We start from the raw sequence: 57,671 nt of genomic DNA, 5'->3' as shown, positions 1-57,671 counted from the left end.
ATGCCTTTTCCGGACTGGGAAACGCTGCCCTACGACAGCTTCTCGCCGCATCAGGACATCGTCTCGGCACGACTGCGCACGCTGCGGGAACTGCAGGAAGGCACGCAGGGCATCGTGCTGGTGCCGGTCAACACGCTGATGCAGCGCCTGCCCCCGCGGGACTACGTGGCGGGCCGCGTACTCACGCTGTCGACCGGTGAGCGTCTCGACCGCGAGGGCTTTCGCGAGCGCCTCTCCCGGGCGGGTTACCGCGCCGTGGAAACGGTCTACGAGCCCGGCGAGTACGCCATGCGCGGCGCGCTGATCGATCTCTATCCGATGGGCACCGACGCACCGCTGCGCATCGACCTGTTCGACGATGAGATCGACAGTCTGCGCCGCTTCGATCCCGACACGCAGCGCTCGCAGGAGAAGGTCGCCCGCATCGAACTGCTGCCCGCGCACGAGTACTCGCTGTCGCGCTCGGCCATCGCCTGCTTCCGCGAAGGCTTCGAGACGCTGTTCGACGTCGATCCGCGCCAGTGCCCGCTCTATGTCGACGCCATCAAGGGCATCCCCTCCCCCGGCCTGGAGCAGTATCTGCCGCTGTTCTTCGAGCAGACGGCGACGCTGTTCGAGCATCTCGCCGAGGGTACGCGTGTCGCCCTGCTGCCGGAGGTCTTCGAAGCCGCCGAACACCATTGGCGCTCGATCGAGAGCCGCTACGAGAACCTGGGCGTCGACCCGACCCGCCCCCTGCTGCCGCCGGCCAAGGCGTTCGTGCCGGTGGCCGAAGTGTTCGCCGCCATCAAGCGTCATCCGCGGCTCGAGTTCGTGCGCGATGCCGAATCCCGCAATGCCATGGCCAGCATGACCCAGGCACCGCCGAGCGTGGCGATCAATGCCCGCGCCCAGCGTCCGCTGGCGACGCTCGAGCAGTTCCTGGCCAGCCATCGCGAGTCGCGCGTGCTGTTCGTGGCCGAATCCCGCGGTCGCCGCGAAGCGCTCGACGAGGCGCTGGCACCGTTGCAGCGAGACATCCCCCACGTCGAGAGTTGGCATGCTTTCCTGGAAGGCGATCAGCCTCACGCTATCGCCGAGGGCGGGCTTGAGGAGGGATTGTGGCTTGGCAACCCGGGGCTTGGCGATCCGGCAGTCGTGGTCATCACCGAGACCGAGCTCTACGGCGAGGTGGTGCGCCAGACCCGGCGCCGCGCCAAGGCCACCGATGACAACGAGCTCGCCGTGCGTCACCTGTCGGAGCTGCGCCCCGGCGCCCCGGTGGTGCACCAGCATCACGGTGTCGGCCGCTATCTGGGCCTGGAGACGCTGACCGCCGGCGGCCAGGCTGCGGAGTTTCTGGCGCTGGAATATGCCGGCGGCGCCAAGCTCTACGTCCCGGTCGACAACCTGCAGTTGATCTCGCGCTATGCGGGCGCCAGCGACGAACTGGCGCCGCTGCACAAGCTCGGCTCCGACAGTTGGGACAAGGCCAAGAAGAAGGCCGCCGAGAAGGTCCGCGATACCGCTGCCGAACTGCTCGACATCTATGCCCGGCGCGAGGCCCGCGAGGGCTTCGCCTGCGACATGCCCGGCGAGGAGTACGCCCGCTTCGCCGCCAGCTTCCCGTTCGAGGAGACGCCCGACCAGCAGGCAGCGATCGAAGCGGTGATCGCCGACATGACCGCACCGCGGCCGATGGATCGCGTGATCTGCGGTGACGTCGGCTTCGGCAAGACCGAAGTCGCCATGCGTGCGGCTTTCCTGGCGGTCAACTCCGGGCGCCAGGTGGTGGTGCTGGTACCGACCACCCTGCTCGCCCAGCAGCACTACGACAACTTCCGCGACCGTTTCGCCGACACCGCGGTGCAGATCGAGATGCTGTCGCGCTTCACCGGCGGCAAGGGCGAGAGTGACACCCTCAAGCGCATTGACGAAGGCCGCGCCGACATCGTAATCGGTACCCACAAGCTATTGTCGAAATCGATCAGGCTGCCCAACCTGGGACTTTTGATCATCGACGAGGAGCACCGCTTCGGGGTGGCGCAGAAGGAGCGCCTCAAGCAGTTGCGCGCCGAGGTCGACATTCTGACCCTGACCGCGACGCCAATCCCGCGTACGCTCAACATGGCCATGAGCGGCATTCGCGATCTATCGATCATCGCCACGCCACCGGCCCGCCGCCTGTCGGTCAAGACCTTCGTCCAGCAGCGCAACGAAGCGGTGGTCAAGGAAGCGATCCTGCGCGAGGTGCTGCGCGGCGGTCAGGTCTATTTCCTGCACAACGAAGTCAAGACCATCGAGGCCAGCGCCGACAAGCTGCGCGAACTGGTGCCGGAAGCCCGGGTCGGCGTGGCCCACGGCCAGCTACCGGAACGCGCGCTCGAACGGGTAATGTCGGATTTCTACCACAAGCGCTTCAACGTGCTGGTGTGCTCGACCATCATCGAGACCGGCATCGACGTACCCAGCGCCAATACCATCGTCATCGAGCGTGCCGACAAGTTCGGCCTGGCCCAGCTGCACCAGTTGCGCGGCCGCGTCGGGCGCAGTCACCATCAGGCCTACGCCTACCTGCTCACCCCGCCGCCCAAGGCGATGACCAAGGACGCCGTCAAGCGTCTCGAAGCGATCGCTCAGAGCGACGATCTGGGCGCCGGCTTCACCCTGGCCAGTCATGACATGGAGATTCGCGGCGCCGGCGAGTTGCTGGGCGACGAACAGAGTGGCCAGATGGAAACCGTCGGCTACAGCCTCTACATGCAGATGCTCGATCGCGCGGTGAAGGCGATCCGCGCCGGCAAGACGCCCAACATCGAGGCACCGCTCGACGAAGGCACCGAGATCAGCCTCAACCTGCCTGCCCTGATCCCCGACGACTACCTGCCGGACATCCAGCAGCGCCTGATCATGTACAAACGTATCAGCAGCGCCGCCAACGAAGGCGAACTCAAGGAGCTTCAGGTCGAGATGATCGACCGTTTCGGCCTGCTGCCGGCACCGCTGAAGACACTGTTCCGCCAGACCCGCCTGCGCCAGCGCGCCGAACGCCTCGGCATTTCACGACTGGAAGCCGGTCCGGAGCGAGGCCGGATCATTTTCGGTGCCGATCCACAGGTCGATCCCATGACGCTGGTCGAGTTGATCCAGCGCCANNAAGCCAAAATCAAACTACCACCACAAAATCCAACAACCGGTTTTTCACTTTTGACCTTTCTTACGGCTTAAAGCTTATGACTTACAGCTTCGAGCGGAGCTCGGGCACAGCCGAATCAGGGTTATCTCCGCCGGTGCGCCGAAGCGCATCGGCGGCCCCCAGTACCCGGTGCCGCGACTGGTGTAGACCCACATCCGGCCTTCCCGCCCCAGCCCGGCCAGAAAGCGATTGGCGCGGCGTGCCAGCAGGCTCCATGGCCAGATCTGCCCGCCATGAGTATGCCCCGAGAGCTGGAGATCGAAACCCGCCGCAGCCGCTGCCGGGGCAGAATTCGGCTGGTGGGCGAGCAGGATTCGCGATACGCCCGCGGGAATTCCCGCCGCCGCTGCGGCCGGATCACTATGATGCGAGGCGACGTAATACCCCGCGGAGAGATCCGGCACCCCGGCCACAGCCAGCGATGCGCCGTCGTGGTCGATCAGTTCGGATGCATTGACCAGTACCCGCAGGCCAAGCCGTTCGAACGCCTCGACCCAGGCCTCGGCTTCGCTGTAATACTCATGGTTGCCCGTCACGCAGATACAACCGTGACGGGCGGTCAGTGTCGACAGCGGCGCCACTTCGGCTTCGAGCTCCTTGACCCAGCCGTCGGTGATATCGCCGGTTACCGCAACCAGATCCGGCGACAAGGCATTGGCCCGCTCGACGATGCGCGCCAGATGCCGCCGCTTGATCGTCGGGCCGACGTGCAAATCGCTCAGCTGCACGATGGCGAAGTTCTCCAGCGCTGCCGGCAGCCCATCGAGCGGCACCCATACCTCGACCACTCGAGGCAGGCGCCGCGCCTGCCACAACGCGAAGCCCGCCAGCAACACGGTTGCGCCCAGCACCGCCCAGGCACTCCACAATCGCAACGCGGTCAAGGGTACCGCCAACGCCGACAGCAGCAACACCACGTCGCGCAGCACGGTCAGCCACAGCAGGAAGGAGAAAACGCCGGTCATCAACGCCACGGGCCAAGCCAGCCAGCGACCGTTGAGCCAGGTCACCCTGACCACCAGCGGCATGAGCAACGCACTCGCCAGCAGGTACGCACCTGCCAGCAGCGTCGCCATGCCGGACATATCCAGGCCCGGAAGCAGTCTGATACCCACATAGAGATGCAGCGCCAGCACGATCAGGCGCAGGCGTAGGAAAAATCGATGATGGCGCACGCTCACGCAGTCCTTTGCCTCGAATGGATGTTGCAACGAGAGCGGCAAACGCGCTCTCGCCATGGAAAACGACGACTTGCCACGTTCGCTCGGGAGGGGCTCCGCAGCCGCATCGAGTTTCCGCGATTCCGATAGCCGGCGAAAGCAAACGTTAGCCGGCGAAATACAGCTTAGGCTATGCTGGCGCTGGCGGCGGCGCTACCATGCCCTCGCCCTTCCCTTCAGCCAGGAGCCGATGTGCGCATGATCTACGCCAAGGGTCTTTCTCGCATTCCGCTACGCAACGCCACTTTCATCGCCTGTCTCTGTCTATTCGCCGTTTCCGTGATCGGTCTCGCCTTTTCCACCATCTGGTGGTTGGGCGTGGCGATCTTTGGCGGGCTTTCGCTGCTCGGTCTGCATGACATGCGTCAGAAACGCCATACCATCAGCCGCAACTACCCGATCCTGGCCCACTGCCGCTACTTTCTGGAGTCGATCGGGCCCGAGATCCGCCAGTATTTCATCCAGTCAGACCTCGACGAGCGACCCTTTTCGCGTGAACAGCGGTCGGTCGTCTACCAGCGCGCCAAGAACGAGAGCGACAAGAAACCCTTCGGCTCGTTGCTGAACATGTACGCACCGGGTCACGAGTGGGTCAATCACTCGCTGCGCCCGACCCACATCGCCGACAGCGATTTTCGCATCACCGTCGGCGGCAGCCTGTGCAGCCAGCCCTACTCCGCCAGTGTCTTCAACGTTTCGGCGATGAGCTTCGGTTCGTTGTCCGGCAACGCGATCGAAGCGCTCAATGCCGGTGCGCGCAAGGGCGGTTTTTACCACGATACCGGCGAGGGCTCGATTTCACGCTATCACCGCATCCATGGCGGCGATCTGGTGTGGGAGATCGGCTCGGGCTACTTCGGCTGCCGCCATGACGACGGCAGCTTCAACGAGGAACGTTTCGCCGCCAACGCCCGCGACGATCAGGTCAGGATGATCGAGATCAAGCTCTCCCAGGGGGCCAAGCCCGGCCACGGCGGCATCCTGCCCGCGGCCAAGGTGACCGCCGAAATCGCCGAGGCGCGCGAGGTGCGGATGGGCGAAGACGTCGTCTCACCGGCGGCGCACACGGCATTTTCCACGCCGCTCGAGTTGATGGCCTTCATCGGTCGCCTACGTGAGCTGTCGGGTGGCAAGCCGGTCGGTTTCAAGCTGGCGATCGGCCATCCGTGGGAGTGGTTCGCGATCGTCAAGGCGATGCGCGAAAGCGGCCAGCGCCCTGACTTCATCGTGGTCGATGGCGGTGAAGGCGGCACCGGCGCGGCCCCCCTGGAATTCATCAATCGCCTCGGCGTGCCGCTGACCGAAGCGTTGATGCTGGTTCACAACACCCTGGTCGGCACGGGCCTGCGCGACGAAATTCGCATCGGCGCCGCCGGCAAGATCACCTCGGGCTTCGACGTCGCGCGTACGCTGGCACTGGGCGCGGACTGGTGCAATGCGGCGCGCGGTTTCATGTTTGCGCTGGGCTGCATTCAGTCGCTCAACTGCCATTCCGACAAGTGTCCCAGCGGCGTGGCGACCCAGGACCCCAGGCGCAGCCGCCACCTGGATGTTGCCGACAAGAGCGAGCGGGTCTACAACTTCCACCGCAATACGCTCAAGGCGCTGGCAGAGATGCTCGGCGCGGCTGGGCTGAATCACCCCGGCGAGCTGGGGCCGGAGCATATCATCCGACGTGTCTCCAGCGACGAGATCCAGTCCTACGACAAGCTGTTCACCTTCCTCAAGCCCAACGAGCTGCTCGAGGGCGACAGCCAACATACGGTGTTCAAGAACTATTGGGAAGAGGCCCGCCCGGACTCGTTCCTGCCGCCGGCGCAGGTCGCCGAGCTGCGGCTGAGCAAACTGGAATGACGCCTTCTCGTGGCCGGTCGTCGGCCGGGCCACGGCCGGTGGCTGGCCTTCGTCCCGAGGCAGGGTGCCGCAAGGACTCTTTCACCCCGGCACGATCTGTATAATGCGCCGGCAACCCGTCCCCATGCACCCGATCCAGGAGCTTCAATGTCAACGGCCAATATCGCCTGGGTGGTCTCGATGCTCGCCATGACCATCGCGTTCGCCACCTTCTTCGCCTTCAGTGCCACGCGCCGTCGCGGCATGCTGATCGCGGCATTGGGCTCGGCGGGTGCCGCCGTCGCCGCGGCATTGACCGCGGCGCTGCTGCAGTAGGCCAACCAACGGGCCGCGTGCTCGCAGTCATCGCGGCCGTCAACAACCCCCAGGGCGTGTACGAAAAGTCGGCGAGCGAAGGCCAGACAAGGCAAAAATCGGCGAAAGAACGGAGTTTACATGTAGTAAATGAGTATCTTGAGCCGATTTTTAACGCCGTATGGCCGAGCGCAGACAGTTTTCGTACATGGCCTAGTGCACGGTGGCGGAATCCTGTGGGATGTCATCATCATCCCCTTCCCACAGGTGGGTACGGGTAATGGCATGATCGAGCATTTCTCGCGCCACGTCGAAGCGGCTGCGCTGCAGTAATTCCATGGCTTCCTCGGAGAACCGGATGGTCACCAGCGGCTCCCCGCTTGATTCGGCCGGCCGCAGCACCACTTCCCCGTTGGCGAGTTCGACGATTTCCAGAATCGCGGTATCTGACACGGCTAACCCCTCCTGTCGTGGCGATGACGACCCATATGAAAGACGATGGTCGCTTGAAGAACGACGACCAATAAAAAACGACCAGGGCCTGAGCCCCGGTCGTTGATCTCTTGCAACAGGCTAACATGTTTCACGTCACCATTCGAGGCTTCCCTCGCGCAGGCTCGGTAACAGTGCCTTGAATTCGCGGTGACACCAACGCAATTCATCAGTCAGCGCTGGCGCGCCACCGGCAATCAAGCCCGCCTGCGGGCGACGCCGGGCGACGCCTTCATCGCCATGCAAGGCTTCCAGGCGTGCCAGCAGTACCGCCAGCCAGCTTTCCGGATCTCCAGCCAGCGCACGTAGCCGCTCGAGTTCGGCGACGTTGACCGAGGCCCGCAGCCATTCGCGCCAGCCGGCGTGCGGGATGTCAGTGTGCTCGGTCACCTCGCGCAGTACGGCATTCAGCGCCAGTTCCAACTGCCCGAGCGCGGCCTCCTCCAGCGCCATGCGCCGGGCCATGGCATGTTCGTCATCGCCCGTATGCTCGGTATTTCCGGCATCGGTCAGCAACAGCTCGACCTGGTAGAGCAGTTGGTTGGTACGGGCGACGGAACTCATTTGCGCTTGTCCTCCACCTGCCAGCGGCCGTCCTCGTAGACCGCCCGCCAGCCGGTGGCCTTGCCATCCTCGTCGGTCATCACGTACTGGCTCTTGGTCTTGCGCGAAAAGCGGATCTGCGCCGGACGCCCTTCGGGGTCCTCGCTTGGCGCCTCGAGCAGGAAATGATACTTCTCGGGTAGTTCCTGCGCGTGCGCTTTCAACTCCTTGACCAGCGGCGGCCGCGTCTCGCGGTTCTTGGGAAACTGGCTGGCGGCCAGGAACAAACCGCTGGCGCCGTCGCGCAGTACATAGTGGTCGTCGACCTTCTGGCACTTCAGTTCCGGCATCGGGATCGGATCGATCTTCGGCGGCGCCACCTCACCGCTCTTGAGCAACTTGCGGGTGTTGCCGCAAGCCTCGTTGGTGCAGGCGAAGTACTTGCCGAAGCGACCGCTCTTCAACTGCATCTCGGAGCCGCACTTGTCGCACTCGATCACCGGGCCGTCATAGCCCTTGATACGGAAGCGGCCCTGCTCGATCTCGTAGTAGCCATCGTCGTCGTTGCTGATGTAGAGCTTGCGGCCCTCGTCGATCAGGTAGCTGTCCATCGCCGTGCCGGTGTTCGGGTTGCGTCGCTTGGCACGCAGCGCCTCGGTCTCGGCCGCCTCGTCGGCTTCCGCCGGCACCGCTTCCTCCCCCGGGATCAGATCGATGGTGGTCTTGCAGCGCTCCTTCGGCGGCAGGTTGTAGCCGGAGCAGCCCAGGAACACACCGGTGGAGGCGATCCGGATCTGCATCGGCCGCCCACAGGTCGGGCAGGCGATGTCGGTCTCGATCGGCTCGTTGGGGCGCATGCCGTTTTCGCCCTCGGCGCGTTCGAGCTTCTGCTTGAAATCGGCGTAGAACGCATCGAGCAGCTGTTGCCAGTTCTCGTGGCCTTCGGCGATCTCGTCGAGCCGGTCCTCCATGCGCGCGGTGAAGCCATAGTCGAGCAGGTCGTTGAACGACTCCACCAAGCGGTCGGTGACGATCTCTCCGAGCTTCTCGGCGTAGAAGCGGCGATTGTCGAGCTTGACGTAACCCCGGTCCTGAATCGTCGAGATGATCGTGGCGTAGGTCGAGGGCCGCCCGATGCCACGCTTCTCCAGCTCTTTGACCAGGCTCGCTTCGGTATAGCGCGCCGGCGGCTTGGTGAAATGCTGCTGGGGGTCGAGTTGTTCGAGCGTAAGCGTCGCGCCTTCGCCGATATCCGGCAGCTGGGCCTGTTCGTCCTTCTTGCCCATCGGCTTCATCATCCGGGTGTAGCCGTCAAACTTCAACACCCGGCCACGCGCCTTGAGCTCGAAACCATCGGTGTCGATGGTCAGCGTGGTCGCCAGATATTCGGCAGGTACCATCTGACACGCCACGAACTGGCGCCAGATCAGCTCGTAGAGCCGTTGGGCGTCGCGTTCCACCGGCAGGTCGTCGGCACGCTGGCTGACGTTCGACGGCCGGATCGCCTCGTGCGCCTCCTGGGCGTTCTGCTTGCTCGAGTAACGGTTCGGTGCCTCGGGCAGATAGCGCTCGCCGAACTCGGCCTGAATGAAGTCGCGCACGCTCGCCACCGCGTCCTGGGACAGGTTGGTCGAGTCGGTACGCATATAGGTGATGTAGCCCGCTTCGTAGAGGCGCTGGGCCAGCGTCATCGTCTTCTTGACCGAGAAACCGAGCCGACCGCTGGCCGCCTGCTGCAGGGTCGAGGTGATGAAGGGCGCGTTGGGCCTGGAGCGGGTCGGCTTGGTCTCGCGGCCGGTGACCGTGAGCGACTCCCGCCGCAGCGGCGCGATGCGTTCCAGCGTCTCCTTCTCGGATGTGGGACGGAAGATCTCGCCATTCTCGCGCACCAGTTCGAAACGCACCGCCTCGCCGGCGGCGGTGACCAGGTCGGCGTGCACGTCCCAGAACTCCTCGGGAATGAAGGCTCGAATCTCGCGTTCGCGGTCGACGATCAGCCGCACCGCCACCGACTGCACACGCCCGGCCGACAACCCGCGCGCCACCTTGCTCCACAGCAGCGGCGAGACCATGAACCCGACGACACGATCGAGGAAACGGCGACTCTGCTGCGCCTCGACACGGGAGATGTTGAGCGTACCCGGCTGCTTGAACGCCTCCTGAATGGCGTTCTTGGTGATCTCGTTGAACACCACGCGCTTGTAGCGGGAATCGTCGCCGCCGATGGTCTCCTTGAGATGCCAGGCGATCGCTTCACCCTCGCGATCCAAATCGGTCGCGAGATAGATAGTATCGCTCTTGTCGGCGAGCTTCTTCAGCTCGTCGACCACCTTCTCCTTGCCGGGCAGCACTTCGTAATTGGCCCGCCAGCCATGTTCGGGATCGATGCCCATGCGGCGAACCAACTGATCCCACTGCTTTTGCTTCTTGTACTCCGCTTTCTCTTCCGGCGACATCTTGCGGGTCGCCGCGGCCTGGCGCGCACGCTCCTTGGGGTCGCTGGCCGGCTTGGACGAACCACTGGTCGGCAGATCACGAATATGCCCGACACTCGACTTCACGATGAAGTCGTTGCCGAGATACTTGTTGATGGTCTTGGCCTTGGCCGGAGACTCGACGATAACCAGTGACTTGCCCATAGGACTCCTGCTTCTTTTATATAGCGGCGGTTCCGACCCATGGCGTGCTCGACGACGTGTCAAGGAGGGGGCCGGCCGGAAAATTCGCCTACCCTACCCTAGCCTTACCCGGGGCGCCAGCCGTAGCTTGACTTTGAACGCAAAGGACGAAGCCTTTCCGATGACCGAGCATAATGGGTCTGATACGACGAATTCCAACCGCTACCTCGTCATCCATGTTGCAGCGCCGCCGTGCGCGCTACACTGGAAGCCAATTCGCGGTCACAGTGGCGCCATGATCCTTGATTAGGGTGGCAATGGCGGTGCCTCGGACAATATGGCCGCCCTGTTGTAAAATAACCACACGTCACCGTCTCGACCTCGTTCATCGACCACGCGGCGGGACGCACCACTTAAGTTGCCAGGAGAGTTTCCATGCAGCACGCGTTTCACGGCCCGATTCGCCGCACCAAGATCGTCGCCACCCTCGGCCCCGCCACGGATCGCGAGGGCGTGTTGGATGCCATCATCGAAGCCGGTGTCGACGTGGTTCGCTTGAACTTCTCCCACGGCAATCCCGAGGACCACCGCCGCCGTCTCAAGGCGGTGCGCGAGGCGGCAGAGCGCCATGGCCGCGCCGTTGCCGCGCTGGGCGACCTTCAGGGGCCCAAGATCCGTATCGCGCGCTTCGCCCAGGAGGGTGGCATCAGGCTCACGAAGGGCCAGCCCTTCGTTCTCGACGTTTCGCTCGACCGTGACGCCGGCGACAACGAGCGTGTCGGCTGCGATTACAAGGAGCTCGCCGACGATGTCCAGGCCGGCGATGTCCTGTTGCTCGACGATGGTCGCCTGGTACTCCAGGTCGATCGCATCGAAGGGCCGGAAATCTTCACCACGGTCAAGGTCGGCGGCAAGCTGACCAACAACAAGGGCATCAATAAACAGGGCGGCGGGCTCTCCGCCGAGGCGCTCACCGAGAAGGACAAGGAAGATCTCAAGACCGCGATCGACATCGGTGTCGACTATCTGGCGGTCTCCTTTCCGCGCAGCGGCGCCGACATGCAGTACGCCCGCGAACTGCTGGGCGAAGCTGGCCAGGAGATCGGCCTGGTGGCCAAGATCGAACGCGCCGAAGCCGTGGCCGACCCGGAAACCCTGGACGACATCATCCGTGCCTCGGAAGCGGTCATGGTGGCCCGTGGCGATCTCGGCGTGGAGATCGGCGATGCCCAGTTGATCGGCATTCAGAAGCGCATCATCGGCCGCGCGCGCACGCTCAACAAGGTCGTGATCACCGCGACCCAGATGATGGAGTCGATGATCGATTCGCCGCTGCCGACCCGCGCCGAGGTGTTCGACGTCGCCAACGCGGTACTCGACGGCACCGATGCGGTGATGCTGTCGGCCGAAACCGCCGCCGGCGACTATCCGGTCGAGACCATCCGCGCCATGAACCGGCTGTGTCTCGGCGCGGAACGCGAACGTGCCGCCCAGCAATCGCAGCATCGCATCCATGAAGGTTTCACGCGCATCGATGAAACCGTCGCGCTGTCGGCGATGTATGCCGCCAACCATCTCTCCGGTGTCGTCGCGATCGCCTGCCTGACGGCCACCGGCTATACCCCGTTGATCGCCTCGCGTATCCGCTCCGGGCTACCGATCGTCGCCCTGGCGGAAACCCCGCAGGTCCAGCGCCGCATGGCGCTCTACCGTGGCGTGGTCTCGCTGGTGTTCGACAGCTCACGCTTCCCGCTGACCGAGATCAATGCCGGCGCGATCAAGGAACTGGTCGATCGCGGCCTGGCGGCCAAGGGCGATCATGTCATCCTGACCCGCGGCGACCACATGAATGCCCATGGCGGCACCAACACCATGAAGATCATCCAGGTCGAGGAGTGATCTCGACACGCCGACCGAGCTGGCACGGTGGATAGTGTGCAACGACGCGGAGCCAAGACTCCGCGTCAGGCTGCTGATAAACCAGCGTGATTGAATTCTCCACCCTAATGACGCCTTCCAGAACGGCGCTGGACGACACTCGCCGCGCCGGGTCTTACGTCATGGGTGAGGCGATCCGGGCATCTGAGTGATGCCCGGATCGCCGAACGGGTTGGCCATGGAAGGCCAACCCCGGCCCTGCAAGCGGGACAGGAGTTTTTAGCGCAGCAGGACGCAAGAGGCGCGTGGGGCAGGGATGCCCTTTCGCGCCGACCCGAGCGCGGTCGATTGGCGTCCAGGGTTTCGCCGTCTGTGGCGTCAAAGCGGGGAGCGTGAGGGGCCGGCCCCTCACAATAACGAGCAAAAGGTTGGTTAATGCTTGGTCAGTGGTGGACTTGCCAAGCTAGAATCCATCACCTTCGCAAACTTCCGAATCACTCGATTTCGATCAATACCTCGCCAGGTGTGACACGATCGCCCTTGGCGACATGAACCGCCTTGACCGTGCCGCTCACCCGCGCCTGAACCTCGGTCTCCATCTTCATCGCCTCGGTGATCAGCACCGCCTGCCCTTCCTTGACCTCGTCTCCCTCGGCGACCAGTACGTCGACGATATTGCCGGGCATCGAAGTGGTCACGTGCCCCGGAGAACTCGCCTTGGCGCGTCCGGCGCCCTTGCCTTCCTGCACGAACTCGTCCTTGGCTTCGAACACGACCTCTTCCGGCATGCCATCGAGGGTCAGATAGACCCGGCGCTTGCTGCCACTGCCACTACCGACGCCAGTGATCTGCACCTCGTAGGACTCGCCGTGGACGTCGATCACGAATTCGGTGGGCACGCCCTCGGAAACCGGACGCCCGCCCTCCCCGCTTTCGGGAGCCGGGATCGCTTCCGGTACCAGCGTCCCTTCGCGCCGGCCTTGCAGATAGTCGCGCCCCAGGTCCGGGAACATGGCGAAGGTGAGCACATCCTCCTCGCTCTCGGCCAACTCGCCGATCTCCTGCTCGAGCCGCTTCATCTCGGGCTTGAGCTGGTCGGCCGGACGCCCTTCGTCGACCGGCTCGCTGCCGATCGCCTTGCGCCGGACCTCGGCGTCGACCTCGGCCGGCGGTTGGCCGTAGCCACCGAGCAGATAGCGTTTGACTTCGTTGGTGATCGACTTGTAGCGCTCCCCGGTGAGCACGTTCATCGCCGCCTGGGTGCCGACGATCTGCGAGGTCGGCGTCACCAGCGGCGGATAGCCCAGATCGGCACGCACCTTGGGGATCTCGTCGAACACATCGCGGATACGGCCCAGCGCGTTCTGCTCCTTCATCTGGTTGGCGAGGTTGGACATCATGCCGCCCGGCACCTGCCAGATCTGCACGCTGACGTCCTCGCGGGTGTATTCGCTCTCGAAGGCGGCGTATTTCTTGCGTACTTCGCGGAAGTAATCGCCGATCTCCTTGAGAGCCACCAGGTCGAGCCCGGTGTCGTACGGCGTGTCTTGAAAGGCGGCGACCATCGCCTCGGTCGACGGGTGGCTGGTACCGCCGGCGAAGGCCGAGATACAGGTATCGATATGCCGGCAGCCGGCTTCGACGGCCTTCATCTGGCTGAGTGCCGCCAGCCCGGAGGTCGCGTGAGCATGCAGATGCACCGGTACCTCGACGGCGTCGACCAGCGCTTCGACCAGCTCCCCCGTCGCATAGGGCGTCAACAGCCCCGCCATGTCCTTGATCGCGATGGAGTCGGCGCCCATGTCGACCAGCCGCTTGGCCTGATCGACATACATCTGCAGCGTATGGACCGGGCTCACGGTATAGCAGATCGTGCCCTGGGCATGCTTGCCGCTGGCCTTGACCGCTTTCATCGCGGTTTCCAGGTTGCGCAGATCGTTGAGCGCATCGAAGACACGGAAGATATCGATCCCGTTGTCGGCGGACCGGGCGACGAAGCGCTCGACGACGTCGTCGGCATAGTGCCGGTAGCCCAGCAGGTTCTGGCCGCGCAACAGCATCTGCAATGGCGTATTGGGCAACGCCTCGCGCAACGATTTCAAACGCTCCCAGGGGTCTTCCTTCAAAAAGCGAACACACGCATCGAAGGTCGCCCCACCCCACACCTCCAGCGAGTGGAAACCGATGGCGTCGAGCTTGGCGCAGATCGGCAGCATGTCCTCGGTGCGCATGCGCGTGGCGATCAATGACTGGTGACCATCGCGCAGGACGACGTCGCTGACCTTGACGGGTGACGCGTTGGCGTTGTTCATGGTGTCTCTCCTGATGCTTATGTCCCAATCCGGCATGTCAAAGTCCGGCATGCGCGGCGATGGCCGCCGCGATCGCCAGCGCCGCCTCTTCCGGGTTGCGCTTGACGGAGTAGTTGAGCAGTTCGGGGTGCGCCGGTACGAAACCGGTATCGAAATGGCCGCCGCGAAAATCGGGATGGCGCAGAATCTCCTGGTAGTACGGCGCGGTGGTCTTGATCCCTTGCAGCCGCATGTCGTTCAGCGCGCGGATGCCGCGATCCAGCGTCTCCTTCCAGGTCATGCCCCAGACGATCAGCTTGAGACACATCGAATCGAAGTAAGGCGGAATGGTGTAGCCGGTGTAGATCGCGGTATCGGTGCGCACGCCCGGACCGCCCGGCGCGTAGTAACGGGTGATGCGGCCGAAACTGGGGAGAAAATCGTTCTTGGGGTCCTCGGCGTTGATGCGGAACTGGATCGCGTAACCGTGGTGGAAGATGTCCTCCTGGCGATAAGCCAGCCTGTCGCCGGCGGCGATCCGCAGCTGCTCGCGCACGATATCCACCCCGGTGATCGACTCGGTGATGGTATGCTCGACCTGGACGCGGGTATTCATCTCCATGAAGTAGACTTCGTTGTCCTTGACCAGGAACTCCACGGTGCCGGCATTCTCGTAACCGACCGCCCGCGCCGCGCGAACGGCGAGCTTGCCGACGTAACTGCGCTGCTCCGGCGTTAACTGGGGGCTGGGCGCGATCTCGATCAGCTTCTGGTTGCGGCGTTGGATCGAGCAGTCGCGTTCGAACAGGTGGATGACGCTGCCGTGGCTGTCGGCGAGCACCTGAACTTCGATATGGTGCGGATCGACGACGCATTTTTCCATGAACACCTCGGCGCTGCCGAACGCCTTGGTCGCCTCGGAGATGACGCGATCCCAGGCCTGCTCGAGCTGCTCCGGCGAGTCGCAGCGTCGAATGCCCCGACCGCCGCCGCCGGAAGTTGCCTTGAGCATGACCGGATAGCCGATCTCCTCGGCCAGTTGCAACGCCTCGTCGCGGTCGGCCAGGTTGCCCTCGGAGCCCGGCGTCACCGGCACTCCGGCATGACGCATCGCCGCTCTGGCAGCGGTCTTGTCGCCCATCTTGGCGATCACCTCGGCACTCGGGCCGACGAAGGCGATGCCGGCGTCGCTGCAGATCCTGGCGAACTCCGCACTTTCGGACAGGAAACCGTAGCCGGGATGAATAGCGTCGCAGCCGATCTCGCGCGCGAGGTTGACGATACGACGTGGATCGAGATAGCCGGCCAGCGGATCGTCGCCGACGAAATGCGCTTCATCGGCACGCTTGACGTGCAGGGAAAACCGGTCCGGCTCGGTATAGATCGCCACCGAACGGATGCCCATCTCGGCACAGGCTCGTACAATACGCACGGCGATTTCGCCGCGATTGGCGATTAGCAGTTTTTTGAACACCGTTTGCCCTCCGGGTTGCGCATGGCCGCGTTCGATCTCGGTCACCCTACGCTAGCCACCCGGAAGCCAATAGAAAAATTGATATTTTTTTGCCAACCTATAAGCCAGACCTTATACCTGATCGCGAGGACACCTGAATGTCGCGACCCAACCTGCTCAACCGCCTGACGTTTCGTCAACTCCAGGTGTTCCAGGCCGTCCATCGGCAGCAGTCCTACTCGCGTGCCGCCGAGCAGCTCGGCCTGACCCAACCGGCGGTCAGCGCGCAAATCCGCCAGCTCGAGCAGGCACTGGGCCAGCCACTGTTCAAGTACGCTGGCAAGACGCTGCATGTACTGCCGGCGGCCGACGCCCTGGCCGCCTCGGTGCAGTCGATCTTCGGCCAGGTCTCCAGCCTGCAGATGGAACTCTCGGAACTGGCCGGCACGATTCGCGGCGAACTCAATCTCGCCGCGGTATCGACGGCGCAATATGTCGTCCCGCACATCCTGGCGCGTTTTCGTGCCCGCTATCCCGAGGTGCAGATCCGCCTGCGCGTTTGCAATCGCGTCCAGGCAATGGAGCGATTGGCAGAGAGACGTGACGACCTGGTGATCATGGGCATGGTGCCGGACGACCCCAACCTGGTATTCATGCCGATTCTGGACAACGAGCTGATCCCGGTGGTGTGGCCGGGCCATCCATTGGTGACAGCGGAAACGGCGACGCTCGAGGACTTCGCGCGCCACTACATTCTGATGCGCGAGCCCGGATCGGGGGCACGCACGGCGTTCGAGGATTTCGCCGCTCGCGAACGCGTGTCGCTGCATCACCTCATCGAACTGGGTACCAACGAAGCGATCAAGCAGGGCGTGATGGCGCACCTGGGCGTCGCGGTGTTGCCGCGTCTGGCGGTCCAACTGGAACTGGCCTCCGGTCTACTGGCAAGCCCGAAATTGCCCGGCTTTCCGCTGCGCCGCTCCTGGTGCACCGTCTATCCCAAGGATCGCTATCCGACGCCGGTCACCGAGCTGTTCCTGCGCTTCGTGCGTGAACTGCTGCCAGAACTCAACGCCCATTTCCGCGCGCCGATGGCCCCCATCGACACGCCGACGCTGGTCTGCCTGCCGACGGAAAACCCGTAGACCGCTCGGCAAGGGAGCTAGCACGCTCGAGCGCTGGCTCATGAGGAGATGCTCCTAGCATTCATCAACAAAAACGGGCCCGCCGAGTGATCGGCGGGCCCGCGCTGTTGCCGGAAACCGGTTTATCTCACTGCGAACTCATTTCACTTCGAACTCATTTCACCTCAACCCCGTGCGCCTGCTTGTCGGCATGATAGGAGGAGCGAACCAGGGGGCCCGAGGCCACATGGACGAAACCCATTGCCTTGCCCTGCTCGGCGAACCAGTCGAAGGTTTTCGGGTGAACCCAGCGATCGACCGGCAGGTGATTGCGCGACGGCTGCATGTACTGCCCCAGCGTCAGCATGTCGACATCGTGAGCGCGCAGGTCGCGCATCACCTCGATCACCTGTTCGTCGGTTTCGCCGACGCCCAGCATCAGGCCGGACTTGGTCATCACTTCCGGACGGCGCGCCTTGTAGCCCTTGAGCAGATCGAGCGACCACTGGTAGTCGGCGCCGGGGCGGACCTTGCGGTAGAGCGACGGCACGGTCTCGAGGTTGTGGTTGAAGACGTCGGGGGCCTCGCCCTCGAGGATATCCAGCGCCACCTGCATGCGGCCACGGAAGTCGGGAACCAGCACCTCGATCTCGATGTTCGGACTGTCGCGGCGGATCTCGCGAATGCAGTCGGCGAAGTGCCGGGCACCGCCATCACGCAGGTCGTCGCGATCGACCGAGGTGACGACCACGTAGTTGAGTCCCATCTCGGCGATCGCCTCGGCCAGCTCCCGCGGCTCGTTCTCGTTGAGCGCGTTGGGGCGCCCGTGGGCGACGTCACAGAACGGGCAGCGACGCGTACAGATATCGCCCATGATCATGAAGGTGGCCGTGCCGCCACTGAAGCACTCGCCCAGGTTGGGACAGGAGGCCTCCTCGCAAACCGTGTGCAGGCCATGCTTGCGCAGCGTCTGCTTGATGTGGGTCACCTGTGGTGACACCGGCATTCTGACCCGCAGCCAATCCGGCTTCTTGGGCAGCGTTTCGGTCGGAATGACCTTGACGGGGATCCGCGCGACCTTTTCGGCTCCGCGCAGCTTGACACCGCGCTCGACGCGCCCTGGCTTCTTGGTTTCGGGCGATTGCATGACGGTCGTCTCTGTCATAGGTCCCATCCTGATAAGTCGTTGAATTGGCGCTCAGGCGCTAGCCGCCAGATCGAAAGCCTGCGGCCAGCCGCGCTTCTCGTCGAGCGTGACGGCCAGCCGTCGTGCGAAACATGCCGCCAACCGATCGGCTTCTTCGGCAGGCATGACTGGCCGCGCAATCTGATCACGCAACTGGGTCATCTTGAGGCCCGCGTAACCACACGGGTTGATCCGCGCAAATGGCGATAGATCCATGTCCACATTGAGCGCGACACCATGAAAACTGCAGCCGCGACGAATACGCAAACCCAGCGAGGCGATCTTGTCGCCGCCCACGTAAACCCCCGGCGCGTCCGCCCTTGCCCGCGCCTCGACCCCATGGTGAGCCAGCACGTCGATGACGCTGTTCTCGAGCAGCGTCACCAGTTCACGCACGCCGAGCCGGCGCCGGCGCACGTCGAGCAGCGGATAGAGCACGACCTGCCCCGGGCCGTGGTAGGTCACCTGCCCGCCACGATCGGTGGCCACGACCGGGATATCGCCGGGCATGAGCAGATGCTCGGGCTTGCCGGCACGCCCCTGGGTGAACACCGGGTCGTGCTCGACCAGCCACAGCTGATCGGGCGTCGTGTCGTCGCGCCCATCCGTCCAGCGCGACATCGACTGCCACACCGGCAGATAGGGCTGACGGCCCAGGCGGTAAAGCTCCATGGAAGCCGTCACCTCTACAGCACCATATGGACGCGACCCGTCGCCTTGAGGCTCTGGAACAGCGCGTCCAGCTGCGCCTCATCCGTCGCACGGATGACCACGCGAAGCGACTGGAAGCGACCGTTGCGGCTGTCGGAGAGTCTGATCGAGGAAGTATCGAATCCGGGGGAGTGACGTTCGATCACCTGGCTGATCGCCGCCACGAAATCGTCGGCGGCGTCACCGACGATGCGGATCGGATAATCACAGGGAAATTCGATCTTGGGGCGCGGCAGATCGACGTCGTTGGGAGTCTGTTTCATCGAGTTCCGAATCGGGTGCGATTTCCGACCATTCTACTCAACATCCGGTCGCTCACCAACTCGTGCGGCAACGCACCGACACCGCCCGACGGCGGTGTCGGCATTCGTCTTAGTCGAACAGGCCGGTGACGAACAGCACGATGCTATCCCAGACACGCTTGAAGATGCTGCCCTCTTCGACGCTCTCGAGCGCCACCAGGGGCTCTTCACCGAGCACGTCATCGCCCGACTTGATTTCCAGCGTACCGATCTGCTGCCCGGACTGGATCGGTGCGTGCAGCGTCTCCGGCAGGTTGAGACGCGCCGTCAGGCTATCGGCGCTGCCGCGCGGCACGGTCATGCTGACCTCGTTCTGAACTCCCAGGCGGACCGTGTCCTGCTCGCCGCCCCATACCCGCGCCTGGTTGAGCACGGAACCCGCGTCATACAGCTTGCGCGTCTGGTAGAAGCGGAAGCCGTAGTTGAGCAGGCGCTGGGTCTCGGCGGCTCGCGCCTCGTCGGATTGCGTTCCCATGACCACCGCGATCAGCCGGGTGTCCTGCTTCTTGGCCGAGGCGACCAGGCAGAAACCCGCGGCTTCGGTATGGCCGGTCTTCAGACCGTCGACGTCCGGGTCACGCCACAGCAAGCGGTTGCGGTTGGGCTGGCGAATATCGTTGTAGGTAAAGTACTTCTCGGAATAGACCTGATAATGGTCGGGGAAATCCTGAATGATGTGACGCGCCAGGATCGCCAGATCGTGCGCCGATGAATAGTGGTCGTCGTGCGGCAAGCCGGTCGGGTTCATGAAATGGGTGTTCTGCATCCCCATTCGCTGCGCCTGCTGATTCATCAGATCGGCGAACGCGGACTCACTACCGGCGACGTATTCCGACAACGCGACGCTGGCGTCGTTACCCGACTGCACCACCACACCGCGCAGCAGATTCTCGACGCTGACCTGCGTCCCTTCCTGGATGAACATGCGCGAGCCGCCGGTACGCCAGGCGTTTTCGCTGACGCTGACCATGTCGCTATCGGAGATATTGCCGCGCTCGATCTCCTGCTCGACGATATAGGCCGTCATCATCTTGGTCAGACTGGCCGGCGGCACGCGCTGATCGCCGTTGTGATTCACCAGCAGCTTGCCCGTGGTCGCATCCATCAGCACCCAGGACGACGCGGCCAGTTCGGGCGGCGACGGAATCAGTTGCTCCGGCTGGGGATTCGCCGCGGGCATCTGGCTATCGGGCGTGGGCTGCTGCGCGCTGACCGGCGATGAAAGCAGCCCCAGGCATAACGAGGCAGAAACGACCAGGCGGGAAACGGACGAAGTGAACAACGCTTTCATGACAATCGGATTCTCATTGAACAAAGGTTACTGGGTGGGCGAAACCACGAATGTCTGGCGGTAGCCGGCGTCACTCAAGGTCGCGCGAATGGTTTCCAGCGATGCCAGGTCGTCGATCGGTCCGACCTGCACGCGATAAAGAGAGGCTGCATTGTCGATGCGGACCGGCCGCGACAGCAACCCTTGGAGCCGGGTTTTCAACGCCAGCGCCTTGGATTCCGAGCCCAGTGCAGCGACCTGCACGTAGTGCCGGCTCGAACCGGTATCGGCCGGAGCCGGCTCGGACCCCGCAACGGGCCCATCCTCGGCAGCGGCCAGAATCGGGTCGACCTGCGTCGCATAGTCGTCAAGCGGCTGCGTCTGGGTAGCGCTGCGAGACACACCAGCGGGCGCGCTCTGGGCCGGCGGCGCGGCGGCGACGGATTGAGCGGTGGCTTTCGGTGGCGTCGCCTGGGCATTCTGCGTGGACCGATCGCTGCCGGACTGATCATGATTCCGCGCCCAGGCCACCGGATCGATCGCCTCCACTCTCACCCGCCCGGTGCCGTGACCCAAGATATCCAGCCTGGCCGCCGCGGCATAGGAGAGATCGATCAGACGATCGTCGTGGAAGGGACCGCGATCATTGACTCGCACGATCACCTGGCGGCCATTGTCGAGATTGGTGACCCGCGCATAGGTCGGCAACGGCAGCGAGCGATGCGCCGCCGTCATCTTGTACATATCGTAGGATTCGCCGCTGGCGGTGGCGTAGCCCTGGAACTTGACCCCGTACCAGGATGCCCGACCTTCGGCCACGTATCCGATGGGATCGCTCAGCACATGATAGGTCTTGCCCCAGACGCTGTAGGTCGGCCGATTGCCGCTCTTGGCACGGGGTTCGACCTTGGGAACGGCATCCGGTACGTTGGAGACGTCCTCGGGCGAGTCCGGGTAGGCATCGTCATTCATCGCGTAGCGTCCGCCACCGCCACCACCGGGCGAACCGCCCCCGCCGGCGCAGCCCGCCAGTAGCGCCAGGCTCAGCAGTGCCAGCCACAGCCGCGTCATGCGCCACCTTCCATGGCCGTCTGAATATGCTGCGCCAGGGTCGCCACGGCCATCGCGTAGAGATGACTATGGTTGTAGCGCGTAATCACATAAAAGTTGTAGCGCCCCAGCACATAGCGCACATGGCCGTCGGCGAAATCCAGCGCCAGCGGCATCACCTCGTCGTCGGGCTGGAGGCTACCGGCGGTCGGTTGAATGCCCACCTGCGCCAGCGCTCGCACGGACGTCGCCGGAGGTTCGGTACGATTGAACGGGATCGATGGCGGCAGTATCGCCGGGCCGCTGGCCTCGACGAGAACCGCCTGGTTCCGACGCCAGCCGTGTTCGCTGAAGTAGTTGGCGATGCTGCCGATGGCGTCGACCGGGTCGTTCCACAGGTCCTTGAGCCCGTCGTCGTCGAAGTCGACGGCATAGGCCTGATAGCTGGTGGGAATGAACTGCGGGTAGCCCATGGCACCGGCGTAGGAACCATACTGGGACTCGGGATCGACGCCCTGCCCGAGCGTGATCTCCAGAAACGCCATCAACTCGCCGCGGAAGAAATCGCCCCGGGTCGGATGATGGAAGGCCAGTGTCGACAACGAGTCGAGCACCCGATGGGAGCCCTTGTGGCTGCCGTACTGGGTCTCGACGCCGAGGATCGCGACGATCACTTCCGGCGGCACGCCGTAGGTCCGCTCGGCGCGCATCAGTGCTTCCCGGTTGGCCTCGAAAAACGCCACCCCCTGGTGAACTCGTTCCGGCTGGATGAAGATGTCGCGATACTCGTCCCAGCGCAGCCGGCGCTCGGCGGCATGGCTCATGGCATCGAGCACCTGGGGGCGGTAGCGGGCCGCACGCATGGCCGAGGTCAGTTGATCGCGGGGCAGCCCTTGCTGCGCCAGGGTCTCCAGCATGGAGCGGACTTCGGGATGCGAGGCAGGGTCGAAGTCGTCAGCGGCCTGCGCCGAGGTAGCGATAACGAGCCCTGTCCACAGGGCCAGGACAATGATTCCGGCGCGATACGTTTTCATCCAGCACGTCCTTATTCGACGCATCCTTGCCCAAGGCGTCCTTACCCCAGGCATCGCCATGCGCGATTGGCTCCCTGCTTGCATATCCTGCGATCAGTGCGTCAACAAACGGCGGTGCGTGTGAATCGACATGAGAATACCGAAACCGGCCATCAAGGTCACGCTGGAGGTCCCGCCATAGCTGACCAGCGGCAACGGCACGCCGACAACCGGCAGGATGCCGCTGACCATGCCGATATTGACGAAGACGTAGATGAAGAAAGTGAGCACGATACTGCCGGCCAGCAGACGACCGTAGGTATCCTGCGCCTGGTTCGCCATGACCAGGCCGCGCGAGACCAGCAAGAGATAGAGCGTGAGGATGGTGCCCATGCCGATCAGGCCGAACTCCTCGCCCAACACCGCGACGATGAAATCGGTATGGCGCTCCGGCAGGAACTCGAGCTGTGACTGGGTACCCAGCCCCCAGCCCTTGCCTTCGATGCCGCCGCTGCCGATCGCCGTCTTCGACTGGATGATGTTCCAGCCCGCTCCCAGCGGATCGCTCTCCGGATTGAGGAACGTCAATACCCGCTGACGCTGGTAGTTATGCATGTTGATCCACAGCAGCGGCATGGCCGCGGCGGCCATGACGCCGAGCGCCAGGATGAATCTCCAGGAAAGCCCCGCCAGCAGGATCACGAAGACCGCCGCGCAGGTGACCAGCAGGGACGTTCCCAGGTCGGGCTGGCGCGCGATCAGCAACACCGGGACGGCAATGATCAAGCCGCAGACGAGCAGGTCTCGCCAGGAGGGCGGCAACGGACGGCGATGGAGATAGGCCGCCAGCATCATCGGCATCGCGATCTTCATCAGCTCGGAGGGCTGGAACCGCAGCGGGCCGATCACCAGCCAGCGCTGGGCACCCATACCAATATCGCCCATGATCTCCACCGCGATCAGCATCAGCAGCCCCGCCCCATAGGCGAGCGGCGTCCAGCGATAAAGCGTACTCGGCGGGAATTGGGCGATGATTACCGCCCCGAGCAATGCCACGCCCATACGCACGGCCTGGGCCAGGGTGGTGGAAGCCGACATGCCGCTGGCGCTGTAGAGCACCACCAGTCCGAACGAGATCAGCAACAACAGGATCGACAGCAACCAGGGATCGAGATGCAGTCGCAGCCACAGGGAACGTTTGCGACCTACTCGCGCCCCGCCGCGTGGCGCCGTGCGCTGAAAATCAATCGCCATCGAGACTCTCGACCTCTTCGTTGACGGTGGCACCGGGACGATTCCCGAGCTTGCCATTCGGCAGCAACCAGGCATCGGTCAGGGTCCGTCCCAGACCGGAAACGCCGCCACCGGCGTTCTCGACGATCACGGCGATCGCGATCTGCGGATCCTCGACCGGAGCGAAGCCGATGAATAAGGCATGGTCGCGCAGACGTTCGGCCAGCTCATCGGCGTCGTACTTCTCGTTCTGGCCCAGCGAGAAGACCTGGGCCGTGCCGGTTTTCGCCGCCATGGCGTACTTGAGACCGACGCCGGCCTTGCGGGCAGTGCCTTCGTTCCCGCTCATGACCTCTTCCATGCCCTCGAAGACATCGTCCCACCATTGACGCTTGTCGACTTGAACGTCCGCCTTGGTGTCCGGGAACGGGGGTTCGACCGTCTCGTCGCCGATGCGCTTCGCCAGGTGCGGCCGAACCCAGTGGCCGCGGTTGGCCAGCGTCGCCGTGGCCGCCGCCAGTTGCAGCGGCGTCGCCATGAAGTAGCCCTGGCCAATGCCCGCGGAGAGCGTTTCCCCGGGATACCAGGCCTGGTTATATTTTTCGCGTTTCCACTCCCGCGACGGCATCAAACCGGGAGAGGTACCCTGTACGTCCAGCGACGTCACTTCACCGAACCCGAATTCATGCATGAACGCGGAAAGCCGGTCGATGCCCAGACGATACGCCATGGTGTAGAAATAGGTATTGTTGGACACCTCGATTGCGCGTTGGAGATCGACCCGGCCATGTCCCCAACGCAACCAGTTGTGGTAGCGCCGGGTGTCGTTGGGCAGCTGGAAGTAACCGGGATCGTAGATGATGTCATCGGGTTCGACCACGCGATTCTGCAATGCGCCCAGGGCCTCGAACGGCTTGATCGTCGAGCCTGGCGGATACTGTCCGCGAGCGGCACGGTTGTATAGCGGCAAGTCGACGTTTTCCTGCAGCGCCCGGTAGTCGTCGTAGGAGATACCGGTCACGAACTTGTTGATATCGAAACCGGGCGCGGAGACCATCGCCAGAATGTCTCCGCTCTTGGGCTCGATCGCCACGATCGCCCCACGCCGGCCGCCCAGCAGGTCGTAGGCCAGATGCTGCAAGCGGCTGTCGATGGTCAGGGTGATATCCTTGCCCGGCACGGGAGGTTCACGATCCAATTCCCGCAACACCCGTCCACGGGCGTTGGTCTCGACCTTGCGCAGGCCCGCCTTGCCGTGAAGCTGGTCCTCGTAGGTGTACTCGACACCGGTCTTGCCGATGAAGTGCGTACCGGCGTAATCGCCGGGATCCAGCTCGGCGAGTTCCTCGGCATTGATGCGCCCCACGTAGCCGAGCACGTGGGACATCACGATCGGATCGGGATAGTAGCGTATCAACTGCGCCTCGACCTCGACCCCGCTCAACAGATAGCGATTGACCGCCAGGCGGGCGATCTGGTCTTCGCTGAGATCGCTCATCAGCAGCGCCGGCTGGAACGGACGCTGGCGCTGCAGCGATCGCTCGCGAAAGGTCTCCACCTCGTCCTCGGGCAGACCGAGGATCTGCACCAGGCGTTCCAGCGTGGCATCGAGATCGTCGACCCGCTCACGGACGATGGTCAGATTGTACGTTGGCCGATTTTCCGCCAGCAGTTCGCCGTTGCGGTCGTAGATCAAGCCACGCCGCGGTGGCAGCGGCTCGACACGCATGCGGTTGCTGTCGGAACGGGTAATGAAGACGTCGTGCTGAATGACCTGAAGGTAGAAGAGCCTGGAGACCAGCCCCCCCGCCATCAGCAGGATGAGAATTGCCGCGACGATCGAGCGATTGCGGAAGACGCGCACTTCCCGCTCGTGGTCCTTGATGTTCCCGCGGCGTTTAGGCATGACGCGAACAGCGTTCTGGGGCGTCGAATGACAACAAGCGACTGACTCTCTGACTCAACGGTGGTACGGATGCCCTGCGAGCAATGTCCAGGCGCGATAGAGCTGCTCGGCGAGCACGACCCGTACCAGCGGGTGGGGCAGCGTCAGCGCCGACAGCGACCAGGATTGCCGGGCGCGGGCGACGACGCGCGGGTCGAGACCGTCCGGTCCGCCGACCAGCAGCGCGACGTCCTGCCCTTCCAGCCGCCATGCGTCGAGACGGCTGGACAACTGCTCGGTCGTCCAGGCCGCTCCTCTGACCTCGAGCGCGACGATATGTTCCTGATCGCGCAGTTTTTCCAGCATGCGATCGCCTTCGGACTGGATGGCCCGCGCGATATCGGCGCTCTTGCCGCGGGCACCGGGGGCGATTTCGACGATTTCGAACGGCATTTCCCGCGGCAGGCGCTTGCGGTACTCATCCACGCCCGCCTCGACCCAGGCCGGCATGCGCGTGCCGACCGCGAGCAGCCGAATCTTCATCCTCGCAGCTCTTGGCGACCCGCTTCCTTGGCGACACGCTGCGCGTCGGTCGGCAGATCCGACCACAGACGCTCCAGATCGTAGAGCCGACGCGTGTCGGGCATCATCACGTGGGCAACGACATCGCCCAGGTCGACCAGCACCCATTCGCCGCCCTGCTGCCCTTCGATGCCAAGCGGCCGCATGCCGGCCTCCTTGACCTTCTCGATCACGTTGTCGGCCAGCGCGGAAACATGGCGAGATGATGTGCCGCTCGCCACCACCATGACATCGGTGACGCTGGTCAACTCGGCGACATCGAGTTCGACGACGTCCCGCGCCTTGAGCTCTTCGAGCGCCTCGACGACCAACGATTTAAGCGTATCTGTCTGCATAGCTCCTCATTCGGGAATCGCAATCCCCCGGAATCCGGGAAACGCGCATTCTACTCCGATGATTCATCAACGCCAGCCCCTGCCCCCCGGTAGAGACCATGATCGGCAATGTAGCGCTCGACGGCTTCCGGTAGCAGATAGCGCACGCTGAGCCCGGCCTGCAGACGCCGCCGCACCTCGGTCGCGGCGATCGCCATGCGGCTGGGCAGGCGCAGGCGCAGAAGCTGGCCGGCGGGCCTGTCCATCAGCGCCTCGACGGAGGATACCTCCCGTCCCTCGATCAGGGTCGCCAGCGCCGGTTCCAGTGGCGACTCATGATCGGGCCGATCGATGACCACGATATGTGCCAGTGAAAACAATCGTTCGCACTGATGCCAGCCGGGCAGTCCCAGAAAGGCATCGTGTCCCACCGCCATCACCAGACGCGCCTCGTCGCCCCACTCTTCGCGCAACGATACCAGCGTGTCGACGGAATAAGAGTGGCCGCTGCGCCGGATCTCGCGGTCGTCCGCCACCAGCCCGGGAGTATCGCCGATGCCGGCCGCCAGCATCGCCAGACGATGCTCGGCGGAGATTCCCGGCGCTTCGCGATGCGGCGGCACGTGAACCGGGATCAGGTGCACGGCGTCGAGCCGCAGGGCTTCGCCCAGCTCCACGGCGCTGCGCAGGTGGCCGAGATGGACGGGATCGAAAGTCCCCCCCAGCATGGCGATTCGGGGTGCCGGCGGAGGGGAATCAGCGCCGTACATGGCCATCGCCGAATACCACGTATTTGCGTGTCGTCAGCCCTTCGAGCCCCACCGGGCCGCGGGCATGAAGCTTGTTGGTCGAGATGCCGATCTCCGCTCCCAGACCGTATTCGAAACCATCGGCGAAACGGGTCGAGGCATTGACCATCACCGAGCTGGAATCGACCTCGGCGAGGAAGCGCCTGGCCAGTGTCACGTTTTCGGTGACGATGGCATCGGTATGCTGGGAACCGTAACGATTGATGTGCTCGACCGCCTGATCGAAGTCGTCCACCACCCGGATGGCCAGGATCGGCGCGAGATATTCGGTCGACCAGTCGGCCTCGCTGGCTTCGACGGCATCGGCGATCCACTCCCGCGTGCGCTGGCAGCCCCGCATCTCGACGCCCTTGTCGCGATAAATGGCCGCCAGCCTCGGCAATACTTCGGGCGCTGCGTCCACATGCACCAGCAATGTCTCCATGGTATTGCAGGGGGAGTAACGCTGGGTCTTGGCGTTGTCGGCGATCGCCACGGCCTTGGCGACATCGGCGGCAGCATCGATGTAGACATGGCAGATGCCATCGAGATGCTTGATCACCGGCACCGTGGCTTCGGCGGCAATGCGGGCGATGAGGGACTTGCCGCCGCGCGGGACGATCACGTCGACGAAGGCCGGCATGGCAATCAACTCGCCCACCGCGGCGCGATCGGTGGTCGCCACCACCTGCACGGCCGCCGCCGACAGCCCGGCATCTTCCAGTCCCAAGCGAATGCACTCGGCGATCGCGGCGTTGCTGGCCGCTGCCTCGGAGCCCCCGCGCAGAATGCAGGCGTTGCCCGATTTGAGACACAGGCTCGCCGCCTCGATCGTCACATTGGGGCGTGATTCGTAGATGATACCGATGACCCCGAGCGGGACGCGCATCTGGCCAACCTGGATACCGCTCGGCTGGTAACGCAAGCCGTCGATCTGTCCCACCGGATCCGGTAACGAAACGACCTGGCGCACGCCAGCGATCATGGCGTCGATCCGCGCCGGCGTCAGGGCAAGGCGATCCAGCAACGCGGCGCTCAGGCCGTTTTCGCGGCCCCGCTGCAAGTCCTGCTGGTTGGCACTTTCCAGGACCGGTCGCGCGGCATCGATCCGCGCGACGATGGCTTCCAGCGCGGCATTCTTGAGGCCGCTGTCGACACGGCGCAACGCGGCGCTCGCGGCTCGAGCCCGGCGTCCGAGCTCATGCATGTATTGAGGAATGTCGTCGACCACCCTGGTCGCGGTCTGCTGCATGGCGTGCTATCTCGTCAATGGCGGTGATACGGCTACCGGCGAGGCCGTGGCTGTCACCGGGCGCCTGCGATGGCATCGGGACGCGAATGCGGGATCGGACGCGTCGAGCGGGCCTGATCGGCGCGTCCTCACCTATTCGTTCGTATGTTGGATAAGGTATTGTCTCAATTCGTGATTCACAGTGTACGGCCAGTCGTGGCACGTGCGATAGTGAAGCCTGAACGTGTATACGTTTCGCAACGGGTCCAATATAAGCCACCATGCAAAGCAAGTACAAAAGCCTTGGCTCGAGAGCATTGCTCGTCCTTTGCCTCCTGCTCGCCCTGGCGACTGGCTGGCTGGGCGATGGCGCCTTGCGACTGATCGCTTGGCTGGGCGCCGTTGCCTTGGCGTTGTTGCTGCTTCGTCCATCCCCCCTCTCGCGCTGGATACCGCTGATCGTCGGCGCGATCAGCGTCGCGATGCTGGCGACCGGGCAGTCGACTGCCCTGATATGGCTATGGGTGATCCCTCTGTGTTTGCAAGGACTGGGCGGCAGGCTCGGGCTGATCGTCAATGGCCTGGGCTATATCGCCGCAGTGGGCTTTGCCGCCTGGCAGCTCTCGCTGCCCGCCGCGTCGGTCGCCGGCGTATCGCTCGCCGTCATCTGGCTGTTGTGCCTGGAACACCGCCTGGCGCTGTCACCCGCCCCCATCTCGAACGAAGCGCGCTGGCTGTTGCCGCCGGCGACTCTCGATGCTGATATCCAGCACGAACTACGCCGCACCGAGCGCGAGTCCCTGCATGGCGAGGTCGTGGTCTTCGGCTGCGCCCATTCGACAACCGCAGACATGGAGCAACTCTGCCGCCTGCTGCGCGATCAGCTGGCGCTGTACGAGCGCGCCTATCGCCTCAACGACTACGGCATCGCGGTGTTGCTGGTCGCGACCAGCGCCGATGCCGCCGAACAGCGGCGCAATCAATTGCAGCATGCCGTTGCGCCTCATCGCATGGTGTCGTGGACACCGGTGCAGGAGATCGGCGATCGCTTCGCCCGCTATCGTTCCAAGGCGACATCAGAAACCCACGAGGCGATGCCATGGCAGTGAGCCGCTACAAGCTTCTGGCCCAGTTGCTGGCCCTGGCGCTGTTCGTCGCGCTGGCGCTGTGGCACTACATGATGCGTCACTACGATCTGATTCTGCCGCCGGCATTGCTGGCGGTCGGGCTGCTGGTATCCATGCCGCTGCAATGGCTCGGACGACTGCGCCCGGCGTTGGCCGACTATCTCTTGCTCATCGGCGCGCTGATACTGTTCGCCGTCGAAGCGCCGCGTACCGAACAGGGAATGCTGTGGCTGGGTCTCCCCGCGGTCATCAGCTTCCTGCTGCTGTCGCTGCCGTTGGCCTTGCTGCTTAACGTGGCGCTGGTGCCGGCGTGGTTGACATTGCTGGGCGAGCTGCACATCACCGCGATCAACCTCAGCATGGGATGGTGGCTATCGTTGACCACGGGGCTGCTGATCGCTGCGATCATGAGTCGACGCACGCCCTACCGCTTGCGCCTGAACCTGTGGCGTCGCGGCCACAAGTTGTCGCCCGCCAATCTGCAACAGAATCTCAAGATCGAAATCGCTCGAGCCGAAGCGCTTAACCGCCCGTTAAGCGTTCTGGTGTTATACATTCCCCAGCTCGATCAGGCGGACGATCAGTTCGGCAGCCAGCTACGGGAAACCCTGTCGCTGGCGTTCAGCGAAGTCGTCTCGCACAACAGCCGACACAGCGATCTGCTTGGCGAATACCGTTGTAACGTGTTTTGGCTGGTGTTGCCGAATTCGGGCGAATCCGGGGCGATCACCGCCGCCAAGCGGCTCTCCAATGTCATCGCGGCCATCTCTCGTCCGGAGACGGGGGCACTCGAGAGCCACAACCGGGTCTGCACCTTGCAGAAAGGCGAAACCGCGACACATTTCATCAACCGCCTGGATGCCGCCGCCACCAAATTGCTGGAACCTCGCGCTTGAACCTGACCCATTGGCTCTATTCGTTATCGCCCTCGCCGGGGCTGTTGCTGGTCATCATCTTCGCGGTGGCCCTCTGCGAGTCATTGGCCGTCGTCGGCATCGGCATCCCCGGGGTGGTACTACTGGGCGCCGCCGCCTCGCTTGCCGGGCATCAGGGCGTCCCGATCTGGCTAATGCTGTTTGCCGGTACCATCGGCGCCTTTGCCGGCGACAATCTGAGCTTCTGGCTAGGCCGAACGCAGCGCTCGCATGTTTCCCATTGGTGGCCGCTGAATCGCCATCCAGGATGGCTCGAGCGCGGCATCGAGTTCTTCCAACGTCACGGCTCACTCTCCGTGGTCGTCGGTCGTTTCATCGGACCGATGCGCCCGTTCATCCCCCTGGTCGCCGGCATGCTGTCGATGCCAACGCGACGTTTCATCATCGTCAACCTGCTCTCCGCGCTGGTGTGGGCTCCGGTCTATCTACTGCCCGGCTATTGGCTCGGTCGTTCCTGGGACGAATTGATGGAGTTGCCACCCGGGGCCGAGCGCTGGCTGCTGACCTTGTCGTTGTCGCTGCTGGCGCTCGGACTGCTGTTTTCGTGGTTTCGCTATCAACTAAGCGGTGAAGGCCGGCTGCACCGCTGGCTCGACCGGCGCATGGCCCACGGGCGTTGGCTGGCCAGGGGCTGGAAGGCGCTCCGTTCGCCACCGCCCGAGGAAGAGTTTCCGCTGGCGTCCCTATCGCTGCTGTTGACCAGCCTGATCGCCCTGGTCGGCTGGACCACCTGGGTGCTCGTTCACGATGGCCCGCTACCGATGGATCAGCAGATCCACACGCTGGCCGGCATGCTGCAACACAACTGGCTGGTGGGCACCAGCGAGACGCTGGCCAAGATCGGCGATGCCCTGGGCATCACGGTGATGATGGCGCCTTGGCTACTGTGGCTGTTGTGGGCGCGTCGCTTCGCGGCGCTGGTGCATCTCGCCGGCGCCCTGGGCCTGCTGGCGGTGAGCAACACGCTGTTCAAAGCGCTCGCCGGGCGTGCCCGCCCCGACACGCCGGACTATCTCACCGGTTCGATGTCCTATCCCAGCGCTCACTCCTCGACCATCGTGGTGGTGGTCGGGTTGACCGCGGCCTTCGCCGCCCAGGTCATGCCGCAGCGTTATCGCGCCTACGCTTACTGGGCAGCTATTCTGTTGTGCGTGCCGATGGCGCTGTCACGGCTGGTAATCGGCGTGCACTGGGCCAGCGATCTGATCGGTGGCGCGCTGCTGGGGCTGATCGTGTGCGCGCTGACGCGAATCAGCTACCAGCGCCACCAACGCCGCGACCGCGACATGCCGCCATGGATCTGGCTGGGTGCTGCATCGTTGATACTGGAGGTGGCGCGGGTACTGTTCTTCCCGCCGGTGTGAGGAGCCCTCATTCACCCCAGCGCGGCATCAGCTCCTGTTCGATACCCAGCTGGTTGAGAATGCGGGCGACGATGAAGTCGATCATCGCCTCGACGCTGTCGGGACGGTGATAGAAACCCGGCGCCGCCGGCAATATGACCGCTCCCATGCGGGTGAGCTTGAGCATGTTGTCGAGGTGTACCGCCGATAGCGGCGTCTCCCGCGGTACCAGTATCAGCTGCCGGCGCTCCTTGAGCGCCACATCGGCGGCCCGTTCGATCAGATTGTTGCTGGCGCCACAGGCCACGGCGGAAAGCGTGCCGGTCGAGCAGGGACAGATCACCAGCGCCTGCCAGTTGCCGGAACCGGAGGCCACCGGGGCCATCCAGTCTTCGCGGGCGAAGCAGCGGATCCGGCCCTCGCCGGCGCCGCAGCGCTCGCTCAACGCCCGGGCCAGCCGCTCGGGTTGCGCCGGCAGCTCGATATCGGTCTCGACCGCGATCACCCGATGCGCCGCCTTCGAGATCATCACGTAGACCTCACGTCCGGCAGCGGCCAGGCAATCGATCAGACGCAAGCCGTACTGCGCACCGGATGCGCCGGTCAGCGCCACCGCGACCGGCGCGGCCTGGGATACAGCATGAACAGGTGCAGCATGAACAGGCTCAGCGCGGCTTGCCATGGCTCGTCTCCAGTGCTCGCAGCAGTTTGTCGTGCACGCCGCCGAAGCCGCCGTTGGACATCACCACGATGCGGTCGCCGGGCTCGGCCGCCGCCGTCACCTGCGCCACCAGCGCTTCCAGATCGTTCTCGACCCGGCTGGCCGAATGACCGGCGACGACCTCAGCCAACGACCAGTCCAGCCCCGGCGGCTGATACCACCAGACCCGATCGGCCAGTGCCACGCTGTCGGCCAGTCGTGCTTTCATGGTGCCCTGGCGCATGGTGTTGGAGCGCGGCTCGATCACCGCCAGCAAGCGCCCGCCGTGACCATCGCGACGCAGCCCTTCCAAGGTCAGGGCGATCGCCGTCGGGTGGTGGGCAAAATCGTCGATCACCTGGATGCCGGCCACCTCGCCGCGAACTTCCTGTCGCCGCTTGGGCGCCGCGAAGTCAGCCAGCGCGCGGCAGCCATCGGCCGCAGATACACCGAGCTGATGCGCCGCTGCCAATGCCGCCACGCCGTTGGCGGCGTTGTGTCGTCCGCTCATCGACCACCGGAACCGGTGGCACTCGCCTGCGTGATAAAGGACAACTCCCCGGCTGTCGTCGGCATCGAGTTCGAAACGCCAAGCGCTCTCGGCCGCCTGCCCGAAACGCAGGACCGGCGTCCAGCAGCCCTGTTCCAATACGCGCTCCAGTGCCGGCTCGCTGTCGGCGACAACGAGGCGGCCGTTGCCCGGCACCGTGCGCACGAAGTGGTGAAACTGCCGCTCGATGGCCGCGAGATCGTCGAAGATATCGGCGTGATCGAACTCGAGGTTGTTGAGAATGGCGATATCGGGATGGTAGTGAACGAACTTCGAACGCTTGTCGAAAAACGCCGTGTCGTACTCGTCGGCCTCGACCACGAAGGGTGCTCCGGGCGCGCCCAGACGGGACGACACGCCGAAATTGCGCGGCACGCCGCCGATCAAAAAACCGGGTTCGAGCCCGCGGGCCTCCAGAATCCAGGCCAGCATGCTGGCCGTGGTGGTCTTGCCGTGGGTGCCGGCGACCGCCAGCACGGTGCGCCCCGGCAGCACATGCTCCGCCAGCCATTGGGGGCCGGAAACGTAGGGCAGCTTGGCGTTCAGTAACGCTTCGACCTCCGGGTTGCCGCGGGACAGTGCATTGCCGACGACGACCAGATCGGGGCGGGGCTGGAGGTTGTCGGCGCGGTACCCTGCCATCAGTTGAATGCCGGCTTCTTCCAGCTGATGGCTCATCGGTGGATAGACGTTGGCATCGGAACCGGTAACGCGGTGGCCCAGCGCTTTGGTCAGGCGGGCCAGGCTGCCCATGAAGGTTCCACAGATCCCCAACACGTGAACGTGCATACCGCCTTCTCCAAACATGAACTGGCCCAAGCATAAACCGGCGAGCCTAGCATGACGCCCGCAAACGGGCCACCGGCATCCCCGGCATGGTGGCCACCGCCGATTTCGCGCCGGACGAAGCGCCGCGGCCAGACCGTACCGAACGCCAGACTCCCTCGGCAGTCGGAGAAAAATGACCGGCCAGGACGAGCGCGAGTCGTATTAACAGGCATTAGCCTTTCGGCTATGCTGGGCCGGCAACCGTGACTCGCAATACCCTCGACGCAAAATGCTGTCGACACAACTCATCACGGGATCGTCGCGCCCTTTCACCGTTCTGCCACGGTGTCGGCACAGACTCTGCCCATAGCTCGGCCACCAGGGACGCCGCCGAGCGACAGAGGATCCGGCAAGCGTTCGGATCGATGTCGTGATCGAAGAATCAACAACCTCAGGAGATGAGAGCCGATATGGCCAAGCATAACGCCTTTTACGCCCAGTCCGGTGGCGTCACCGCCGTCATCAACGCCAGCGCCTGCGGCGTGATCGAAGCCTGCCGCCGCCACCCGGAGCGCATCGGTCATCTCTACGCCGGCCACAACGGTATCATCGGCGCACTCATGGAAGATCTGATCGACACCAATCAGGAGAGCGAGGAAGCGATCGCCGCCCTGCGCCACACCCCCGGCGGCGCCTTCGGCTCCTGCCGCTACAAGCTCAAGTCGATCGAAACCCATCGCGCCGAGTACGAACGCCTGATCGAGGTGTTCAAGGCCCATGATATCCGCTACTTCTTCTACAATGGCGGCGGCGACAGCGCCGACACCTGCCTCAAGGTATCGCAGCTCTCCGAGAAAATGGGATATCCGCTGACCGCGATTCATGTTCCCAAGACCGTCGACAACGATCTGCCGGTCACCGACAACTCGCCGGGCTTCGGCAGCGTGGCGAAATACGTGGCGACCTCGACCCGCGAGGCGGCGCTGGATATTGCGTCGATGTGTTCCACCTCGACCAAGGTGTTCATCCTCGAGGTCATGGGGCGTCATGCCGGCTGGATCGCCGCCGCCGGGGCACTGGCCGGCGAATCGCCCGAACAGGCACCGCATGTGATCATCTTCCCGGAGATCGCCTTCGATCGCGAAGCGGTGATGGCGCGCATCGACGATGCCGTCAAACGTCACGGTTTCTGCGTCGTCGTCGTGTCCGAGGGCGCCCAGTATGCCGACGGCACCTTCCTCGCCGATGCCGGCAGCACCGACGCCTTCGGCCACAAGCAGCTCGGCGGCGTGGCGCCGGCGCTGGCGGCGATGGTCAAGCAGGATCTGGGGCACAAGTATCACTGGGCCGTCGCCGATTACCTGCAACGCGCCGCCCGTCATATCGCCTCCAAGACCGATGTCGATCAGGCCTATGCCGTGGGCGAGGTCGCGGTGGAGCTGGCGCTGGACGGCCAGAACTCGATGATGCCGGCGATCAAGCGCGTCTCGGAGTCGCCCTACGAGTGGCGGATCGAGCCCGCGCCACTGGCCGAAATCGCCAATCACGAAAAGTTCATGCCGCGCGACTACATCAGCGAGGACGGCCTGCATATCAGCGACGCCGGCCGCCGTTACCTCTCGCCACTGATCCAGGGCGAGGACTTCCCACCGTTCGAAAACGGCCTGCCCAAGGTCGCCAAGCTGAAAAAGGCCAAGGTCGAACGCAAGCTGCCCGAGTTTGCGCTTTGAGTTCGGCCGGATTGAATTAGCGGTGAAAAACGACCCGGATGGCTCCGGGTCGTTTTGGCTTTCTCCCTCTTCCTCTCTTCTCTCTTCCTTCCCCTCAATCTTCCAGCTTGGCTCCGAAGACACCGGTGTCAAAAATAATGTCCACTTCTTGTCGAATGAAATGAGAGACAAATCAGCACCCCGCTTGAAGGGGCGCCATACCGCCATGCCGACCGAAGCACTTACGCGGCCTCCGAGGCGATTCGTAAAATATTTGACAACGCACATGGCTTTTGGAATAACCAAGACAACCACACCATGACAAAGACCGTGCCGCTTCATGTGCGACCCCGACACCATCCAGGAAGCCAATGATTTCCTGGAGCGCCACCCCAACGTGCAGAGCGTCGACCTGCTGATCAGCGATCTCAACGGTGTCCTGCGGGGCAAGCGGGTTCCCCGCGATAACGTCATCGGCGTGCTCGAATCCAACATGCGCCTGCCGGCCTCCGTGTTCGCCCTCGATATCTGCGGCAATACCATCGAGGAGACCGGGCTGGGGCTGGCCTCGGGCGATGGTGACCGCACTTGCCGGCCGATCGCGGACACCCTGGTGCCGACACCGTGGGCGCGCCACGCCAATCAGGCGCAGATGCTGATGACCATGGAGGAGGACGACGGCTCCCCCTTCGAGTGCGATCCGCGTCAACTGCTCAAACGCGTGCTGCAACGTTTCCGGGCGATGTCGCTGACGCCGGTGATCGCGGTCGAGCTCGAGTTCTACCTCATCGATCGCGAGCGCGATCAAGTCGGCGCGCCACAGCCGCCCCGCTCCCCCGCCACCGGTGAACGGGCCAGCCAGAGCCAGCTCTATTCGGTTACCGAGCTCGACGAGTACGCCGACTTCCTCGAAGACATCACGCGCGCCGCCCAGTTGCAGCGCCTGCCCATCGATACCGCGCTGAAGGAGTGCGCGCCCGGCCAGTTCGAGGTCAACCTGCTGCATCACGACGATACCCTGCGTGCCTGCGACGAGGCGGTGATGCTCAAGCGCCTGATCAAGGGCGTGGCGATCCAGCACGGCTTCGAAGCGACTTTCATGGCCAAGCCCTACAGCCAGGAGGCCGGAAACGGCACTCACGTGCATGTCAGCCTGCTCGACGCCGACGGCAGCAACGTCTTTGCGACCGCGGATGGCTGCGAGCTGGGCAGCCGACACCTGCAACAAGCGATCGCCGGCCTGGTCGAGTTGATGCCGGCGTCGATGGCGATTTTTGCGCCCAACCTCAACTCCTACCGGCGTTTCCAGCCGAGTCTCTACGTGCCCATGGCACCGACCTGGGGTTACGACAATCGCTCGGTGGCCCTGCGCATCCCCTCCGGATCGCCGCGCGCCAGGCGTATCGAGCATCGGGTGGCCGGCGCCGATGCCAACCCCTATCTGCTGGTCGCCGCACTGCTGGCCGGCATCGAATACGGTCTCCAGCATCGGCTCGTGCCGCCGGCGCCGATCACCGGCAACGCCTACGAACAGATCGAGCCCAGCCTGCCGATCAGTTGGCCGCAGGCCCTCGACGCCTGGCAGCAGAGCGAGGCTTTCGCCGGGCTCTTCGGCGAAACCTTCCACAATGTCTACCACGCCAATCGCCGTGCCGAATATGAATTGTCACGGCAGGCGATCAGTTCACTGGAGTATCGTTGGTATCTGCGCAATACCTGAACGACTTCACCACCGACGCATTCACCCATTCCATCGCAGGAGAACGGCATGACAATCACAACGCTCCGTCTCATCCCGACACCGGCTAGAGCCATCGCCGGCCATACCGCCATCCCGACGCTGCGCCGCTGCTGAGCTTGGGTTACGCTTCGCCTGTCGACCTCCGGCCACGATCCGCCACGGCAACGGGTTTCGAGGCACGATGCTCGTCGACAGCTTCGATAATGGGTAAGGGAATTCGCGACCAATGACTGCGCCCTCCTCCGCCGAGACGACCGATACGTCGAACGGCCATGTACGCGATGCCTCCGCGATCGCGCTCAAGAATCTGCACAAGCGCTTCGGCCGTGATGCCATCGCCCTCGACGGCGTCGATCTCGACATTCATGCCGGCGAATTCTTCACCCTGCTCGGTCCCTCCGGCTGCGGCAAGACCACACTGTTGAGAATTCTCGCCGGCCTCGAGGCACCGAACGAGGGCACGCTCACCATCGGCGGCAAGCAGGTGACCGATACGCCGCCGCATCTGCGCAGCGTCAATACGGTGTTCCAGTCCTATGCGCTGTTCCCGCATCTTTCGGTGCGCGACAACATCACCTTCGGCCTGCGCATGAAGGGCGTTCCCGCCAACGAGCGCAGACGGCGTGTCGACGAGATCGCCGACTTCATCAAACTCGGCGCGCTGGTCGAACGCCGGGTGAATCAACTCTCCGGCGGGCAGCGTCAACGCGTCGCGCTGGCTCGTGCGCTGGTCTGCGAACCCGACGTCCTGCTGCTCGACGAGCCGCTGTCGGCGCTCGATGCCGGCCTGCGCACGCAATTGCAGGTCGAACTGCGGCGCACCCAGAAACGTCTCGGCATGACCTTCGTCTTCGTCACCCATGACCAGGACGAGGCGATGGTGATGTCCGACCGCATCGCGGTGCTCGACAGCGGCGTGATTCAGCAGGTCGGGCCGCCCCATGAAGTTTACGAACGCCCGGTCAACGCCTTCGTCGCGCGCTTCATGGGTCACGTCAATCTGTTCGAGATCCAGGCCGTCGAGGGCGCCCGGGTATCCACGGCACTGGGTTCGCTGACGATGGAGCGACCGCTGCCAGCCGACCAGCAGCAAGGCATGCTGTTGATTCGCCAGGAAGTGATCGAACTCGGCCCCGAGGTACCGGAGGGCTACAATGCCCTGGAAGGCGTCGTGCGGGAGCGGCTCTATCGTGGCAGCCGGGTCGAATATCGCCTGGAGGTCAACGGCATCCTGCTGATGGCGACCGCGAGCAACCTCGGGCAGCGTCTCTACCCGGTCGGCGACCGGGTCACCGTCAGCATCTGTCCCGAAGATGTGGTCAGGCTCGATGCCTGAGGAGATCTCCATGGTCAAGACCGACGAGACCGAACCGAACTCCCCTTCGCCTTACCCGCTGGCCGCGTACAGCCGCTCTATGTCGCCGGATACGCGCCACCTGCTGTGGAGCGTGGCGCCCGGCGCGATCTGGATCGCGATCTTCCTGGTGCTGCCGAGTTTCTACCTGATCGGCGTGGCGTTCATGACCAACGGCCCCTACGGCCAGCCGCAGATGCCGCTCAGTCTCGACGCCTTCCGCCAGCTCGCCGGCTTCGGCTTTCTCGGCTGGAGCCCGGGCAATCTCTATACCTTGCTGCGCTCGCTGTGGCAGACCTTCGTCGCCACCGGACTGGTGATTCTGGTCGCTTATCCGCTGGCCTATCACATCTCGATCTGCCGCGAGAAATGGCGCCCGATCATGCTGCTGGCGGTAGTGGTGCCGTCCTGGACCAATCAGGTCATCCGCGCCTTCGGCTGGATGAACCTGCTCTCGCCGGGTACGCCGATGGCCGACGCCGCCCAGTTCCTGGGTCTGATCGGCCCGAACATGGGGCTCTATCCCTCGAATTTCGCGGTCACGCTGGGATTGGTCTACAACTTCCTGCCGTTCATGGTGCTGCCGCTCTACGCCGCGTTCGAGAAGCTCGACATGGCGCTGGTCGAGGCCGCCCGCGACCTCTACGCCTCGCCGGTGCGGGCGTTCTGGCACGCGGTGTTTCCGCAGACGCTGGCCGGCCTGCTTGCCGGCACGGTGCTGGTGTCGATCCCGGCCTTCGGCATGTACGTGGTTCCGGAACTGCTCGGCGGCGGCCGCGCGATGATGCTCGGCAACCTCGTCGCCAACCAGTTCTCGGGTGGCTCCAACTGGCCGCTGGGAGCCGCCGGCGCGCTGATCATGCTGATCGCGACCTTCGGCGGGCTCTATGCCATGCGCAAGGTCGGCAAGCGGCTCGGCGGCGGCGAGGAGGTGGTGATATGAGACGTGGCGCCTTCAAGCGCGGCCTGACGCTGTTCTGGTGGCTGACGATCGCCTTTCTCTACCTGCCGCTGGCGGTGATCGTGTTCTACTCGTTCAACTCGGCCAACAGTGCCGCCCATTTCGCCGGCTTCTCGCTGCGCTGGTACGACCGCCTGTTTCACAACGACCAGCTGCTCGGCGCGCTTTCCAACTCGCTGGTTCTGGGGCTGGCCTCGTCGATCGTCGCCCTGATCATCGGCACCTTGATCGGCTATGGCATGTATCGCCATCGGAGCCGCAAGCTGGGTTGGCTGATCGTGCTGATCTATCTGCCGATCGTGATGCCGGACATCGTCTTCGGGATCTCCGAGATGGCGTTCTTCGTCAGTATCGATCGCCAGTTCGGTGTTCTCGGGCCGAGCCTGGCGACCATGATCATTGCTCACGTCACCTTCCAGATTCCATTCGTGGCGCTGATCGTCTACTCGCGCTTCGTCGGCCTCGACCCGACGCTGTTCGAGGCTGCCAAGGATCTCTACGCCTCGCCGTACAAGCGCGCGCGGCATTTTTTGCTACCGACGTTGAAACCCTCGCTGATCGCGGCGTTCTTTCTGTCGTTCACGCTTTCGGTGGACGACTTCGTGATCAGCTTCTTCACCGCCGGGCCGGAAAACGCCACGCTGCCGATCTATATCTGGGGCGCCATCCGCCGTGGCGTTTCACCGGAGATCAATGCCATTGCCACGCTGATGATCGGCGCGGTCATGATCGCGGCCGTGCTGAGCCTGCTGTTCAACCGCCAAGGTCGCCGCCAGTAGGCGGAGCCACTTTCGATAACGACAATCCTCGAGCGATAACGACAACTCTCGATAGCCATAGCCCCGATAACCATAAGCCCTGATAACCACAGCCCCAGGAGACTTCATCGATGAAACGCAGAATAATCACCACCCAAGTCGCTTTGGCACTCGGCGGACTGATGCTGGCCGGCGCCGCCGCCGCCCAGGACGAGAACAAGCTCTATCTGTTCAACTGGACCGAGTACATGGACCCGGACATCATCCAGGCCTTCGAGGACCAGTACGATGTCGAAGTCGTACAGAGCTACTACAACTCGCTACCGGAAATGGCCGCCAAGCTGAACGCCGGCGGAGTTTCCCAGTACGACGTCATCTTCCCGTCCAACTACTACGTGCCGAGACTGATCCAGAGCGGGCTGGTGCAGAAACTCGACAAGTCCAAGCTGCCCAATCTCGACAACGTGATGGACGAATTCGCCGACCCGTCCTACGATCCCGGCGCCGAATATTCCGTCCCTTACCAGTGGGGCACCAGCGGCATCGTCTACGACACCAACACCTTCCCCGACGCGCCCAAGAGCTGGTCGCTGCTGTTCGATCCCGAGGTCAACCCCGACCAGCCGTTCGCCTTGATGGGCGACGGCCAGGTCTCGATGGGCGCGGCCTGCGCCTATCTCGGCAAGGGCTACGACTGCACCAATCCGGACGACTGGAAGGCAGCGGCCAAGCTGCTGCTCGACACCAAACACCGCGACACCTTCAGCGGCTTCACCGACGGCACCCCAGCGCTACAGCAGATCCAGCGTGGCGTGGTGCGGGCCGCCGTCTCGTATAATGGCGATTACCTGCAACAGAAGCAGGAAAATCCGGACGCCTACGAACATATCGCCTTCATGATTCCGGACGAAGGCACCGAGATGTGGGTGGACACCATGATGATTCCGGCCGAGGCGCCCCACCCGAACCTGGCGCACGAGTTCATCAATTTCATTCTCGATGCCAAGATCGGAGCCCAGCTTTCCAACTACATCTACTACGCCAGCCCCAACAAGGCGGCGCAGCCGGATCTTGACGAGGTGCTGACACAGCCGCCGGTTCTACCGAGCGAGGCCGATCGCGGGCATCTCGAATTCACCCCCAGCCTGCAGGGCGACGAGCTTCAGATGTTCCAGCAGCTGTGGACGGAAGTGCAATCGCGTTGAGGGAATGGCTGCCGGTTCCCGAGGATACCGGCGGCCCATCCGACGCTCACGCGGCAAAGGAAATCGCTATGAGTGACACAGTACGTCACGTACTCGAAGACTGGTTCACCCGGCATGGCATTACCGAGGTGGAGTGCCTGGTCTCCGACCTGACCGGCATTCTCAAGGGCAAGATCATGCCCGCCAGCAAGTATCTCCGCGGAGGACGCACCCGGCTGCCGGATTCGATCTTCATCCAGACCGTCACCGGCGGTTATCCGGATGACGAAGACATCCGCTTCTGGAATCCGGCGGAACTGGACATGCAACTGGTGCCCGATCCCAGCTCCGCCTATCTGGTACCGTGGGCCGACGATCCCACGGCGCAGATCATCCACGACTGTCTCTACATGAACGGCGACCCGGTGGAGCTCTCTCCACGCCACGTATTGAAGCACGTGCTCTCGCTCTACGAAGCCCGTGGCTGGCAACCGATCATGGCGCCGGAGCTCGAGTTCTATCTGGTCAAGACCAATACCGACCCCGATTACCCATTGGAGCCGCCGATCGGCCGCACGGGCCGTCAGGAGAGCAGCCGTCAGTCGTTCTCGATCGATGCGGTCAACGAATTCGATCCGCTGTTCGAGCAGATGTACGACTACTGCGAGGCTCAGCAACTCGACATCGATACCCTGACCCACGAGGAAGGCGCCGGCCAGATGGAGGTCAACTTCCGTCATGGCGATCCGCTGCGCCTGGCCGACCAGGTGGTGATCTTCAAGCGCACGCTGCGCGAGACGGCGCTGCGTCACAGCATGTACGCCACCTTCATGGCCAAGCCCATGGCCAACGAGCCCGGCAGTTCGATGCATCTGCACCAGAGCCTGATCGACCGTGGCAGCGGCGACAACCTGTTCGCCGGCGAGGACGGGCAGCCAAGCAAGCTGTTCCACCATTACATCGGCGGCCTGCAGCAGTATCTGCCGTCGGCGATGCCGTTCTTCGCCCCCAACGTCAACTCCTACCGCCGCCTGATGCCGGGCGAGAGCAACAGCTCGGTGCCGATCAACACCGAATGGGGCTACGACAACCGCACCGTCGGGCTTCGTGTGCCCGTCGGCCCGGCCGCAGGAACACGGGTCGAGAATCGCCTGGCCGGCGCCGATGCCAACCCGTATCTGGTGATGGCGGCATCGCTTGCCTGCGGCTATCTGGGCATGCTGGCACAGATCGAACCGCGCCCGCCGCTGACCGGCTCCGCCTGGTCCGCGGGACATACGCTGCCGGACGATATCGGCCCCGCGCTCAATGCGCTGAGCGAGTGCGCACCACTGGCGGACCTGCTCGGAGAGCGCTTCACCCGCAGCTACCTGGCGGTCAAGCGCGCCGAGCATTCGGCCTATTTCCGGGTCATCAGCTCCTGGGAGCGCGAGCATCTGCTATTGCGGGTGTGAAACGGGATAGCGCAGGATCGCCGGCGGGGCCGTCATCGCGGCGTCCCGTTGCCAACAACGACAAAACTCGAGGGGAAGACGATGCGACCGACACCGATCGCGCTGCTGCCACTGGCGCTGGTCGCCGGCCTGGCTCAGGCACAGGATGACGACAAGCTCTATCTGTTCAACTGGACGGAGTATGCCGATCCCGCTGTCATCGACGAATTCGAGCAGGAGTTCAGCGTCGAGGTCGTACAGAGCTATTTCACTTCGAATGCCGAGATGTACTCAAAGCTGGTGGCCGGCGGCGACGCCCAGTTCGATGTGGTGGTGCCCACCGATTATTACGTCCCGAGGCTGGTCGCCTCCGAACTGATCCAACCCCTGGGCGACGGGATCGAGGGACGCGACAATCTGATGCCGGCCTTCCGCCATCCCAGCTACGATCCCGAAGACCGCTACAGCGTGCCTTATCTGTGGGGCGTTACGGGCATCGTCTATGACAGCGAAACCTTCCCCGATCCAACGCCATCGTGGTCGCTGCTGTTCGATCCCGAGGTCAATCCGGATCAACCGTTCGCGCTGCTTGGTGGCGATCCGCAGGTACTGTTCGGCATGGCCTGTGCCTACCAGGGACATGGCTTCGACTGCACCGACCGCGAGCAATGGATCGAAGCCGCCAAGCTGGTCAGTCAAACCCTTGATCGTTCGAATTTCACCGGCTTCGCCGACAGCACCGCCGCCATCGACCAGATCGCCCGAGGCGTGACCCGCGCCGCCGTCACCTACAGCGGTGATCTGGATTATCGCAAGGCGGATTCGCCGCAGACCTACGCCAAGCTGAAATTCTATATTCCCGAAGAGGGTTCCCAATTGGGCGTCGATACGTTGGTCATTCCCCGGCGCGCGCCACATCCCGAACTGGCCAGGCAGTTCATCAGCTTCATGCTGCGGCCGGAGATCGCCGCGCGTTCCGCTACTTACGCCTATTACCGCACCCCCAACGAGGCGGCATTGCCGCGGCTCGATCCCGGTCTGCGCGAGGCCTCCCAACTGAGCGATGCCCAGCGCGAACATCTCTCCCCAACGCCTGAACTGGAAGGCGATCAGCTTCAGCTTCTGCAACAGTTGGCCAACGAAGCACGTAGCCGCTGATTGGGTGCCCGCCATGAGTCGCGCCAAGTGCGGCCCGTTGCCATTTGGAGACAGCCCTTCCCGTTTGTGGAAACAGTGTTCAATAACCTGTTTCCCAGGCGCTCATTGCTTTGCGCTGGATTAAACTGTCCCTGTCTTCCCCGAACTGGCGGCGCCGGAAACTCGCCGCCCGGAACGGGAGGATGGAGGACGGCGGTTCGCCGCCACACCGACACGGATGTCGCCGGATTGCAGCAAGCCGAGAGGTTTCGCACCCGATTCGCCCCAGAGCGAGCGGGTCAGCAGAAGGAGCAAGGCCATGAATAAATCGATCATCATCGGAAGCGTCATCGCCGTACTGGGTATCGCCGTCGGCGTTGCGGTCGGCGCCTACCAATCGGGCGACGACGCCCCACAGTATGCCGACATCGTCAGCGTCGACCCGATCGTCGAGACGACCCAGACACCTCGACAGGTCTGTGAAAACGTCACCGTGACCCACCAGCGCCCGGTTCAGGACGAACATCGCATTGCCGGTACGGCCATCGGCGCGATCGTCGGCGGCGTGGTCGGCAACCAATTCGGCGGCGGCAGCGGCAAGAAGATCATGACGGCCGCAGGCGCGGTTGGTGGCGGTATCGCCGGCAATCAGGTTCAGGGCCGCATGCAGCAAGGCGATACCTACACCACCACCGAGCAGCGCTGCAACACGGTCAACGACAGCAAGGAAGAGACCGTCGGTTACGACGTTCGCTACCGCTTCGACGGCGAAGTTCACGAAGCCAAACTCGACGAGAAACCCGAAGGCGATCGCGTGCTGATGCACGATGGCAAACCGCAATGGGATGGCGACTCGCTGTCGTCGTAACTAGAAGGTTCAAGCTTCATTCATCCGCGCGGCCGTGCGGGCCGCGACTTGCGGGTGCTGGCCGTGGCGGTGTCGAACCCGGTGTTTCTATCCGCGCGGCCGTGCGGGCCGCGACAGGTCCTGGATGCACAGATACTCACGTCGCTACAGTTTCTATCCGCGCGGCCGTGCGGGCCGCGACTCAGATCCTTGGCGGTGATCGAGTCGACATCGATGTTTCTATCCGCGCGGCCGTGCGGGCCGCGACCGCACCTGCAGCGAGGATCCGCTGTTCGCGTTCGAGTTTCTATCCGCGCGGCCGTGCGGGCCGCGACGGGCCGCTCCTTCGACTTCGCAATCGCGGCAGTGTTTCTATCCGCGCGGCCGTGCGGGCCGCGACCGTTACCGGCTGCGTCATCGGCCACGTTAGCAAGCCGTTTCTATCCGCGCGGCCGTGCGGGCCGCGACATGACTCATCCCTCGTTCACGCCGTCCTTGCAACGGTTTCTATCCGCGCGGCCGTGCGGGCCGCGACGAGCATTTGGGATATGGATCTCGACGTTGAGCCGGTTTCTATCCGCGCGGCCGTGCGGGCCGCGACAACGACGAGAGAAACTACCGATGACGCCGGACAGCGTTTCTATCCGCGCGGCCGTGCGGGCCGCGACCCGGCAACTGCTGGCGGTGATTCGCCGGGAGCCGGTTTCTATCCGCGCGGCCGTGCGGGCCGCGACATCCCCGGCCCGGGCACGTAGTGGTAGCCCTGGTTGTTTCTATCCGCGCGGCCGTGCGGGCCGCGACGGCCTGGCGCGCCAGCTTCGCGATATGCGGTTTTTGTTTCTATCCGCGCGGCCGTGCGGGCCGCGACCCCGAGAAAGACCTGGGCAAAGCGCCCGGCCGGCGTTTCTATCCGCGCGGCCGTGCGGGCCGCGACCGTTTACCGGCGGTGCCCACTTAAACGCGTAGCGGTTTCTATCCGCGCGGCCGTGCGGGCCGCGACGTGGCACGGACCTTGGCACAGGGGGTAAGACACTGTTTCTATCCGCGCGGCCGTGCGGGCCGCGACCTGCGCAAGAGCCAGCAACGGCGCATCCGCAAACAGTTTCTATTCGCGCGGCCGTGCGGGCCGCGACATGGATCTCGTTCATTCAGACCGGTGTCTGAGCGTAGTTTCTATCCGCGCGGCCGTGCGGGCCGCGACCCTATATCAAGGCGCATTTCCCAACATTCTATTGGTTTCTATCCGCGCGGCCGTGCGGGCCGCGACGCCTAGCTGGCGCTTGTTATCCAAGGCACATATGTTTCTATCCGCGCGGCCGTGCGGGCCGCGACCCGTTACTGGCATTGCCCGCTATACATTAGCAGGGTTTCTATCCGCGCGGCCGTGCGGGCCGCGACTCTGGTACTCGAGCGCTTTCGCTATATCGGACGCAACGTTTCTATCCGCGCGGCCGTGCGGGCCGCGACCGCGGATGAATTTGCGGGCGTTCTTGCTGCGGGGGTTTCTATCCGCGCGGCCGTGCGGGCCGCGACAGGAATCGGCCAATCCAATTTGTCTGCAGTGGCTTGTTTCTATCCGCGCGGCCGTGCGGGCCGCGACTGGGTGTCGGTGGTCCAGAATTCGCGCCACCAGATGTTTCTATCCGCGCGGCCGTGCGGGCCGCGACGTCAATGAAACTGTATATCTTGTACTGATCGTCATTGTTTCTATCCGCGCGGCCGTGCGGGCCGCGACTAGCCTCTCCAGTTGACTCAATGTCTGGGCTAATGTTTCTATCCGCGCGGCCGTGCGGGCCGCGACCACCATCAAGTTGCTTTCACGCACCGCCTGTTGGTGTTTCTATCCGCGCGGCCGTGCGGGCCGCGACGGGCGTCGTTCTTTTCTCGCAGCGCTCTATCAGCGTTTCTATCCGCGCGGCCGTGCGGGCCGCGACCCCAGCAGCAGCTCGACGACGAAGCCGGTAGAAGTTTCTATCCGCGCGGCCGTGCGGGCCGCGACAGGGTCATGCCGTCCATGTCCGCCGGGGTCCAGTGGTTTCTATCCGCGCGGCCGTGCGGGCCGCGACGCCAGGCTGGGGTGCATCGGCTTGTCGACGGCCCAGTTTCTATCCGCGCGGCCGTGCGGGCCGCGACGAGTACCTGGGCGGTGCGGGTGTAGTTCTCGAACGCGTTTCTATCCGCGCGGCCGTGCGGGCCGCGACTTGCGACGACGGCAGGACAGTAGCGCCGGGGCTGGTTTCTATCCGCGCGGCCGTGCGGGCCGCGACCACCCCTGTATCCACCCCTGTGCCAAGGTCCCAAAGTTTCTATCCGCGCGGCCGTGCGGGCCGCGACTTCGGTTGATGCGTCGTAGTCGTCGATGCGTATCAGTTTCTATCCGCGCGGCCGTGCGGGCCGCGACCGATGGCGCGATTCACGACACCCTCGTAGCTCTTGAGTTTCTATCCGCGCGGCCGTGCGGGCCGCGACTGGCGTTGGCCGTCATGCCCTTGAGGTCTTCCTCGTCGTTTCTATCCGCGCGGCCGTGCGGGCCGCGACGCGCCAGGTCGACCGGTCCACGCGCACGATGGAGCGTTTCTATCCGCGCGGCCGTGCGGGCCGCGACTATCCGGACGAGGACTTGGACGATACCTGGCCGGAGTTTCTATCCGCGCGGCCGTGCGGGCCGCGACTTGAAGGTGCCGGCCATGCCCTGCAGCTGGCCGATGTTTCTATCCGCGCGGCCGTGCGGGCCGCGACCCGCTCGCCACTCAGGCTCCCAGTCCTCGTTCATCGGTTTCTATCCGCGCGGCCGTGCGGGCCGCGACATGGCTGCGTCATCGCGCGGAGCAACGAGATCAAAGTTTCTATCCGCGCGGCCGTGCGGGCCGCGACGACGCAGATCCCCAAGGAGGTCGCACCAGGCATGAGTTTCTATCCGCGCGGCCGTGCGGGCCGCGACGTGTGGGAGCTGCGCGGGCGCGACACCTCAGCCAAGGTTTCTATCCGCGCGGCCGTGCGGGCCGCGACGTGCAGGACGTCGAGGCCTTCAAGGCCAGAATCAGGGTTTCTATCCGCGCGGCCGTGCGGGCCGCGACACGGTTCGCGCCTCCTCCACCGTCTCCGCCGCTTGTTTCTATCCGCGCGGCCGTGCGGGCCGCGACGCCCGCCCGAAGGGATAGACGCGCGGGTCGGTGCTGTTTCTATCCGCGCGGCCGTGCGGGCCGCGACGTCCGGTTTTCGACCAGTCGCCGGGCAGCGTTGGTTTCTATCCGCGCGGCCGTGCGGGCCGCGACCCGGTGTCGATGTCATTTTCAGAAGGCGACCGCACGGAGTGTCAGGAGTCGGTTGCACTGTGGTCTGGGGCATCGGACTGGCCGGCCTTCAAGGCGGCGTAGAGGGCCGTCTTGCTGACCTTGAGGCGTGCGGCGGCCTCGCGGACGTTCAGCCCATTGGCCAGGTGCTCCCTGGCCCGCTTCAGCTTGTCGTCGGTGACGACGGGCTTGCGACCTCCTTTACGCCCACGGGCGGCGGCAGCGGCGAGCCCTGCCTTGGTGCGATCTCGGATCAGGTCGCGCTCGAACTGCCCCAGGGCGCCGAATACATGGAAGATCAGCCGCCCACCGGGGGTGGTGGTGTCGATGGCTTCGGTCAGTGACCGGAAGCCGACACCACGCGCCTCCAAGGTGCTGACGACCTCGATCAGATGCGGCAGCGAGCGCCCCAGTCGATCCAGTCGCCACACGACCAGCACATCCCCGTCGCGTAGGAACTCCAGGGCCGCCGTCAGGCCAGGGCGTTCCGCCTTGGCCCCAGAGACGGTGTCATCGAAGATTCGCTCACACCCCGCCTTGTGAAGCGCATCAGTCTGCAAGGCGGAGTCCTGCTCCGCCGTCGAGACCCGCGCATAGCCGATCAGTGCCATGGACCGCCTTTTTGTCCGTTTATCCGTCCGCCTATCTTATTGTCCGAAAACCCATCAAACAAGCCTATTCTCGGACACTGTCCGGCTTGGCCGCCTAATGATCGTTTCCCGGACAAAGATGCATCATGCACGGGAGTTCTGAGCAAGCGGGCAATCGCTTTGAACGAGTGCGCTTTCCTATTGACCAGCTGGTCGCTGATCGAGGACATCGTCTCGCCGCTCCAGACGATGAGCTTGCCAGGGCGGGATCACCGCCAGGTATTGAACGGCCTCCTCTGGGCCCTGTGGCCCTGTGTTCAAGAACCAAATGGCGCGATTCTCCAGAATGCTATCGTCCTTGGAAGTCCGGCAGATGGAGAATGTTATCAGTCGGGCTGGTCACGGAGTCTCCTTACACTGGCCGAGCTTTCCCTAGTTGTCAGAGACGGGGTCTGGCAGGAGGACTGCGCAAATGCCTCAACCAGGTAATCGATCATCGCCCTGACCTTGGCTGGTGGGCGCCGGTCGGGGGGAAACAGCACATGCAAGCCGCCCAGGTCGAGCGTGGGCTGGTCGAGTTCCAGGGCCACCAGGGTACCGCGCGCCAGGGCCTCCCCCACGATGAAGTTCGGCTGATAGATCACGCCCTGCCCGCCAAGCGCCGCCACCAATAATGCATCACCATTGTTGGCTTTGAGATCGCCTTGCACAGGCACCTGAATGTCGCCCTCGCGACCGAAGCTCCAGGTCCCCTCTCTCTGAGAGGGCGACAGGGTATAGCTCAGACAGTTATGGCCGGATAGTTCGGCGACGCCCCCCGGCGTGCCGTATCGTTCCAGATAGTCCGGCGCGGCACAGACCCGCATCGGGCAGTCGCCCAGCCGTCGCGCCTTGAGCGAGCTGTCGGCAAGATGACCGATGCGGATCGCCAGGTCCCAGCCTTCCTGGATCAGGCCGTGCTGGGCATCGCTCAGGCCCAGTTCGACCTCCACCTTTGGATAGCGACGGTGGAACGCGGGTAGCAGTGGCGCGATGAAGCGCACGCCGAAGGAGAGCGGTACATTCATGCGCAGCCGCCCGACCGCTTCGACTCTCTGGGCGGCCACTTCCGACTCCGCCTCGTCGAGTTCCTGCAGGATGCGCCGGCAGGCCTCGAGATAGTCGGTGCCGGCGTCCGTCAACGTCAGCCGTCGGGTGGTGCGATGCAGTAGCTTGACGCCCAGCCGGGCCTCCAGGGCATCCATGTGCTTGGTGGCCATAGCCGGCGACATGCCCAGCGCGCGTCCCGCCGCCGATAGGCTGCCGTGGGTTGCCGCTTGGGTAAAGACCCGCATCCCCGTAAAACGGTCCAGCATCTATTTCGCACTCATAGTTAAAGGTGTTTGCATAAAATACCATATTCTCTTACTAAGGGAGTGAGGATACAGTATTACCTACCTAAGTATTCACCGGGCCGCATGGCCCAAGGAATTACACGATGACCAACGCGAGCGTATCGCCCCCTGATTCAACCACCCAGCCGGTGCTGTTCATTCCCCACGGCGCCGGCCCGTGCTTCTTCATGGACTGGAACCCGCCCGGCACCTGGGAAGGCATGGCAGGCTTCCTCAAGGGCGTGGCCGCCTCGCTGCCGGCCCGCCCCCGCGCGATCCTGATGGTCTCCGCCCACTGGCGAACCCCCGGCTTTCGCGTGAGCGCGGGTGAATACCCCGAGCTGATCTACGATTACCACGGGTTTCCTGACCACACCTATGAGCTCACCTACCCGGCCCCCGGCGCGCCGGCCCTGGCAGAGCAGGTCGACAGGCTGCTCTCTCAAGCCGGTCTGGCCAGCCAACGGGACACCGAGCGGGGGTTCGATCACGGTATGTTCGTGCCGCTGAAGCTGATGTTCCCCGAGGCGGATATCCCCGTAGTGCAGTTGTCGCTGCGCGATGATCTCGATCCCGCGGCCCATCTCGCTGCTGGCGAGGCCTTGGCGTCGCTGCGTGATGAAGGTGTACTGATCGTCGGCAGCGGCATGAGCTTCCACAACATGCGCGGCTACGGGGATGCGCGTTTTACCGCACCCTCCGAGGCCTTTGATGACTGGCTGACTCAGACCGTGGAGGCTGAGCCGGATCGGCGCCACGCCGCGCTTGGCGACTGGGCTCGGGCACCCCATGCGCCTCAGTGCCACCCGCCGGGCGACGAAGAGCACCTGATCCCGCTGATGGTCGCCGCCGGCGCCGCGGGGAAGGACAAGGGCCGCAAGATCTATTCGGAACAAGTGCTCAAGACGCAGCTGTCCGCCTACCGCTTCGGCTGAGGCGGCCACGCCACTTTCACAGCCACCTCACATGGCAACTCACGCAATACAGCAGGAGATAGATGATGCGAATTGAACTTTCCGGCAAACAGGCCCTAGTCACCGGCTCCACCGCGGGCATTGGGCTGGCGATCGCCACTGGCCTGGCCCAGGCGGGTGCCAGCGTGACCGTGGTCGGTCGCGATCAGGCCAAGGTGGACAAGGCCGTGGCCCATATCCAGCAGGCCAGTGACCGTGACGATGCCAGCGGCGTGGTGGCCGACCCCGGCACCGCCGAAGGCTGTCAGGCGCTGATCGCGGCCCGCCCCGAGGTCGATATCCTGGTCAACAACCTAGGCATCTACGGCGGCCGCCCCTTCTTCGAGATTGACGACGCCGCCTGGGAAGAGATCTTCCAGATCAACGTCATGAGCGGGGTGCGCCTGGCGCGCCACTATGCCCAGGGCATGCAGGCCCGCGGCTGGGGTCGCATCCAGTTCATCTCCAGCGAGTCGGCGCTGAACATTCCCTCCGAGATGGTGCACTACGGTGTCAGCAAGGCGGCCCTGCAGGGCGTCTCCCGTGGCCTGGCCAAGGTGCTGGCCGGCAGCGGCGTCACGGTGAACACCATCCTGCCCGGCCCGACCCGTACCGAAGGCGCCCAGGCGATGATGGCCAAGATGGCCGCCGAGCGCGGCGTCTCGGCCGAGGAGATGGAGACCCTGTTCCTCGCGGAGAACCGCCCCTCGACCCTGCTCAAGCGCTTCGCCACCCCTGAGGAGGTCGCCAGCCTGTGCGTCTATGCGGCCTCGCCCCAGGCCAGTGCCACCACCGGCTCCGCCCTGCGAGTGGAAGGCGGCATCGTCGAGAGCATTGCCTGATCGAGACGTCGGGACCGCGGCGATAGCAGGCGGTTTGCTAGCCTGCTAGCTTGGAGCTGCTTGAATTTTTGAAACTACCTGGCGGAGATGTCGATGATCAACGATTCCAAAGAACGCTATGGCAGCGTCAGCAAGGCCTTCCATTGGCTGATGGCGGTATTGATCATCTGGCAGCTGCTCAAGTTTGGTGACCGGATCGCCGAGGGGGAGCACTGGGTAGGCCAGACCCTGGTTCCCTGGCACGTCTCCATCGGCACCCTGCTACTGGTGTTGATCGTGCTGCGCCTGGCGTGGGTGGCGCGTCAGCGTCATCAGCGTCCGGCCCAGGACCCGGCCACTGCCAAGCTGGTCAAGGCCGGGCATGGCCTGCTCTTCGCCGGCATGCTGCTGATGCCGATCACCGGGGTGATGGTGATGCTGGGAGGCGGCTATGAACTGACCGCCTTCGGGTTGGAGATCCTTGCGGAGGGTGAAGAGATCGCTTGGGCCGCAAGTCTCGGCAGCCTGCACTCACCGCTGGCTTGGGCGTTAACCGCGCTGGTCCTCGGGCATATCGGCATCGCCCTGTTTCACCACTTTGTCCAGCGTGACGATACGCTCAAGCGGATGCTGTAGCGCGACCGTGACAGGTACCAGGCATTGCCTTCAACAGGTTTTCGACATGGGAGAGAAAAGGATCATGAAAAAACGCAACTTGGGCCGCTCCGGGGTCGAGATCGCACCGCTCGTCTTCGGTGGCAACGTTTTCGGCTGGACCGCCGATGAAGACCGCTCCTTCACCCTGCTCGATCGCTTCGTCGAGCGTGGCTTCAACGCCATCGACACCGCCGATGTCTATTCGGCCTGGGCGCCGGGGCTCGAGGGCGGTGAGTCGGAAACGGTTCTGGGTCAGTGGCTGGCCCGGCGCGGGCGGCGCGACGATCTCGTACTGATGAGCAAGGTGGGCATGTGGGAGCCGCGCAAGGGCCTCTCGGCGGCCAACATCGAGGCCGCCGTCGAGGACTCCCTGAAGCGCCTGCGTACCGATTACCTGGACGTCTACTTCGCACATATCGATGACCAGGATGTGCCACTGGAGGAAACCCTTGGGGCCTTCGCCCGGCTGATCGAGGCCGGCAAAGTGCGAACCATCGGCGCTTCCAACTATTCCGCCGAGCGACTGGGCGAGGCCCTGGCGGTCTCCCGGAATCAGGGGCTGCCCCGCTACGAAGTGACGCAGCCGCTCTATAACCTCTATGACCGTGACGACTTTGAGGCCGGGCTTGCGAATGTGGCCGAGGAGCATGCGCTCGGGGTGGTGAGCTACTTCTCCCTGGCCAGCGGCTTTCTGACCGGTAAGTATTCGAAGCTCGAGGATCTGGAAGGTAACGCCCGGGCCGATTTCCTGAAGGGCTACTTCGATGAGCGCGGTCAGCGACTTCTGCAGGAGCTGTTGAACGTATCCGATGAGCTTGGCGCCAAGCCCGCCCAAGTAGCTCTGGCCTGGCTGCTGAGCCGCCCCGCGGTCACCGCGCCCATTGCCAGCGCCACTAGTCTAGGTCAGCTGGATGAAGTACTGGATTCCGTGAGCTTGTCGCTGCCTGAACAGGCGCTGGCCAGGCTAGATGTTGCTAGGCGATAACTGACCACCCTCCATCAACCAGGTAATCCGGTGAGCAAGCGACTAGGCTCATTCCTGTGATGGACAGGTATCAACCACTTACTTCCGGATACTCCCGTTTGTTCGAAAGATCGACAACTCGCAGCACTCCCAAGGAGGTACAACCCATGACCCAGGTACTGGTGCTCTACTACTCCATGTATGGCCATATCGAGACCATGGCGAACAGCATCGCGGACGGCGCACGCCAGGTGAACGGTGTCGAAGTGACGATCAAGCGGGTCCCCGAGACGATGGACCCGGAGGCCTTCGCCAAGGCCGGCGGCAAGGCACTCGACACCCCCGAGGCGCGTCCCGAGGAACTGGCCGACTATGACGCCGTTATCTTTGGCACGCCGACCCGTTTCGGCAACATGGCCGGCCAGATGCGCACCTTCCTCGACCAGACCGGCAGTCTGTGGGCGAGCGGCAGCCTGCGCGGCAAGGTGGCCAGTGTCTTCACCTCCACCGGCACCGGCGGCGGCAACGAGACCACGATTCTCACCGCTTGGACGACCCTGGCCCATCACGGCATGGTGATCGTGCCCATCGGCTATGGTCTCGAGGCCCAGTTCGATATCTCCGAGGTCAAGGGCGGCTCGCCGTATGGCGCCGCGACCATCGCCGGTGGTGACGGCTCACGTCAACCCAGCGAGACCGAGCTGAACCTCGCCCGTTTTCAGGGCGAGCACGTCGCCGGCATCGCTGCACGGCTGGCCGGATGATAGCGCTCCTCTCGCCCTTGCCGATTAGGCCCCGCCCGGTCACCCGTGCGGGGCCTTTCGTGTGTCAGGGCCAGAGGTTCAGCCCCGGGCAAGATGCTCGGCGATGGCCCGGTCGAAGGTCTCGTGGGTAGCCGGTCGCGCTCGTCCATGACGATGACCGTGTGGTCGATCTGCACTTGTTCCAGCGGCGTAATAGCAGCGGGAGGTACGCCGCCAGCACCCGCAACGGGCGCGCTTTGCACGCCTGAGCGACCTCGCGGTGAAACGCCGCCAGACTGCGCTTCTGCTTGGTCAGAAAGCGCTTTTGCAGCAGCTCACGGATGATGCGTTCGACCGACTCCGGCAGACGCCCCTTGCCTTTCCCGCCGCCGGATTGGCCGGGAGCCAGGTCCGTCACAAGGCCAGTGCCTTGCCGGGCACGGTGGATCAGGACATATACCTGTCGCCGGGACAGGCCCAGCGCTTGAGCGGCGGCGTCGACGGCCTCATGCCCCACCACCTCAAGCGCTGCCAGTGGTCCGATGATGTCCGTTCGCTGCCGGGCCTGGGCCCAGGCTTTATCGGGCAGGGTGGCCACGCCTTGCTCGGCAATCGGTGTTGAGTCTGACGCCATGCCCCCGACTCGCCTGTGGTGCATAGGAGTACTGAGCATAGTCGAGGTTGGTGAAGGTGACTGCTGATACCGGGCTGTCAGGAGCCGCCTTCACACCTGGCGTTACGCCCCGCCACCTGGTGCAGTCGTCTTCTGAAAATGACAGCCGCCTTCACACCTGGCGTTACGCCCCGCCACCTGGTGCAGTCGTCTTCTGAAAATGACAGTCGACCTCGGGCGTGAGCGAACTCGAGGCGTTTCTATCCGCGCGGCCGTGCGGGCCGCGACTACTAGTAGTTGGTCGGAATAACCTGCGGGGCGTTGACGTTTCTATCCGCGCGGCCGTGCGGGCCGCGACCATCAGATCCGGGGGGCAGCATGAGCTATATCGCGTTTCTATCCGCGCGGCCGTGCGGGCCGCGACGTTGGCCAGGCAGCCGAAGGCGATAGGGAGTAGCCGTTTCTATCCGCGCGGCCGTGCGGGCCGCGACCATAGGTCAATGTCTGGATCAGCCAGTCTGGCTGGTTTCTATCCGCGCGGCCGTGCGGGCCGCGACGCTGATAGAGGCGCTGCCGACGGCGCTCTGAGTCTGTTTCTATCCGCGCGGCCGTGCGGGCCGCGACAACTCTTCGACGATCTTCGCCTTGCTCAGCGCATAGTTTCTATCCGCGCGGCCGTGCGGGCCGCGACCGCAGCTGGTCCTGCCAAGTGGAGGCGGAGCAATGTTTCTATCCGCGCGGCCGTGCGGGCCGCGACAAACCGTCACCAGCATCATGAGCCAGACGCTCATGTTTCTATCCGCGCGGCCGTGCGGGCCGCGACACGGTGACATGCAAGACCGGGCCGAAGGAGTTCAAGTTTCTATCCGCGCGGCCGTGCGGGCCGCGACCCTGGGAACGGACACACCGAGATATCCATGACGGCGTTTCTATCCGCGCGGCCGTGCGGGCCGCGACGCATGACACCGGCGCGGCCGATGCCGTTGCGGCGGTTTCTATCCGCGCGGCCGTGCGGGCCGCGACCTGTCTAGGTTGTGTCTCAATCCTGCAAAAACGTATGTTTCTATCCGCGCGGCCGTGCGGGCCGCGACGGCTTCGCTGACCACGGTCGTAATCCGGCTCTCGTTTCTATCCGCGCGGCCGTGCGGGCCGCGACGTCAACGTCGAGTTGATCGATGACGTGGTGTCGTTGTTTCTATCCGCGCGGCCGTGCGGGCCGCGACAGGCCACCATCCACGCTTGTCAGGCTTCGGGAGACGTTTCTATCCGCGCGGCCGTGCGGGCCGCGACCGGCCCTCTGGATCAATCCAGACAGTGGCCTCCGTTTCTATCCGCGCGGCCGTGCGGGCCGCGACCTCACCGGTCGACGGCAGCGCCTACGCCAGCAACTGTTTCTATCCGCGCGGCCGTGCGGGCCGCGACTTCGCTGCTTGGGCTGGATCCGCTCACGCGAATACGTTTCTATCCGCGCGGCCGTGCGGGCCGCGACCTTGGCCGGAATAGTTAGCTCAGAGGGGTAGTATGAAGTTTCTATCCGCGCGGCCGTGCGGGCCGCGACTAGACGTTGCCGTCTTTGTCCTTTCCTGCCAGCGTGTTTCTATCCGCGCGGCCGTGCGGGCCGCGACTCGGCATGCCGGTTGGTGCGCAGATGATGCCGCGTTTCTATCCGCGCGGCCGTGCGGGCCGCGACAAGCGTATTTACGTAGGCGGGTAGGTGGACGGAAGTTTCTATCCGCGCGGCCGTGCGGGCCGCGACGGGCGTCTTGTTAGGCTTGCCCAGCGTCAGCACAGAGTTTCTATCCGCGCGGCCGTGCGGGCCGCGACCCTCAACCACCTGTTCGCTCGACTTGGGAAGGTAGTTTCTATCCGCGCGGCCGTGCGGGCCGCGACAAGAGTCGGGCGAAGACTACGACATGCAGATTGCAGTTTCTATCCGCGCGGCCGTGCGGGCCGCGACATCTCCCAGCTTCGTTGCCAATCAATCGGGTTGGTTTCTATCCGCGCGGCCGTGCGGGCCGCGACTCGAATCGATCGGGGGGTGACGTGTCACTTGTTGAAGTTTCTATCCGCGCGGCCGTGCGGGCCGCGACTTTTCAGAGTCAAGGTCTTTGATCCGAGCCTTGGGGTTTCTATCCGCGCGGCCGTGCGGGCCGCGACGTTTTGCTCTGGCTCCCACGCGGCCTTCGTCTCCCGTTTCTATCCGCGCGGCCGTGCGGGCCGCGACCCGGCATAGATCGACTGCGGACGCAGGGTGACGGAGTTTCTATCCGCGCGGCCGTGCGGGCCGCGACCGGCAAATTGATTCATGTCTATTTGGTGGTAGGATGGTTTCTATCCGCGCGGCCGTGCGGGCCGCGACTCGATAGCCTCGGCATTGTCGTTGATGCCGTTCTCGTTTCTATCCGCGCGGCCGTGCGGGCCGCGACCTTAAACAAATGGCGATGGACGTCACCTAGGTAAGGTTTCTATCCGCGCGGCCGTGCGGGCCGCGACCGTGACGTTCGACTCGATGGACGATGCCCGGTTGTCGTTTCTATCCGCGCGGCCGTGCGGGCCGCGACGGGATAGTCGAACGGCTCGCCCACGGCATCGTCATAGTTTCTATCCGCG

44 protein-coding genes, 1 pseudogene and 2 CRISPR repeat arrays (1 of these 47 running past the window's edge) are annotated in these 57,671 nt (G+C 64.1%); of the genes and pseudogenes, 22 read left to right on the top strand and 23 right to left on the bottom strand.

The genetic code is table 11. The features are described from left to right. Window positions 1–3,153 (top strand): annotated as a pseudogene (gene mfd, locus DOM57_RS10790) (transcription-repair coupling factor); its annotated part reaches 201 nt to the left of the window's first position; the annotation flags it as partial. Window positions 3,154–3,210: 57 nt separating this feature from the next. Here the strand turns inward: mfd and DOM57_RS10785 are convergent. Continuing rightward, a complete protein-coding gene (locus tag DOM57_RS10785) occupies window positions 3,211–4,350 on the bottom strand; it encodes a metallophosphoesterase (RefSeq protein ID WP_204352930.1) in 1,140 nt (379 codons plus the stop codon). Window positions 4,351–4,593: 243 nt separating this feature from the next. On the opposite strand from DOM57_RS10785, the gene DOM57_RS10780 reads away from it, so the two are divergent. Continuing rightward, window positions 4,594–6,249, top strand: coding sequence for an FMN-binding glutamate synthase family protein (locus tag DOM57_RS10780; RefSeq protein ID WP_110649198.1), 1,656 nt, complete (start codon window positions 4,594–4,596; stop codon window positions 6,247–6,249). Between the two features lie 147 nt (window positions 6,250–6,396). Further along, window positions 6,397–6,564 carry a hypothetical protein gene (locus DOM57_RS21785; RefSeq protein ID WP_162619511.1) on the top strand — a complete coding sequence of 56 codons (168 nt, stop codon included), beginning with the start codon at window positions 6,397–6,399 and terminating at the stop codon, window positions 6,562–6,564. A 192-nt stretch (window positions 6,565–6,756) separates the two neighbouring features. Here DOM57_RS21785 and DOM57_RS10770 read toward each other — a convergent pair whose 3' ends face one another. The 3 genes from DOM57_RS10770 to topA form a co-directional block, all read right to left on the bottom strand. Next, a complete protein-coding gene (locus DOM57_RS10770) occupies window positions 6,757–6,996 on the bottom strand; it encodes a hypothetical protein (RefSeq protein ID WP_110649196.1) in 240 nt (79 codons plus the stop codon). Window positions 6,997–7,131: 135 nt separating this feature from the next. Beyond that, on the bottom strand, window positions 7,132–7,599 hold the full coding sequence (locus tag DOM57_RS10765; protein ID WP_110649195.1) for a DUF6586 family protein: 468 nt from the start codon (window positions 7,597–7,599) through the stop codon (window positions 7,132–7,134). Then, complete coding sequence (gene topA / locus DOM57_RS10760; protein WP_110649194.1) at window positions 7,596–10,217, bottom strand: type I DNA topoisomerase; 2,622 nt, start codon at window positions 10,215–10,217, stop codon at window positions 7,596–7,598. The genes DOM57_RS10765 and topA overlap by 4 nt, the downstream gene beginning before the upstream one ends. A 414-nt stretch (window positions 10,218–10,631) precedes the next feature. On the opposite strand from topA, the gene pyk reads away from it, so the two are divergent. Continuing rightward, window positions 10,632–12,095: a pyruvate kinase gene (pyk, locus tag DOM57_RS10755; protein WP_110649193.1), complete on the top strand. Its 1,464-nt coding sequence runs from the start codon at window positions 10,632–10,634 to the stop codon at window positions 12,093–12,095. Window positions 12,096–12,568: 473 nt separating this feature from the next. Here pyk and oadA read toward each other — a convergent pair whose 3' ends face one another. Together oadA and DOM57_RS10745 are read right to left on the bottom strand one after the other, a co-directional pair. Continuing rightward, window positions 12,569–14,386 (bottom strand): sodium-extruding oxaloacetate decarboxylase subunit alpha, encoded by a 1,818-nt coding sequence (gene oadA / locus DOM57_RS10750; protein ID WP_110649192.1) that lies wholly within the window; start codon window positions 14,384–14,386, stop codon window positions 12,569–12,571. A gap of 37 nt (window positions 14,387–14,423) precedes the next feature. Continuing rightward, window positions 14,424–15,839: an acetyl-CoA carboxylase biotin carboxylase subunit gene (locus tag DOM57_RS10745; protein ID WP_110649220.1), complete on the bottom strand. Its 1,416-nt coding sequence runs from the start codon at window positions 15,837–15,839 to the stop codon at window positions 14,424–14,426. A gap of 137 nt (window positions 15,840–15,976) precedes the next feature. Between DOM57_RS10745 and DOM57_RS10740 the strand changes: the two genes are divergently transcribed. Next, window positions 15,977–16,963 carry a LysR family transcriptional regulator gene (locus tag DOM57_RS10740; protein WP_110649191.1) on the top strand — a complete coding sequence of 329 codons (987 nt, stop codon included), beginning with the start codon at window positions 15,977–15,979 and terminating at the stop codon, window positions 16,961–16,963. Window positions 16,964–17,117: 154 nt separating this feature from the next. On the opposite strand, the gene lipA is transcribed toward DOM57_RS10740, so the two are convergent. The 12 genes from lipA to DOM57_RS10680 all read right to left on the bottom strand — a co-directional run bounded on the left by lipA (window position 17,118) and on the right by DOM57_RS10680 (window position 28,528). Beyond that, window positions 17,118–18,107: a lipoyl synthase gene (gene lipA, locus DOM57_RS10735; RefSeq protein ID WP_204352929.1), complete on the bottom strand. Its 990-nt coding sequence runs from the start codon at window positions 18,105–18,107 to the stop codon at window positions 17,118–17,120. Window positions 18,108–18,140: 33 nt separating this feature from the next. Then, window positions 18,141–18,800: a lipoyl(octanoyl) transferase LipB gene (gene lipB / locus DOM57_RS10730; RefSeq protein ID WP_110649190.1), complete on the bottom strand. Its 660-nt coding sequence runs from the start codon at window positions 18,798–18,800 to the stop codon at window positions 18,141–18,143. Window positions 18,801–18,814: 14 nt separating this feature from the next. After that, window positions 18,815–19,102, bottom strand: a complete 288-nt coding sequence (locus DOM57_RS10725) for an HP0495 family protein (RefSeq protein WP_110649189.1) — start codon at window positions 19,100–19,102, stop codon at window positions 18,815–18,817. A gap of 109 nt (window positions 19,103–19,211) precedes the next feature. Beyond that, the gene (locus DOM57_RS10720) at window positions 19,212–20,432 is read right to left on the bottom strand and encodes a D-alanyl-D-alanine carboxypeptidase family protein (RefSeq protein WP_110649188.1); all 1,221 of its coding nucleotides are present in this window, start codon (window positions 20,430–20,432) and stop codon (window positions 19,212–19,214) included. 27 nt (window positions 20,433–20,459) lie between these two features. Further along, on the bottom strand, window positions 20,460–21,482 hold the full coding sequence (locus tag DOM57_RS10715) for a septal ring lytic transglycosylase RlpA family protein (RefSeq protein WP_110649187.1): 1,023 nt from the start codon (window positions 21,480–21,482) through the stop codon (window positions 20,460–20,462). Then, a complete protein-coding gene (mltB, locus tag DOM57_RS10710) occupies window positions 21,479–22,495 on the bottom strand; it encodes a lytic murein transglycosylase B (RefSeq protein ID WP_239496188.1) in 1,017 nt (338 codons plus the stop codon). Before mltB ends, DOM57_RS10715 begins: the two co-directional genes overlap by 4 nt. A gap of 93 nt (window positions 22,496–22,588) precedes the next feature. Continuing rightward, window positions 22,589–23,728: a rod shape-determining protein RodA gene (gene rodA / locus DOM57_RS10705; protein ID WP_110649185.1), complete on the bottom strand. Its 1,140-nt coding sequence runs from the start codon at window positions 23,726–23,728 to the stop codon at window positions 22,589–22,591. Further along, complete coding sequence (gene mrdA / locus DOM57_RS10700) at window positions 23,718–25,613, bottom strand: penicillin-binding protein 2 (RefSeq protein ID WP_110649184.1); 1,896 nt, start codon at window positions 25,611–25,613, stop codon at window positions 23,718–23,720. The genes rodA and mrdA overlap by 11 nt, the downstream gene beginning before the upstream one ends. A gap of 54 nt (window positions 25,614–25,667) precedes the next feature. Then, window positions 25,668–26,135: a 23S rRNA (pseudouridine(1915)-N(3))-methyltransferase RlmH gene (gene rlmH, locus DOM57_RS10695; protein WP_110649183.1), complete on the bottom strand. Its 468-nt coding sequence runs from the start codon at window positions 26,133–26,135 to the stop codon at window positions 25,668–25,670. Then, window positions 26,132–26,509 (bottom strand): ribosome silencing factor, encoded by a 378-nt coding sequence (gene rsfS, locus DOM57_RS10690; RefSeq protein ID WP_110649182.1) that lies wholly within the window; start codon window positions 26,507–26,509, stop codon window positions 26,132–26,134. The genes rlmH and rsfS overlap by 4 nt, the downstream gene beginning before the upstream one ends. Before the next feature lie 50 nt (window positions 26,510–26,559). Continuing rightward, a complete protein-coding gene (gene nadD, locus DOM57_RS10685) occupies window positions 26,560–27,216 on the bottom strand; it encodes a nicotinate-nucleotide adenylyltransferase (RefSeq protein WP_239496187.1) in 657 nt (218 codons plus the stop codon). Between the two features lie 28 nt (window positions 27,217–27,244). Next, on the bottom strand, window positions 27,245–28,528 hold the full coding sequence (locus DOM57_RS10680) for a glutamate-5-semialdehyde dehydrogenase (protein ID WP_110649181.1): 1,284 nt from the start codon (window positions 28,526–28,528) through the stop codon (window positions 27,245–27,247). A gap of 296 nt (window positions 28,529–28,824) precedes the next feature. On the opposite strand from DOM57_RS10680, the gene DOM57_RS10675 reads away from it, so the two are divergent. The 3 genes from DOM57_RS10675 to DOM57_RS10665 are packed head-to-tail and all read left to right on the top strand — an operon-like array spanning window position 28,825 to window position 31,933. Then, the gene (locus DOM57_RS10675) at window positions 28,825–29,616 is read left to right on the top strand and encodes a hypothetical protein (protein ID WP_110649180.1); all 792 of its coding nucleotides are present in this window, start codon (window positions 28,825–28,827) and stop codon (window positions 29,614–29,616) included. Further along, on the top strand, window positions 29,607–30,530 hold the full coding sequence (locus DOM57_RS10670) for a diguanylate cyclase domain-containing protein (protein WP_110649179.1): 924 nt from the start codon (window positions 29,607–29,609) through the stop codon (window positions 30,528–30,530). The genes DOM57_RS10675 and DOM57_RS10670 overlap by 10 nt, the downstream gene beginning before the upstream one ends. After that, window positions 30,527–31,933, top strand: coding sequence for a bifunctional DedA family/phosphatase PAP2 family protein (locus DOM57_RS10665; protein ID WP_110649178.1), 1,407 nt, complete (start codon window positions 30,527–30,529; stop codon window positions 31,931–31,933). Before DOM57_RS10670 ends, DOM57_RS10665 begins: the two co-directional genes overlap by 4 nt. A 7-nt stretch (window positions 31,934–31,940) precedes the next feature. On the opposite strand, the gene DOM57_RS10660 is transcribed toward DOM57_RS10665, so the two are convergent. Both DOM57_RS10660 and mpl read right to left on the bottom strand, forming a co-directional pair. Beyond that, window positions 31,941–32,594, bottom strand: coding sequence for a flavin prenyltransferase UbiX (locus tag DOM57_RS10660; protein ID WP_110649177.1), 654 nt, complete (start codon window positions 32,592–32,594; stop codon window positions 31,941–31,943). Next, complete coding sequence (gene mpl / locus DOM57_RS10655) at window positions 32,578–33,951, bottom strand: UDP-N-acetylmuramate:L-alanyl-gamma-D-glutamyl-meso-diaminopimelate ligase (RefSeq protein WP_110649176.1); 1,374 nt, start codon at window positions 33,949–33,951, stop codon at window positions 32,578–32,580. The genes DOM57_RS10660 and mpl overlap by 17 nt, the downstream gene beginning before the upstream one ends. A gap of 449 nt (window positions 33,952–34,400) precedes the next feature. Between mpl and DOM57_RS10650 the strand changes: the two genes are divergently transcribed. From DOM57_RS10650 to DOM57_RS10610, 9 genes are all read left to right on the top strand, one after another. Next, a complete protein-coding gene (locus DOM57_RS10650; protein WP_110649175.1) occupies window positions 34,401–35,660 on the top strand; it encodes a 6-phosphofructokinase in 1,260 nt (419 codons plus the stop codon). 319 nt (window positions 35,661–35,979) lie between these two features. Beyond that, window positions 35,980–37,359 (top strand): glutamine synthetase family protein, encoded by a 1,380-nt coding sequence (locus tag DOM57_RS10645; protein WP_110649174.1) that lies wholly within the window; start codon window positions 35,980–35,982, stop codon window positions 37,357–37,359. 247 nt (window positions 37,360–37,606) lie between these two features. After that, window positions 37,607–38,716 (top strand): ABC transporter ATP-binding protein, encoded by a 1,110-nt coding sequence (locus DOM57_RS10640; protein ID WP_110649173.1) that lies wholly within the window; start codon window positions 37,607–37,609, stop codon window positions 38,714–38,716. Window positions 38,717–38,726: 10 nt separating this feature from the next. After that, entirely contained in the window at window positions 38,727–39,677 is a 951-nt protein-coding gene (locus DOM57_RS10635; RefSeq protein WP_110649172.1) for an ABC transporter permease, read from the top strand. After that, window positions 39,674–40,474 (top strand): ABC transporter permease, encoded by an 801-nt coding sequence (locus DOM57_RS10630; protein ID WP_110649171.1) that lies wholly within the window; start codon window positions 39,674–39,676, stop codon window positions 40,472–40,474. Before DOM57_RS10635 ends, DOM57_RS10630 begins: the two co-directional genes overlap by 4 nt. Before the next feature lie 110 nt (window positions 40,475–40,584). After that, window positions 40,585–41,658: an ABC transporter substrate-binding protein gene (locus DOM57_RS10625; protein ID WP_110649170.1), complete on the top strand. Its 1,074-nt coding sequence runs from the start codon at window positions 40,585–40,587 to the stop codon at window positions 41,656–41,658. Between the two features lie 68 nt (window positions 41,659–41,726). Continuing rightward, entirely contained in the window at window positions 41,727–43,091 is a 1,365-nt protein-coding gene (locus DOM57_RS10620) for a glutamine synthetase family protein (protein WP_110649169.1), read from the top strand. A gap of 81 nt (window positions 43,092–43,172) precedes the next feature. Beyond that, window positions 43,173–44,228, top strand: a complete 1,056-nt coding sequence (locus DOM57_RS10615; protein ID WP_110649168.1) for a polyamine ABC transporter substrate-binding protein — start codon at window positions 43,173–43,175, stop codon at window positions 44,226–44,228. 298 nt (window positions 44,229–44,526) lie between these two features. After that, window positions 44,527–45,075, top strand: a complete 549-nt coding sequence (locus DOM57_RS10610; RefSeq protein WP_110649167.1) for a glycine zipper 2TM domain-containing protein — start codon at window positions 44,527–44,529, stop codon at window positions 45,073–45,075. A gap of 16 nt (window positions 45,076–45,091) precedes the next feature. Continuing rightward, window positions 45,092–48,329: a CRISPR direct-repeat array (repeat unit 32 nt; unit sequence GTTTCTATCCGCGCGGCCGTGCGGGCCGCGAC). A gap of 41 nt (window positions 48,330–48,370) precedes the next feature. Here DOM57_RS10610 and DOM57_RS10605 read toward each other — a convergent pair. Beyond that, entirely contained in the window at window positions 48,371–48,958 is a 588-nt protein-coding gene (locus DOM57_RS10605; protein ID WP_110649166.1) for a recombinase family protein, read from the bottom strand. Window positions 48,959–49,323: 365 nt separating this feature from the next. Further along, window positions 49,324–50,292, bottom strand: coding sequence for a LysR family transcriptional regulator (locus DOM57_RS10600; RefSeq protein ID WP_110649165.1), 969 nt, complete (start codon window positions 50,290–50,292; stop codon window positions 49,324–49,326). Between the two features lie 122 nt (window positions 50,293–50,414). On the opposite strand from DOM57_RS10600, the gene DOM57_RS10595 reads away from it, so the two are divergent. The 5 genes from DOM57_RS10595 to wrbA all read left to right on the top strand — a co-directional run bounded on the left by DOM57_RS10595 (window position 50,415) and on the right by wrbA (window position 54,469). Further along, window positions 50,415–51,245, top strand: coding sequence for a DODA-type extradiol aromatic ring-opening family dioxygenase (locus DOM57_RS10595; protein WP_087718286.1), 831 nt, complete (start codon window positions 50,415–50,417; stop codon window positions 51,243–51,245). Between the two features lie 65 nt (window positions 51,246–51,310). Next, window positions 51,311–52,105 (top strand): SDR family NAD(P)-dependent oxidoreductase, encoded by a 795-nt coding sequence (locus tag DOM57_RS10590; RefSeq protein WP_110649164.1) that lies wholly within the window; start codon window positions 51,311–51,313, stop codon window positions 52,103–52,105. 93 nt (window positions 52,106–52,198) lie between these two features. Beyond that, window positions 52,199–52,720 (top strand): cytochrome b, encoded by a 522-nt coding sequence (locus tag DOM57_RS10585; RefSeq protein WP_204352928.1) that lies wholly within the window; start codon window positions 52,199–52,201, stop codon window positions 52,718–52,720. Between the two features lie 64 nt (window positions 52,721–52,784). Then, on the top strand, window positions 52,785–53,726 hold the full coding sequence (locus tag DOM57_RS10580; RefSeq protein WP_087718288.1) for an aldo/keto reductase: 942 nt from the start codon (window positions 52,785–52,787) through the stop codon (window positions 53,724–53,726). A gap of 146 nt (window positions 53,727–53,872) precedes the next feature. Then, a complete protein-coding gene (wrbA, locus tag DOM57_RS10575) occupies window positions 53,873–54,469 on the top strand; it encodes an NAD(P)H:quinone oxidoreductase (protein WP_087718289.1) in 597 nt (198 codons plus the stop codon). A gap of 64 nt (window positions 54,470–54,533) precedes the next feature. On the opposite strand, the gene DOM57_RS10570 is transcribed toward wrbA, so the two are convergent. Then, window positions 54,534–55,082, bottom strand: coding sequence for a hypothetical protein (locus DOM57_RS10570; RefSeq protein WP_476707494.1), 549 nt, complete (start codon window positions 55,080–55,082; stop codon window positions 54,534–54,536). Window positions 55,083–55,317: 235 nt separating this feature from the next. Then, window positions 55,318–57,622: direct repeats of the CRISPR family, unit length 32 nt; unit sequence GTTTCTATCCGCGCGGCCGTGCGGGCCGCGAC. Window positions 57,623–57,671: the final 49 nt, after the last annotated feature.

The sequence above is a fragment of the Salinicola peritrichatus genome (assembly GCF_003206715.1).
GTDB classification, from domain to species: Bacteria; Pseudomonadota; Gammaproteobacteria; order Pseudomonadales; family Halomonadaceae; genus Salinicola; species Salinicola peritrichatus.
This window is presented reverse-complemented; position numbering and strand designations above follow the sequence as displayed.

Excerpts from the sequence above, each read along its gene's own strand:
- DOM57_RS10780 (WP_110649198.1), top strand. The coding sequence starts at position 4,594 with ATGATCTACGCCAAGGGTCTTTCTCGCATTCCGCTACGCAACGCCACT.
- DOM57_RS21785 (WP_162619511.1), top strand. The coding sequence starts at position 6,397 with ATGTCAACGGCCAATATCGCCTGGGTGGTCTCGATGCTCGCCATGACC.
- DOM57_RS10765 (WP_110649195.1), bottom strand. The coding sequence starts at position 7,599 with ATGAGTTCCGTCGCCCGTACCAACCAACTGCTCTACCAGGTCGAGCTG.
- topA (WP_110649194.1), bottom strand. The coding sequence starts at position 10,217 with ATGGGCAAGTCACTGGTTATCGTCGAGTCTCCGGCCAAGGCCAAGACC.
- pyk (WP_110649193.1), top strand. The coding sequence starts at position 10,632 with ATGCAGCACGCGTTTCACGGCCCGATTCGCCGCACCAAGATCGTCGCC.
- oadA (WP_110649192.1), bottom strand. The coding sequence starts at position 14,386 with ATGAACAACGCCAACGCGTCACCCGTCAAGGTCAGCGACGTCGTCCTG.
- DOM57_RS10740 (WP_110649191.1), top strand. The coding sequence starts at position 15,977 with ATGTCGCGACCCAACCTGCTCAACCGCCTGACGTTTCGTCAACTCCAG.
- lipA (WP_204352929.1), bottom strand. The coding sequence starts at position 18,107 with ATGACAGAGACGACCGTCATGCAATCGCCCGAAACCAAGAAGCCAGGG.
- lipB (WP_110649190.1), bottom strand. The coding sequence starts at position 18,800 with ATGGAGCTTTACCGCCTGGGCCGTCAGCCCTATCTGCCGGTGTGGCAG.
- DOM57_RS10725 (WP_110649189.1), bottom strand. The coding sequence starts at position 19,102 with ATGAAACAGACTCCCAACGACGTCGATCTGCCGCGCCCCAAGATCGAA.
- DOM57_RS10720 (WP_110649188.1), bottom strand. The coding sequence starts at position 20,432 with ATGAAAGCGTTGTTCACTTCGTCCGTTTCCCGCCTGGTCGTTTCTGCC.
- DOM57_RS10715 (WP_110649187.1), bottom strand. The coding sequence starts at position 21,482 with ATGACGCGGCTGTGGCTGGCACTGCTGAGCCTGGCGCTACTGGCGGGC.
- mltB (WP_239496188.1), bottom strand. The coding sequence starts at position 22,495 with ATGAAAACGTATCGCGCCGGAATCATTGTCCTGGCCCTGTGGACAGGG.
- rodA (WP_110649185.1), bottom strand. The coding sequence starts at position 23,728 with ATGGCGATTGATTTTCAGCGCACGGCGCCACGCGGCGGGGCGCGAGTA.
- mrdA (WP_110649184.1), bottom strand. The coding sequence starts at position 25,613 with ATGCCTAAACGCCGCGGGAACATCAAGGACCACGAGCGGGAAGTGCGC.
- rlmH (WP_110649183.1), bottom strand. The coding sequence starts at position 26,135 with ATGAAGATTCGGCTGCTCGCGGTCGGCACGCGCATGCCGGCCTGGGTC.
- rsfS (WP_110649182.1), bottom strand. The coding sequence starts at position 26,509 with ATGCAGACAGATACGCTTAAATCGTTGGTCGTCGAGGCGCTCGAAGAG.
- nadD (WP_239496187.1), bottom strand. The coding sequence starts at position 27,216 with ATGCTGGGGGGGACTTTCGATCCCGTCCATCTCGGCCACCTGCGCAGC.
- DOM57_RS10680 (WP_110649181.1), bottom strand. The coding sequence starts at position 28,528 with ATGCAGCAGACCGCGACCAGGGTGGTCGACGACATTCCTCAATACATG.
- DOM57_RS10670 (WP_110649179.1), top strand. The coding sequence starts at position 29,607 with ATGGCAGTGAGCCGCTACAAGCTTCTGGCCCAGTTGCTGGCCCTGGCG.
- DOM57_RS10660 (WP_110649177.1), bottom strand. The coding sequence starts at position 32,594 with ATGGCAAGCCGCGCTGAGCCTGTTCATGCTGCACCTGTTCATGCTGTA.
- mpl (WP_110649176.1), bottom strand. The coding sequence starts at position 33,951 with ATGCACGTTCACGTGTTGGGGATCTGTGGAACCTTCATGGGCAGCCTG.
- DOM57_RS10650 (WP_110649175.1), top strand. The coding sequence starts at position 34,401 with ATGGCCAAGCATAACGCCTTTTACGCCCAGTCCGGTGGCGTCACCGCC.
- DOM57_RS10645 (WP_110649174.1), top strand. The coding sequence starts at position 35,980 with ATGTGCGACCCCGACACCATCCAGGAAGCCAATGATTTCCTGGAGCGC.
- DOM57_RS10640 (WP_110649173.1), top strand. The coding sequence starts at position 37,607 with ATGACTGCGCCCTCCTCCGCCGAGACGACCGATACGTCGAACGGCCAT.
- DOM57_RS10635 (WP_110649172.1), top strand. The coding sequence starts at position 38,727 with ATGGTCAAGACCGACGAGACCGAACCGAACTCCCCTTCGCCTTACCCG.
- DOM57_RS10630 (WP_110649171.1), top strand. The coding sequence starts at position 39,674 with ATGAGACGTGGCGCCTTCAAGCGCGGCCTGACGCTGTTCTGGTGGCTG.
- DOM57_RS10625 (WP_110649170.1), top strand. The coding sequence starts at position 40,585 with ATGAAACGCAGAATAATCACCACCCAAGTCGCTTTGGCACTCGGCGGA.
- DOM57_RS10620 (WP_110649169.1), top strand. The coding sequence starts at position 41,727 with ATGAGTGACACAGTACGTCACGTACTCGAAGACTGGTTCACCCGGCAT.
- DOM57_RS10615 (WP_110649168.1), top strand. The coding sequence starts at position 43,173 with ATGCGACCGACACCGATCGCGCTGCTGCCACTGGCGCTGGTCGCCGGC.
- DOM57_RS10610 (WP_110649167.1), top strand. The coding sequence starts at position 44,527 with ATGAATAAATCGATCATCATCGGAAGCGTCATCGCCGTACTGGGTATC.
- DOM57_RS10605 (WP_110649166.1), bottom strand. The coding sequence starts at position 48,958 with ATGGCACTGATCGGCTATGCGCGGGTCTCGACGGCGGAGCAGGACTCC.
- DOM57_RS10600 (WP_110649165.1), bottom strand. The coding sequence starts at position 50,292 with ATGCTGGACCGTTTTACGGGGATGCGGGTCTTTACCCAAGCGGCAACC.
- DOM57_RS10595 (WP_087718286.1), top strand. The coding sequence starts at position 50,415 with ATGACCAACGCGAGCGTATCGCCCCCTGATTCAACCACCCAGCCGGTG.
- DOM57_RS10590 (WP_110649164.1), top strand. The coding sequence starts at position 51,311 with ATGCGAATTGAACTTTCCGGCAAACAGGCCCTAGTCACCGGCTCCACC.
- DOM57_RS10585 (WP_204352928.1), top strand. The coding sequence starts at position 52,199 with ATGATCAACGATTCCAAAGAACGCTATGGCAGCGTCAGCAAGGCCTTC.
- DOM57_RS10580 (WP_087718288.1), top strand. The coding sequence starts at position 52,785 with ATGAAAAAACGCAACTTGGGCCGCTCCGGGGTCGAGATCGCACCGCTC.
- wrbA (WP_087718289.1), top strand. The coding sequence starts at position 53,873 with ATGACCCAGGTACTGGTGCTCTACTACTCCATGTATGGCCATATCGAG.
- DOM57_RS10570 (WP_476707494.1), bottom strand. The coding sequence starts at position 55,082 with ATGGCGTCAGACTCAACACCGATTGCCGAGCAAGGCGTGGCCACCCTG.